The organism is Pseudomonas sp. GD03903 (assembly GCF_029840045.1).
Lineage (GTDB): Bacteria > Pseudomonadota > Gammaproteobacteria > Pseudomonadales > Pseudomonadaceae > Pseudomonas > Pseudomonas pseudonitroreducens.
In genome coordinates, this window is the sequence record NZ_JAOCBT010000010.1 from 1 (window position 1) to 56,477 (window position 56,477).

At 64.7% G+C, this 56,477-nt stretch carries 52 protein-coding genes and 1 riboswitch (1 of these 53 running past the window's edge); of the genes, 10 read left to right on the top strand and 42 right to left on the bottom strand.

From position 1 onward, the window contains the following. From N5C91_RS17210 to cpaB, 9 genes are all read right to left on the bottom strand, one after another. A partial coding sequence (locus N5C91_RS17210) for a pilus assembly protein TadG-related protein (RefSeq protein ID WP_279830806.1) occupies window positions 1–1,710 on the bottom strand: 1,710 nt, incomplete at its 3' end. Window positions 1,711–1,728: 18 nt separating this feature from the next. After that, a complete protein-coding gene (locus N5C91_RS17215) occupies window positions 1,729–2,007 on the bottom strand; it encodes a DUF3613 domain-containing protein (RefSeq protein WP_236174784.1) in 279 nt (92 codons plus the stop codon). A gap of 19 nt (window positions 2,008–2,026) precedes the next feature. Continuing rightward, a complete protein-coding gene (locus N5C91_RS17220) occupies window positions 2,027–2,824 on the bottom strand; it encodes a tetratricopeptide repeat protein (RefSeq protein WP_279830807.1) in 798 nt (265 codons plus the stop codon). Continuing rightward, window positions 2,821–3,729, bottom strand: a complete 909-nt coding sequence (locus N5C91_RS17225; protein WP_236200784.1) for a type II secretion system F family protein — start codon at window positions 3,727–3,729, stop codon at window positions 2,821–2,823. The genes N5C91_RS17220 and N5C91_RS17225 overlap by 4 nt, the downstream gene beginning before the upstream one ends. Before the next feature lie 10 nt (window positions 3,730–3,739). Further along, window positions 3,740–4,627, bottom strand: coding sequence for a type II secretion system F family protein (locus N5C91_RS17230; protein WP_279830810.1), 888 nt, complete (start codon window positions 4,625–4,627; stop codon window positions 3,740–3,742). Beyond that, entirely contained in the window at window positions 4,624–5,871 is a 1,248-nt protein-coding gene (gene tadA / locus N5C91_RS17235) for a type 4b pilus Flp biogenesis ATPase TadA (RefSeq protein WP_236174780.1), read from the bottom strand. The genes N5C91_RS17230 and tadA overlap by 4 nt, the downstream gene beginning before the upstream one ends. Continuing rightward, a complete protein-coding gene (tadZ, locus tag N5C91_RS17240) occupies window positions 5,868–7,052 on the bottom strand; it encodes a type 4b pilus Flp biogenesis protein TadZ (RefSeq protein WP_236174779.1) in 1,185 nt (394 codons plus the stop codon). Before tadZ ends, tadA begins: the two co-directional genes overlap by 4 nt. A 65-nt stretch (window positions 7,053–7,117) precedes the next feature. Further along, window positions 7,118–8,350 carry a type II and III secretion system protein family protein gene (locus N5C91_RS17245; protein WP_279830812.1) on the bottom strand — a complete coding sequence of 411 codons (1,233 nt, stop codon included), beginning with the start codon at window positions 8,348–8,350 and terminating at the stop codon, window positions 7,118–7,120. Window positions 8,351–8,365: 15 nt separating this feature from the next. Beyond that, window positions 8,366–9,286, bottom strand: coding sequence for a Flp pilus assembly protein CpaB (gene cpaB, locus N5C91_RS17250; protein ID WP_279830813.1), 921 nt, complete (start codon window positions 9,284–9,286; stop codon window positions 8,366–8,368). A gap of 377 nt (window positions 9,287–9,663) precedes the next feature. Here cpaB and N5C91_RS17255 point away from each other — a divergent pair, with 377 nt between their 5' ends. Then, complete coding sequence (locus N5C91_RS17255; RefSeq protein ID WP_236174858.1) at window positions 9,664–9,861, top strand: Flp family type IVb pilin; 198 nt, start codon at window positions 9,664–9,666, stop codon at window positions 9,859–9,861. 160 nt (window positions 9,862–10,021) lie between these two features. After that, on the top strand, window positions 10,022–11,917 hold the full coding sequence (locus N5C91_RS17260; RefSeq protein ID WP_279830814.1) for a methyl-accepting chemotaxis protein: 1,896 nt from the start codon (window positions 10,022–10,024) through the stop codon (window positions 11,915–11,917). Window positions 11,918–12,115: 198 nt separating this feature from the next. On the opposite strand, the gene N5C91_RS17265 is transcribed toward N5C91_RS17260, so the two are convergent. From N5C91_RS17265 to N5C91_RS17325, 13 genes are all read right to left on the bottom strand, one after another. Then, the gene (locus N5C91_RS17265) at window positions 12,116–13,594 is read right to left on the bottom strand and encodes a helicase HerA-like domain-containing protein (RefSeq protein WP_279830816.1); all 1,479 of its coding nucleotides are present in this window, start codon (window positions 13,592–13,594) and stop codon (window positions 12,116–12,118) included. A 79-nt stretch (window positions 13,595–13,673) separates the two neighbouring features. Next, window positions 13,674–14,873, bottom strand: coding sequence for a nicotinate phosphoribosyltransferase (gene pncB, locus N5C91_RS17270; protein ID WP_279830818.1), 1,200 nt, complete (start codon window positions 14,871–14,873; stop codon window positions 13,674–13,676). A gap of 91 nt (window positions 14,874–14,964) precedes the next feature. Continuing rightward, on the bottom strand, window positions 14,965–15,189 hold the full coding sequence (locus N5C91_RS17275) for a hypothetical protein (RefSeq protein WP_081517518.1): 225 nt from the start codon (window positions 15,187–15,189) through the stop codon (window positions 14,965–14,967). Further along, a complete protein-coding gene (locus tag N5C91_RS17280) occupies window positions 15,186–15,890 on the bottom strand; it encodes a lipopolysaccharide kinase InaA family protein (RefSeq protein ID WP_236174467.1) in 705 nt (234 codons plus the stop codon). Before N5C91_RS17280 ends, N5C91_RS17275 begins: the two co-directional genes overlap by 4 nt. Before the next feature lie 3 nt (window positions 15,891–15,893). Next, window positions 15,894–16,565: a class I SAM-dependent methyltransferase gene (locus tag N5C91_RS17285; RefSeq protein ID WP_236200790.1), complete on the bottom strand. Its 672-nt coding sequence runs from the start codon at window positions 16,563–16,565 to the stop codon at window positions 15,894–15,896. 82 nt (window positions 16,566–16,647) lie between these two features. Next, a complete protein-coding gene (locus N5C91_RS17290; protein WP_236174465.1) occupies window positions 16,648–17,922 on the bottom strand; it encodes a HAMP domain-containing sensor histidine kinase in 1,275 nt (424 codons plus the stop codon). Beyond that, entirely contained in the window at window positions 17,912–18,595 is a 684-nt protein-coding gene (locus tag N5C91_RS17295) for a response regulator transcription factor (protein WP_024764087.1), read from the bottom strand. Before N5C91_RS17295 ends, N5C91_RS17290 begins: the two co-directional genes overlap by 11 nt. A 130-nt stretch (window positions 18,596–18,725) precedes the next feature. After that, window positions 18,726–19,046: a DUF190 domain-containing protein gene (locus N5C91_RS17300; protein ID WP_279830823.1), complete on the bottom strand. Its 321-nt coding sequence runs from the start codon at window positions 19,044–19,046 to the stop codon at window positions 18,726–18,728. A 16-nt stretch (window positions 19,047–19,062) separates the two neighbouring features. Next, window positions 19,063–19,446, bottom strand: coding sequence for a fluoride efflux transporter CrcB (gene crcB, locus N5C91_RS17305; protein ID WP_236174463.1), 384 nt, complete (start codon window positions 19,444–19,446; stop codon window positions 19,063–19,065). Between the two features lie 64 nt (window positions 19,447–19,510). Then, a riboswitch (Fluoride riboswitch) is annotated at window positions 19,511–19,573 on the bottom strand. A 73-nt stretch (window positions 19,574–19,646) separates the two neighbouring features. Further along, complete coding sequence (groL, locus tag N5C91_RS17310) at window positions 19,647–21,287, bottom strand: chaperonin GroEL (protein ID WP_184589138.1); 1,641 nt, start codon at window positions 21,285–21,287, stop codon at window positions 19,647–19,649. A 48-nt stretch (window positions 21,288–21,335) separates the two neighbouring features. Then, window positions 21,336–21,629: a co-chaperone GroES gene (locus N5C91_RS17315; protein WP_009617968.1), complete on the bottom strand. Its 294-nt coding sequence runs from the start codon at window positions 21,627–21,629 to the stop codon at window positions 21,336–21,338. A gap of 237 nt (window positions 21,630–21,866) precedes the next feature. Next, the gene (locus N5C91_RS17320; RefSeq protein ID WP_236174462.1) at window positions 21,867–22,334 is read right to left on the bottom strand and encodes an FxsA family protein; all 468 of its coding nucleotides are present in this window, start codon (window positions 22,332–22,334) and stop codon (window positions 21,867–21,869) included. 87 nt (window positions 22,335–22,421) lie between these two features. Further along, a complete protein-coding gene (locus N5C91_RS17325) occupies window positions 22,422–23,159 on the bottom strand; it encodes a HugZ family protein (RefSeq protein WP_279830829.1) in 738 nt (245 codons plus the stop codon). Window positions 23,160–23,266: 107 nt separating this feature from the next. Between N5C91_RS17325 and N5C91_RS17330 the strand changes: the two genes are divergently transcribed. Next, the gene (locus N5C91_RS17330) at window positions 23,267–24,025 is read left to right on the top strand and encodes an SDR family oxidoreductase (RefSeq protein ID WP_236174460.1); all 759 of its coding nucleotides are present in this window, start codon (window positions 23,267–23,269) and stop codon (window positions 24,023–24,025) included. Window positions 24,026–24,159: 134 nt separating this feature from the next. On the opposite strand, the gene N5C91_RS17335 is transcribed toward N5C91_RS17330, so the two are convergent. Then, window positions 24,160–25,161, bottom strand: a complete 1,002-nt coding sequence (locus N5C91_RS17335; protein ID WP_236174459.1) for a DUF481 domain-containing protein — start codon at window positions 25,159–25,161, stop codon at window positions 24,160–24,162. 193 nt (window positions 25,162–25,354) lie between these two features. On the opposite strand from N5C91_RS17335, the gene N5C91_RS17340 reads away from it, so the two are divergent. Then, on the top strand, window positions 25,355–25,729 hold the full coding sequence (locus tag N5C91_RS17340) for an MGMT family protein (protein WP_236174458.1): 375 nt from the start codon (window positions 25,355–25,357) through the stop codon (window positions 25,727–25,729). A 42-nt stretch (window positions 25,730–25,771) separates the two neighbouring features. Beyond that, the gene (locus tag N5C91_RS17345; RefSeq protein ID WP_279830832.1) at window positions 25,772–27,580 is read left to right on the top strand and encodes an AmpG family muropeptide MFS transporter; all 1,809 of its coding nucleotides are present in this window, start codon (window positions 25,772–25,774) and stop codon (window positions 27,578–27,580) included. A 71-nt stretch (window positions 27,581–27,651) separates the two neighbouring features. Here N5C91_RS17345 and N5C91_RS17350 read toward each other — a convergent pair whose 3' ends face one another. Further along, the gene (locus tag N5C91_RS17350; protein WP_236200796.1) at window positions 27,652–28,497 is read right to left on the bottom strand and encodes a mechanosensitive ion channel family protein; all 846 of its coding nucleotides are present in this window, start codon (window positions 28,495–28,497) and stop codon (window positions 27,652–27,654) included. A gap of 142 nt (window positions 28,498–28,639) precedes the next feature. Then, window positions 28,640–29,119 carry a YajQ family cyclic di-GMP-binding protein gene (locus N5C91_RS17355; protein ID WP_037016362.1) on the bottom strand — a complete coding sequence of 160 codons (480 nt, stop codon included), beginning with the start codon at window positions 29,117–29,119 and terminating at the stop codon, window positions 28,640–28,642. Between the two features lie 160 nt (window positions 29,120–29,279). Here N5C91_RS17355 and N5C91_RS17360 point away from each other — a divergent pair, with 160 nt between their 5' ends. The 4 genes from N5C91_RS17360 (at window position 29,280) to N5C91_RS17375 (ending at window position 33,884) form a co-directional block, all read left to right on the top strand. Then, window positions 29,280–30,245 carry a response regulator gene (locus N5C91_RS17360; RefSeq protein WP_236174455.1) on the top strand — a complete coding sequence of 322 codons (966 nt, stop codon included), beginning with the start codon at window positions 29,280–29,282 and terminating at the stop codon, window positions 30,243–30,245. A gap of 38 nt (window positions 30,246–30,283) precedes the next feature. Next, the gene (locus N5C91_RS17365; protein ID WP_279830839.1) at window positions 30,284–31,195 is read left to right on the top strand and encodes a putative 2-dehydropantoate 2-reductase; all 912 of its coding nucleotides are present in this window, start codon (window positions 30,284–30,286) and stop codon (window positions 31,193–31,195) included. 61 nt (window positions 31,196–31,256) lie between these two features. After that, window positions 31,257–33,308 (top strand): ATP-binding protein, encoded by a 2,052-nt coding sequence (locus tag N5C91_RS17370; RefSeq protein WP_236174474.1) that lies wholly within the window; start codon window positions 31,257–31,259, stop codon window positions 33,306–33,308. A gap of 3 nt (window positions 33,309–33,311) precedes the next feature. Beyond that, on the top strand, window positions 33,312–33,884 hold the full coding sequence (locus tag N5C91_RS17375; RefSeq protein ID WP_279830841.1) for a cob(I)yrinic acid a,c-diamide adenosyltransferase: 573 nt from the start codon (window positions 33,312–33,314) through the stop codon (window positions 33,882–33,884). 135 nt (window positions 33,885–34,019) lie between these two features. Here N5C91_RS17375 and N5C91_RS17380 read toward each other — a convergent pair whose 3' ends face one another. The 4 genes from N5C91_RS17380 to secA form a co-directional block, all read right to left on the bottom strand. After that, complete coding sequence (locus N5C91_RS17380; protein ID WP_279830845.1) at window positions 34,020–34,979, bottom strand: Nudix family hydrolase; 960 nt, start codon at window positions 34,977–34,979, stop codon at window positions 34,020–34,022. Between the two features lie 71 nt (window positions 34,980–35,050). Then, complete coding sequence (locus N5C91_RS17385) at window positions 35,051–35,680, bottom strand: glutathione S-transferase family protein (RefSeq protein ID WP_279830846.1); 630 nt, start codon at window positions 35,678–35,680, stop codon at window positions 35,051–35,053. A gap of 184 nt (window positions 35,681–35,864) precedes the next feature. Next, window positions 35,865–37,082: a bifunctional glutamate N-acetyltransferase/amino-acid acetyltransferase ArgJ gene (gene argJ / locus N5C91_RS17390; protein ID WP_279830847.1), complete on the bottom strand. Its 1,218-nt coding sequence runs from the start codon at window positions 37,080–37,082 to the stop codon at window positions 35,865–35,867. A 107-nt stretch (window positions 37,083–37,189) separates the two neighbouring features. After that, window positions 37,190–39,940 (bottom strand): preprotein translocase subunit SecA, encoded by a 2,751-nt coding sequence (gene secA, locus N5C91_RS17395; protein ID WP_236200801.1) that lies wholly within the window; start codon window positions 39,938–39,940, stop codon window positions 37,190–37,192. 290 nt (window positions 39,941–40,230) lie between these two features. On the opposite strand from secA, the gene N5C91_RS17400 reads away from it, so the two are divergent. Beyond that, window positions 40,231–40,695, top strand: a complete 465-nt coding sequence (locus N5C91_RS17400; RefSeq protein ID WP_236174448.1) for a DUF721 domain-containing protein — start codon at window positions 40,231–40,233, stop codon at window positions 40,693–40,695. Between the two features lie 68 nt (window positions 40,696–40,763). On the opposite strand, the gene lpxC is transcribed toward N5C91_RS17400, so the two are convergent. The 13 genes from lpxC to N5C91_RS17465 all read right to left on the bottom strand — a co-directional run. Then, window positions 40,764–41,675 (bottom strand): UDP-3-O-acyl-N-acetylglucosamine deacetylase, encoded by a 912-nt coding sequence (lpxC, locus tag N5C91_RS17405; protein WP_184589107.1) that lies wholly within the window; start codon window positions 41,673–41,675, stop codon window positions 40,764–40,766. Window positions 41,676–41,787: 112 nt separating this feature from the next. Then, a complete protein-coding gene (gene ftsZ, locus N5C91_RS17410; protein ID WP_045209631.1) occupies window positions 41,788–42,972 on the bottom strand; it encodes a cell division protein FtsZ in 1,185 nt (394 codons plus the stop codon). 53 nt (window positions 42,973–43,025) lie between these two features. Next, a complete protein-coding gene (gene ftsA / locus N5C91_RS17415) occupies window positions 43,026–44,273 on the bottom strand; it encodes a cell division protein FtsA (protein WP_024764065.1) in 1,248 nt (415 codons plus the stop codon). Window positions 44,274–44,294: 21 nt separating this feature from the next. Further along, on the bottom strand, window positions 44,295–45,158 hold the full coding sequence (locus N5C91_RS17420) for a cell division protein FtsQ/DivIB (protein ID WP_236174447.1): 864 nt from the start codon (window positions 45,156–45,158) through the stop codon (window positions 44,295–44,297). 3 nt (window positions 45,159–45,161) lie between these two features. After that, entirely contained in the window at window positions 45,162–46,109 is a 948-nt protein-coding gene (locus N5C91_RS17425; RefSeq protein ID WP_236174446.1) for a D-alanine--D-alanine ligase, read from the bottom strand. Then, window positions 46,106–47,560 (bottom strand): UDP-N-acetylmuramate--L-alanine ligase, encoded by a 1,455-nt coding sequence (murC, locus tag N5C91_RS17430; protein ID WP_236200803.1) that lies wholly within the window; start codon window positions 47,558–47,560, stop codon window positions 46,106–46,108. Before murC ends, N5C91_RS17425 begins: the two co-directional genes overlap by 4 nt. Beyond that, entirely contained in the window at window positions 47,553–48,626 is a 1,074-nt protein-coding gene (gene murG, locus N5C91_RS17435) for an undecaprenyldiphospho-muramoylpentapeptide beta-N-acetylglucosaminyltransferase (RefSeq protein WP_279830852.1), read from the bottom strand. Before murG ends, murC begins: the two co-directional genes overlap by 8 nt. Beyond that, window positions 48,616–49,815 carry a putative lipid II flippase FtsW gene (ftsW, locus tag N5C91_RS17440; RefSeq protein ID WP_236174443.1) on the bottom strand — a complete coding sequence of 400 codons (1,200 nt, stop codon included), beginning with the start codon at window positions 49,813–49,815 and terminating at the stop codon, window positions 48,616–48,618. The genes murG and ftsW overlap by 11 nt, the downstream gene beginning before the upstream one ends. Then, a complete protein-coding gene (gene murD, locus N5C91_RS17445) occupies window positions 49,815–51,161 on the bottom strand; it encodes a UDP-N-acetylmuramoyl-L-alanine--D-glutamate ligase (RefSeq protein WP_279830854.1) in 1,347 nt (448 codons plus the stop codon). Before murD ends, ftsW begins: the two co-directional genes overlap by 1 nt. Before the next feature lie 13 nt (window positions 51,162–51,174). Next, the gene (gene mraY, locus N5C91_RS17450; RefSeq protein ID WP_236174441.1) at window positions 51,175–52,257 is read right to left on the bottom strand and encodes a phospho-N-acetylmuramoyl-pentapeptide-transferase; all 1,083 of its coding nucleotides are present in this window, start codon (window positions 52,255–52,257) and stop codon (window positions 51,175–51,177) included. Beyond that, window positions 52,258–53,622, bottom strand: a complete 1,365-nt coding sequence (gene murF / locus N5C91_RS17455; protein WP_279830855.1) for a UDP-N-acetylmuramoyl-tripeptide--D-alanyl-D-alanine ligase — start codon at window positions 53,620–53,622, stop codon at window positions 52,258–52,260. Further along, window positions 53,615–55,078, bottom strand: coding sequence for a UDP-N-acetylmuramoyl-L-alanyl-D-glutamate--2,6-diaminopimelate ligase (locus tag N5C91_RS17460; RefSeq protein ID WP_279830856.1), 1,464 nt, complete (start codon window positions 55,076–55,078; stop codon window positions 53,615–53,617). The genes murF and N5C91_RS17460 overlap by 8 nt, the downstream gene beginning before the upstream one ends. Next, window positions 55,078–56,477 carry the 3' portion of a penicillin-binding protein 2 gene (locus N5C91_RS17465; protein WP_236174438.1) on the bottom strand. Its footprint extends 352 nt past the window's final position, so 1,400 of the gene's 1,752 nt are visible here — the last part of the coding sequence; its start codon lies off the right edge, out of view; its stop codon occupies window positions 55,078–55,080. Before N5C91_RS17465 ends, N5C91_RS17460 begins: the two co-directional genes overlap by 1 nt.

The window sequence follows — 56,477 nt, forward strand, 5'->3', positions numbered from 1 at the left end:
GAGGCGGACATCCAGCGTACCCAGTTGAATCCCCAGCAGGCTGAGCAACGGGTCGAGTACCAGTGAGCCCAGTGAAGCGAGGATCGGCGCCAGCGCATCGGCCAGACCGCCGATCAGCGCCGTTACGGTCTTGAACAGGCCGTTGAGCAGCCCGCCGAGAATATCCCCCACCAGGCAACCGAGAATATTGTTACAGGGCGCCAGCGCGACCTGGATATCCAGGTTGTGGCCGATGTTGCTCAGGCCCTTGGCCAGGGCGTTACCCACCGGGGTGGTGATGCGCTGCACGGCGCTGGGCAGGTCATTGCGGCTGGCGACGATGAACGTCAGTTGCTGATCGGCGTTGCTGCCCAGGTCGATCATCGCCGGCACCACGCCCGGCTTGGGCGCAATGCTGATCGACGCCAGGCTGGCCGTCGCCGAGGGCAGCAGGTTGGTGACGAAGCTGAGGTTCTCCACTGTCGCCAGACTGGCCGAAGCCTGCACCGTGGCGCTGGCAGGCTGGCCGATGCCCGCGCACTGAATGCTCTCCAGCGCGGCGTGGCCACTGATCGCCTTGAGGCTCAGGTTGATTGTCGTATTAGCGATACCCAGCAGGTTCGCCGTAGCTTTCAGAGATACCCGCACCTGCGCCGGCTTGGCATCGGTGCGCCAGGAGCCATCGGTGTTCTTGCCCGGAAAGCCGATGGCGACCTGCGGCGGCTGGATGATGTAGAGGCTCACCCCCAGGTTGGTGACGCCAGGCACCGTCAGGCTCAGGGCGGGGACGGTCACCGCCGTTGCCTGGTTCGCCGCCATCGCCGTGGCCATCAGCAGGTCGAGCAGGTTCACCTTGGAGTCCAGTGCGGTATCGGGCAGCGCGCTGGGCGTGGCGACGCTGAGGATCGACGCCAGGCTGATGTTGGTCGTGGGCACCTTGACCGTCGCCAGCGCGTTGCCGAGCAGCGCGGTGTTCACCCCTGCCGTTCCGGAAGCGCTGACCGCCCTGACGGCGGCGCCGAGCAACTGCGCCACGCCGACGTTGGTATTGAGCAACTCCTGGACCGTGCCGACGCTCAGGTTCAACTGGGTGGCAAGGTCACGCAGAGAGAGGTTGGCGCCGGCGATGCCGTTGTAGCTGGCGACATCGAGATTGAGCGTGATGCCCAGCAGCGAGCCGAGCAGCCCATTGAGCAGCGCCGAGCGGCTGGTATCCAGGTTCAGCAGGCCGCTGCCCGCGGACAGCGCGCCAATTGCGCTGCGCCGTGCAACAGCGTGCGCCACCAGCTCGGTTTGCGCGGGTGCCTGGGTGAAGAGGCTGGCCACGTTGAGGATCAGACTGGAGGGTACCTTGTGGGAAACCTCCACCTGCACCGAGTCAGCGAAAGCGCCTCCCGGGCTAAAGATCCGCCGCGACTGTGGCGCACCGTTGCCGGCATCCAGCAGCACGCTGCCCAGTTGTCCGGTGAGCGTGTCACCGGCGGCCGGGACAAAACCATTCTTCGCCGCGCTGGCCACTACCAGCCCCTGGATCGCCGCCGCCTGCTGGGTGCCGCACATGCCGCTCTGCGTCGCCGCCTCCAGCGCCGCCATGTCGGCCACGCGCTGCAACTTGCGCTGTTCGAAGTACAGGCGCCCGGTGTCTACCACCAGGGCCAGGCAGATCAGCGCCAGCAGCAGCGTTCCCACCGCCATGACACCGATTGCGCCTCGCTGCCGTTCACGTCCCATGGCAGCCTCCGGAAGGGATCATTTCTTGTCAGTGCTGAAGCCGTTGTCGTCGAGCAGATACTCGGGAATCTCGCGGGTATAGCTCTTCAGGTAGCGCTGGTAGGCACGGTCGCGCTCGGCCGGCGTGGCGCTTTGCCGGTTACTGGAGGCCGCCTGGCCGCTGCTCTGCAGTTCCAGCCAGGTCAGCACTTCCTGCTGGTCGCGAGCCGTGGTGCCGGCCTCCGTGCGGGTGTTGTCGACGGCTTCGGCCAGCATCGGCGAAGCCAGCAGCGCAGCAGCCAGAATCCATGTCTTCATCCCGTCCTCCCTGCCCGCCTCAGCGGGCCTTGACCAGCAGCTTGGCGTCACGCGCTACCGCAGGCGTCGACTCGACCAGGGCCGGATGCGCGTCCTCTACCGGCTCGTCCACATAGCTCACGCTTTCCGCCTGCACCGCCGGTTGGCTGGCGGGGCTGGCGGGGCCTGCCGGGCGCAGGTCCCTGGCCTGGTCCTGGGCGGCGCGCACCTGGTCGGCAGACAGCCCGACACTCTGGATCAGCCGGCCGGCCTCGCTGTTCTCGCCCTGGATGAACATGACACTGAGCAGGTTGGTGGCCGGCAGTTTGTCGTGCTCGTTCAGTTCCATGGCGGTGATGAACTCGAAGCGCGCCTTCTCCAGATCACCGCGGCGCAGCAGGACATAGCCCAGGTCGTTGCGCAGGGCACTGTCGGTGGGCTGCAGGCGCGCCGCCTCACGCAGTTCGCGCTCGGCCTCGACGGTATTGCCGGCGCGCATGGCGATCTGCCCCAGGCCGTGGTGTGCCTCGGCGGACTTGCAGGTCCCCAGCAGCCCCTCGTAGACCATCCGCGCCTTCGGGTCGCCAATCCGGCGCAGGGCCAGCGCCTTGCTTTCGCGCACTTCCAGCGAGTTGGGCGGCAGGGTTTCCAGGTTGGCCAGGGCCGCATGGGCACGGCCGTTGTCGAGCATCTCGCGGGCCAGGTTGAGCTGCAGCTCCACCGCCTGGCCGAGCTTCTCGTCGCAGTTCTGCCCGACGCTCGGCCCGCCGAGGGTGTCGAAGTTGGCGCAGCCGCCGAGCATCATGCCGAGCAGGCCGATCAAGCAGGCGTTTCTCATCCCATTCTCCCCAGGGCCTTGGTAATCGCGAGGAAACCGGGCCCGGCAAGGATGATCAGCAATGCCGGGAACAGCAGCGTCATCATCACCAGGCTCATCTTCGCCGACATCTTGCTGACCTTTTCCTGCAGGCCGGTCAGACGCCGGTCCTCGAACAGTTGCTTGAGGGTGAGCAGCGACCCGCGCGCGCTGCCGCCCTGGCGCACCATCTGGCGCAGCACGTTGCAGCAGTCGCTCAATTCCCCCACCGCCAGGCGCTTGCTCAGCAGTTCCAGCTCGTCAGCCAGGTCCAGGCCGCTCTCGGCATGGGCCAGTACGCCGTCCAGCTCTTCCACCAGCACCGGCACGATGCTCCGCCCCTCGCGGCAGACCACGCGCAGGCTCTGCTCCACGGTGAGGCCGGAGTCGAAGAGGATGCGGATCAGCTGGATGAACAGGATCACCTCGTCGGCCAGGCGCTGCCGGCGCCGGCCGGCAAAGTAGGCCAGCACGCGCTTGGGCAGCAGGAAGCCGATGCCGGCGGCGAAGGACAGCGGCAACAGCGGCGAGGTGTGCGCATGCCCGGGGGTGGCAAGGATCACCAGCACGATGGTCACGAACAGCACCGGCACCAGGAAGATCGACATCAGGTAGATACTGCGCGGCGTGCTGCCGGACCAGCCGGCCTGGTTGAGCAGCAGCCGGACTTCCTCGTCGCGCAGTTGCAGGCGCCGGCCCAGGCCGCTGTCGCTCATCCGGTCGAACGCCTGCGCCACGCGCTGGCCGGCACCGCGCGGCAACGCGTCACTGCCCAGGCGCTGCTCGATCAGGCGCTGCTCGCGGCTGGCGGCGCGGCTCTGCGAGAGCAGCAGGAGGATCGCCGCCAGGGCCAGGATCACTGCCATCAATCCGTACATCAGGGGCATGCCGGCCTCCTCAGATGCTCTTGAGCATGCGCCAGAGCGTGTAGCACCCCAGCACCTGCAACCCCAGGGAAGTCAGCAGCATCAGGCGGCCGCCATGGTCGTGCCACATGTTCATCAGGTAGCCCGGATTGCTGAACAGGATGTAGCCGCCCAGGCTGATCGGCAGCAAGGCCAGGACCAGGGCGCTCATGCGCGTTTCGCCGGTCATCGCGCGCAACTGGCGGCCGAGCTTCTCGCGCTCGTGGATGACCTTGATGATGTTTTCCAGCAGGTCGGTGGTGTTGCCGCCGTAGCGATGGTTCACCGCCACGCCGAGGGAGAGCACGTGCAGTTCTTCCACGTCGTAGAGCTCGGCCACTTCCTGCAGCGCCTCGGGCAGGCTGATGCCCAGCAGCACGTGGTTGTTCACCAGCGAGAAGATTTCCCGCAGCGGGTCGTCGGCGCCATTCACCGCCTGGGTGATGGCGTCGCCCAGGGTGCGCCCCGAGTGCAAGCTGCGCACCACCTGGTCGAGAAAGTTGGGCATCTGCCGGATCATTTTCTGCAGGCGCCGGCGGTACAGCAGGTTGAGCAAGCCATGGAAGCCCAGCACGCCCAGTCCGACACCGCAGAGTGCCCCGACCGGGCCGCCCAGGCGCTGCCCGAACAGCGCCAGCAGGATGCAGACCACCACCGCTCCCAGCACCCAGTGGCGCATCTCGCCGATGCCGGCTCGGCGCATGCGCCGGGCCAGCCAGTGGCTGCTGCGGGCACGACCGCCGCCGTTGACCACACTCTCCCCGCTCAGGCGGCGCATCACCACTTCATGGTGCCGCGCCCGCCAGCTCATCCCCGCCAGCAGCACACCCAGCGCCGCCAACGCCAGGCTGACCACGACCAGCCAGAGCGCGCCGCTCACAGCAACACCTGGCGGAACTTCAGGCCGCCCGGCTGCGCAGTGCGGACGAACTGCCCGCTGCCGCGCCGGTCGAGGCTGAACAGGGAATTGGTGACGTAGACGCCATCGCGCACCTCCAGCACCTCGAGAATCTCGCTGACGCAGCGGCGGCCGTTGGACAGACGAGTGATCTGCACGATGATGTCCAGCGCCGAGCAGAGCATCTGCCGTAGGGTCTGCTCCGGCACGCGCTGGCCGGTGAGCCCCACCAGCATTTCCAGGCGCAGCAGCGAATCCATGGCCGAGTTGGCGTGCACGGTGCTCATCGAGCCGTCGTGGCCGGTGTTCATCGCCTGCAGCACGTCGAGCACTTCGACGCCGCGGATCTCGCCGAGGATGATGCGGTCCGGGCGCATCCGCAGGGCGTTGCGGATCAGGTCACGGGCAGTGACTTCGCCGAAGCCTTCCGCGTTCGGCGGACGGGTTTCCAGGCGCACCACGTGGTCGTGGCCCAGTTGCAGCTCGGCGGTGTCCTCGATGGTGACGATGCGCTCGCGCTCGTCGATGAAGCTGCTCATCACGTTGAGCAGCGTGGTCTTGCCGGTGCCGGTACCGCCGCTGATGAGGATATTGCAGCGGCTCGCCACGGCCTGGCGGAGGAATGCCAGCATGGCCTCGTCGACGCTCTGGTAGGCCAGCAGGTCGGCGCTCTTGAGCAGTTCCTTGCTGAATTTGCGGATCGACAGGCAAGGCCCGTCCAGCGCCACCGGCGGGATGATTGCGTTGACCCGGCTGCCGTCGGGCAGGCGCGCATCCACCATCGGGCTGGACTCGTCCAGGCGCCGCCCCAGGGGCGCGAGGATGCGCTGGATCACACGCTGTACGTGGTGATCGTCGATGAAGCGCAGATCGCTCTGGTACAGCCGGCCTTCGTGCTCGATGAACACCCGGTCCGGGCCGTTGACCAGGATTTCCGAGATACCCGGATCGCGCAGGAGGATTTCCAGCGGGCCGAAGCCGGTCAGTTCGTCCACCACCTCTTCGGCGAGGCGGTCGAGTTCGTAGCGGGAGATCGCCAGCTGGCGCCGCGAGGCGTACTCGCAGACCTTCTCCGAGACGTACTGCGCTACCGCGGGCCGCGCGCCCTCCAGCAGGTTCATGCCGTCTTCGTCGATCTCGTCGATGATGTAGCGGTGCAGGCGCATTTTCAGCGTCTGCAGGTCCTGGTCGTGGCGACCGTGGCCCCCGCCGTAGTGCTGGCTCATGAGCGCGCGGCCTTGGTGCGGCCGATCCAGCCGAACAGCCCGCGCTTCTCGGCCACGCCCGCGCCCAGCGCTTCGGCCAGGTCACGCAGCTTGACCGTCAACGGGTCACGCGGGGCCAGGTCGAACAGGCTCTGGCCGACGTTCTTGGCGCGCAGGCGGGCTTCCGGCGAGGCCGGCAGGATGCCGAACAGCTCCAGGCCGAACATCTTGCCCAGCGCCGGCGCATCGGGCGGCACCGAGGGCCAGTAGCGCTCGATCAGCAGCTCGATACGCGGCAGCGTCGGCGTGCGCTCGCGCAGGCGGCGCAGGCGCTCCAGTCCCTTCTTGCAGGACGGCACGCTCTGGTCCACCAGCCACAGCACGCGACTGGCCTGCATCAGCAATTGCCCGCTGAGATCGCCTTCGGCGACGCCGGTGAGGTTGATCAGGATGTGGCTGAACGCGCTGCGCAGGTTGCCCAGCAGCAGGTACAGCTCGGCGGTGGTGATGCGCTCCAGCACGCCGGGCTCGTCCGACAGGCTGAGCACGCGCAGGCCGGATTCGTGACGGGTGAAGGCGCTGTCGATCAGGGTCTGGTCCAGGCGCCTCAGGTTGCGCAGCGCATCGGCGAAGGTGAAGGCCGGCTCCATGCCGAGAATCGCCAGCGCTTCGCCGGTGGGCTGGCCGATATCCACCAGCAGCACGCGATGCTCCGGCTGGCGTTGCAGCGCCAGGGCCAGGTGCAGCGCGACGAAGGCGCCGTCGGCGTCGGGCCGGGCGCTGATCAGGCTGATCAGCTCGCCCTGCTGGGTGGCGCTCACCGGTACCGTCGGCAGGCGTCCGCCGAGGCGGCGGACCAGCCCGCTCAGCTCACTGGCGCGGGCACCGTAGGTGACGAAGTCCCTGGCGCCGGCGCGCATGGCGGCCAGCACCAGCTGGTTGTCCAGGCCATCGCCGACGGCCACGACCGAAAGCAGCGGCCGCGCGGAGACCAGGCCCTCGATCAGCGAACCCTGGGACACCAGGTTGGCCTTGTTCAGGCTGGTGAAGAGCACCGTCGCGCCGGTGACGTCGAGCAGCGACAGCAGCTCTTCCAGGGTCCCGCTGTTGGCCAGCACCACCTGCCCACAGCCGGCCAGGCTGCTCTGCAACCACTCCTGCTCGCCGGGATGCTGGACCAGCGCCACGAAAGTCTGACTCATGCCCGTGCTCCCTTCCTTTGCCTTGCCTCCCGCTCTCTGGCGGGTCAGCGCTTCGTAGGTATCCATCAGTGCGACATCCCGCTGCTGGCCTTGCGCTTGTCGAAGCGACCGTCCTCGAGGAAGTAGAACTCGCCGAACCCCGGGTCGTAGTCACGCAGTCCCTCGCCCGGCAGCTTCGGCAACGCGGCATTGGCCGCCAGCGGCTGGACCAGGTGGGGGGTGACGATCATCAGCAGCTCGCGGTCGTCCTTGTCCAGGCTGGAGGAGCGGAACAGTGCGCCGATGACCGGGATGCTGCCGAGGAAGGGGAACTTGTCGACGTTGCTGATAGTGCTGCTGCTGATCAGCCCGCTGATCACGAAACTCTCGCCGTCGGCCAGCATCACGCTGGTGTCGGTGCGCCGCACGGTCAGCGCCGGCACGGCGATGTCGTTGGTGCGGATGCCGCTGGAGAAGTCCAGTTCGCTGACTTCCGGTGCGACCTTGAGGGCGATGCGCTTGTCGTTCATCACCGTCGGGGTCAGGGTCAGGCGCACGCCGAACTCCTTGTACTCGATGGTGATGGTGTCCTTGTCGCCATTGGGCACCGGAATCGGGAACTCGCCACCGGCCAGGAACGAAGCGCTCTGCCCGCTGGTGGCAACCAGGCTGGGCCGCGCCAGGGTGTAGGCGAAGCCGCTGCCTTCGAGGGCGTTGATGAAGCCCAGCCACTTGCTGCTGCCGCCACCCCAGATGATGTTGAAGCCGCCGTTGGCATTGCCGAAGGTGCCATCCAGGTTACCCACGGGGTCGACCGTCATGTTGCCCAGGCTGCCTGGCGAGCCCAGCACGAAGGTGTTGGAGCCGCGCCGCACCAGCGATGTGCTGGCCTGCTTGAGCTTGCTGCGGCTGACCTCGACGAAGCGGATATCGGTCTGCACCTGGTTGGGCAGGCTGCCGGCAGAGGCGCCGGCAACACCCGCGACATCGCCAACCGCACGCCCGCCGACACGCACCACGGTGCGTATCGGCTGGTCGCTGCAGCTGGTCCAGATCAGCAGGCTGGTCAGGCCCTCGGCCTTGCCGGTGATGAGGAAATCACGCTTGTCCAGCACCTGCACGTCGGCAATGTTCGGATCCCCGATGGCCAGGCGCTTGATCGGCACCGGTAGTTGCTGGTCGCGCTGCGCGCCCTGCTCGACGTCGAGGTTCAGTTGCTGGTCAGCGAAGCCGGCGCAGGCACTCGGCACAGCCTGCGCCGCGGAGTGCACGGCGCAGGCCAGCATGGCGACCAGGGGAAGGATGAAGCGCTTGGACATCGATGCACTCCTTGCTCAATGTGCTTCACGGGTAACGGCGGTACCGCGGTAGACCACCACACCGGCGTCGACCTGCGGAGCGGAGACATGGCGCACGGCGGGGGCCTGGGGCTGCCGCGGCTTGCCGATCAGCTGGTCGAGGGTGATCGACTGGCTGCTGGAGGCGCCGAGCGAGGCCTGGATGTAACGCCCCTGCTGCTCCTTCTCGTAGAGATTCTCGTCCTTGCTGCGCACGGCCAGGCGCAGGGAGCCGGCCTGGCTGGCGAGCATCAGGCGCGCGGCCGCCTCGGCAGGCACTGCCAGCACGGCGGTGCGCGGCGGCTTGGGGGTCTTGTCCTTGGGGTCGCCGGCGTTGCGCGCCTGGCCATCGGCAGAAACGGCGATCTGTTCGCCATAGGTCAGCACCCGCACGCCCGGCAGCACCACCTGGGCGCTGAGGCTGCGTTCGCTGCTCTGCTGGTCCTGGACGAAGAGCATGACGTCGACATAGTCGCCGGGCAGCACGAAGCCGCCGCCGCCGATGACCTCGTCGACGGCAATCGCCATGGCGCGTTCGTCTGGCCGGATGGTGCGAGCCAGGGGCCCCCCCGGCTCGGTCACCGCGGAAGTGAGGATGTTGCCCGCCGGAACGGCGACCCAGACGCGCTGGCCGATCAGCGCCTCGGGCTTGGGAAAGCTGCCGGCGGGAGCGGTATGCAGCATCTCGACCGTGAGATCGTCCTTGCCGATCACCGCCAGGGCCGGCAGGTCGCGGGCCGCCACCACCACGGCGGTGCGTTGCAGCTTGTCGGCCTCCGCCAGCGCCGCCGGTGCAACCTCCTGCACCACTCCGGCGACGGGAGCGGCCGGCTTGCCGACCTTGAGCCCGAGATACCCCACCACGCCGGCACATACCAACAACAGCCCGGCGAACACCATCAGCACCTTGCTATTCATGAGCACATCCTTGGGCGATGTCGGGAATGCGGACCCGGAAGTCCACGGCCTTAGCGTAAGAAGTTCCGTCACCGGTATCGCCGATGCTTGTCCTTCAGACCTTTATTGTTATTTCGGCCAGTCGAGGAAGTTCGATAAGAATCATTCCTCATAATCAGACTCTGTTTGTTCCAAGGCTGAATCTAGTAGCTGTGTTTATAGCGTCAACCACGCCCGTTAAATTTACGCCATGCAATTACTTATATGCCGAGATAGCTATAACTTTGGTATTAGCGCTATTTGAACAATTGCATTCGGCCATACGACGCCTAGCCTGACGATGAAGTCGGGGCGCCGCCCCGGTGGTATTCGAGGGAGCACCCGCCATGGACCTGAAAATCAAGAACCTGTCCCTGAAGCTGTACTGCGCAGCCAAGGCATTCGCCGCCGACAAGGAAGGGGCAACCGCGATCGAATATGCGGTTATCGCTGGATTGATCTCGGTGGTGGTAATCGCGGGGGCCAGCGTAATCGGCGGTGATCTGGGCACGATCATGACCAGCATCCAGGACGAAGTGGCTAAAGCCGTCAAATAAGTTTCCGCAGTTCGACCACCCCGATTATTTCGAATCGATAGTTCCCGCGCTACTGCGCGGGAACTTGTTCGGCTGCATGTTTGTGCAACGCCGCTAAAGTTTTTCCCGGCGCAGCCGATAGAGCCTGCTCAAACCCGTTTTGCAGCAGGATGCTTTACCGATGCTTCGTTCGCTGTCCTTCTCCAGGAAGATTCTCCTGGCAGCCTCCCTGGTGGTCACCTTCGCCTTCGCCTGTTTCATCCTCTTCAACGACTTCCGCCAGCGCGAGGCCATCCACTCCGACACCGAGTCCTACCTCTCCGAGGTCGGCAGCCTGACCGCCAGCAACATCCAGAGCTGGCTGGAAGGCCGCATCCAGTTGGTCGAGGCGGAGGCCGCGCAACTGGCCGATGGCGAGCCGACACCCGAACGCATCCAGCATGTACTGGAGCAGGCGGTATTCCAGAAGAACTTCGAATCGGTCTACCTCGGCGAAGCCTCCAGCGGCGTATTCACCATGCGCCCCTACGCACCGATGCCCGACGGCTACGACCCGCGCACTCGCGGCTGGTACAAGGACGCCGTGGCCGCCGGCCGGCTGATCGTCACCGAGCCCTTCCTCGACGCCGGCACCAACGAGCAGATCCTCGCCATGTCGATGCCGGTCATGCGCAACGGCCAACTGGTCGGCGTAGCCGCCGGCGACATGAAGCTGGAAACCATCACCGCGATCATCAACTCGCTGAAATTCGACGGCGACGGCTATGCCTTCCTGGTCAGCGATGCCGGCAAGATCCTCCTGCACCCGGACAGCAGCCTGATCTTCAAATCCCTCGGCGAGGTCTACCAGCAAGGCGCACCGAAGGTGCAGCCGGGCGTGCAGGAAGTCAGCATCAACGGTGAAGAGCAACTGGTCTCGATGACACCGGTGAAGGGCCTGCCGGGCGTCACCTGGTACGTCGCCCTGGTGCTCAACAAGGACTCGGCCTACGCGATGCTGAGCGACTTCCGCAACACCGCCATCATTGCCACGGTAATCGCCATCGTCGCCATCCTCTTCCTGCTGGGCATGCTGATCCGCGTGCTGATGGCGCCGCTGACCGACATGGGCCGTGCCATGCAGGACATCGCCCAGGGCGAAGGCGACCTGACCAAGCGCCTGCAAGTCGCCAGCAACGACGAGTTCGGCGTGTTGGCCAACGCCTTCAACCGCTTCGTCGAACGTATCCACGAGTCGATCCGCGAAGTGGCCTCCACCGCACGCAGCCTGCACGACGTATCGCAGTTGGTGGTGAACGCCTCCAACTCGTCGATGAGCAACTCCGACGAACAGGCCAACCGCACCAACAGCGTGGCCGCGGCGATCAACGAGCTGGGCGCCGCCGCCCAGGAGATCGCGCGCAACGCCGCCGACGCCTCGCACCACGCCACCGATGCCTCGCATCAGTCCGCCGATGGCAGACAAGTCGTGGAGCAGACCATCAGCGCCATGAATCAGCTGTCGGACAAGATCAGTTCCGCCTGCGCCAACATCGAGGCACTGAACAGCCGCACGGTGAACATCGGGCAGATTCTGGAGGTGATCAAGGGCATCTCCGAACAGACCAACCTGCTGGCCTTGAACGCCGCTATCGAGGCCGCCCGCGCCGGTGAGGCCGGCCGTGGCTTCGCCGTGGTCGCCGACGAAGTGCGCAACCTCGCCCACCGCGCCCAGGAATCCGCCCAGCAGATTCAGAAAATGATCGAAGAGCTACAGGTTGGCGCCCGCGAAGCCGTGGACACCATGACCGAAAGCCAGCGCTACAGCCTGGAAAGCGTGGAGATCGCCAACCGCGCCGGCGAGCGCCTGGCCAGCGTCACCCACCGCATTGGCGAGATCGACTCGATGAACCAGTCGGTGGCCACCGCCACCGAGGAGCAGACCGCGGTGGTCGACTCGCTGAACATGGACATCACCGAGATCAACACCCTGAACCAGGAAGGTGTGGAAAACCTGCAAGCGACCCTGCGCGCCTGCGCCGACCTGGAAAACCAGGCTGGCCGCCTGCGCCATCTGGTGGACAGCTTCCGTATCTGATGTTCAGTGGCCACGAAAAAGGCGCCCTCGGGCGCCTTTTTTGTTCGCGAGCAAGGGCTAGGCGCCCCCCCACGGTCCTACAGGGTGCTACGTGCTCTTCGTAGGAGCGAGCTTGCTCGCGAACCGCCTCCCGAAAAATCCACCGGCAAACTCCGCTTTCACTGGGACCGATCTGATCCGTGACAGACAGCTCCGCGATTACCGCCGCTTGCTTCCGCCCAACAGCGCGCCCATCAGCCCACGCACCAGTTGCCGGCCGATCTGATTCGCCGCCTGGCGCACCACGGTCTTGCTGACCTGGCTGGCCAGTGAACCGAGGATTTCGCCGGCCATACCACCGAAATCGGTGCCCTTCTCTTCCTTCTCCTGGGTCGTTGCCATCTTGTCGTCAGCGCGGCCGGTCAGCTTCTCGTAGGCGGACTCGCGGTCGATCGGCTGGTCATAGCGGCCGGCCAGCGGAGAGCGCCGGATGATCTCGACGCGCTCGGCATCGGTCAGCGGGCCAATGCGCGATTGCGGTGGCGCTACGGCCACGCGCTGGACCATCGCAGGCGTGCCCTTCTCTTCCAGGGTGCCCACCAACGCCTCGCCGATACCCAGTTCGGTAAGAACCTTGAGGGTGTCGAACGCCGGGTTCGGGCGGAAGCCATCGGCCACCGCACGCAGGGACTTCTGCTCCTTGGCGGTGAACGCGCGCAGGCCGTGCTGGATGCGCAGGCCCAGCTGCGCCAGCACATCGTCCGGCAGGTCGCTGGGCGACTGGGTGACGAAGTAGACACCCACGCCCTTGGAGCGAATCAGCCGCACCACCTGCTCCAGGCGATCCTGCAGGGCCTTGGGCGTACCGTTGAACATCAGGTGCGCCTCGTCGAAGAACAACGCGAGGATCGGTTTGTCGGCATCACCACGCTCGGGCAATTGCTCGAACAGCTCGGCCAGCAGCCAGAGCAGGAAGGTGGCGTAGACCTTGGGCGCATCGTGCACCAGCTTGCTGGCGTCCAGCAGGTGGATACGGCCACGGCCGTCGGCCTCGGGGCGCAGCAGGTCTTCCAGTTGCAGCGCCGGCTCACCGAAGAAGTCCTCGGCGCCCTGCTGCTCCAGCAGCGCCAGGCGCCGTAGCAGCGCCTGGGACGAAGCCGCCGTGAACAATGCGCGGTCCTCACCGAGGACTTCCGGATGCTCCTTGAAGTGATTGAGCAACGCCTTGAGGTCCTTCAGGTCGAGCAGCAGCAGGCCTTCACGGTCGGCCACCTTGAAGGCGGCGAACAGCGCCGCCTGCTGGCTCTCGGTCAGCTCCAGCAGGTTGGCCAGCAGCAGCGGGCCCATTTCCGACAACGTGGTGCGCAGCGGGTGGCCGGTCTTCCCGGCGACGTCCCAGATGCTCACCGGGTAGGCCTGCGGCTGGTAGTTCAGCCAGGGCATGCTGGCAATGCGCTCGGCCACCTTACCCTGCGGGTTGCCGGCGGCGGCGATACCGCAGAGGTCACCCTTGATGTCGGCAGCGAACACCGCGATGCCGGCGTCGCTGAAGGACTCGGCAAGGTGCTGCAGCGTCACCGTCTTGCCGGTGCCGGTGGCGCCAGCGATCAGGCCGTGACGGTTGGCCAGCTTCCAGGACTGGCCGATCGGCTGCCCGTCGGGGCCCGCGCCGATGATGAGTTCGTTCGTGGCTGACATCCGTTGTTCCCCTTTCAGTGGGCCTGTCGCTGTGAGTGCCTGAACAAGAGTGGCGCGTCCGGCCGCGCCGCGCAATCGGCTACGCCGGCACTTTGAAGACGTGTTTGAGATAGTGCAGGAAGTTCTCGTCCTTGCACTGGGTCTTGCCCGGCGCATCGGAGATTTTCGCCACTGGATGGCCATTGCAGGCGGTCATCTTCAGCACCATGTTCATCGGCTGTACGCCCGGCACATCGCAAGTGAAGTGAGTACCGATGCCGAAGCTGACATCGATGCGCTCGCGCAGCGCCCGGTAGATTTCCAACGCGCGTGGCAGGTTGAGGCCGTCGGAGAACACCAGCGTCTTGGTCTGCGGGTCGATGCCCAGTTGCTCGTAGTGACGGATGGCCTTCTCCGCCCACTCCAGCGGGTCGCCCGAGTCGTGGCGCAGGCCATCGAAGAGCTTGGCGAAGTAGAGGTCGAAGTCCGCCATGAAGGCTTCCATGGTGATGCAGTCGGTCAGCGCGATCCCCAACTGGCCACGGTATTCGCGGACCCAGGCATCCAGCGCGGCGGCCTGGCTGTCGATCAGCCGCGGGCCGAGTTGCTGGTGCGCCATCAGCCACTCGTGGGCCATGGTGCCCAGGGGCTTCACGCCCAGCTCGCGGGCCAGGTGAACGTTGCTGGTGCCAACGAAATGCCCCGGGAAGCCGTCGCGCAGATCACGCACAACCGCCTCCTGCACCGGGTAGGAAAAGCGCCGGCGGGTACCGAAGTCGGCCATCTTGAAGCCGGCCAGCTCTTCGGCACTGGCCTCCTGACGCAACCAGTCGAACTTTTCCTGCAGGCGCTCGCGGACCATCGTCAGCGTCGTGCCCGGGTGGCGATGGCGGTTGCGTACTTCGCTGATGCTCGCCAGCAGCGGCACCTCGAAGAGGATCACGTGCAGCCATGGGCCTTTCAGGCGCAGGAACAGCTCGTCGTTCTCCACGCCCAGTTGCACATAGCTGGGATTGAAGCGGAACAGACCGAGGAAGCGAATGAAGTCCGGCTTGAAGAAAGGTATGCGTTCGAGGAAGGCCAGGTCCTGCGGCGCGAAGGAAAGCTCCGCCAAGCGCTCGATCTGTTCGCGCAGCGGGTCCAGATAGGCGCGCAGGTCCTCTTCGTTGCGGCAACGGAACTCCCACTCCACCTCGGCGTTGGGGTAGTTGTGCAGCACCGCCTGCATCATGCTCAGCTTGTAGAAATCGGTATCCAGCAGGTTCTGCACGATCCGCCGGGAAAATGCGCTGTCGCTCATGCTCGTCTCATCGCAGGCTTCGAACCGGCAGTCTAAACCGGTCGCCCACAAAAAACCCCGCCGAGGCGGGGTTTGGAGTTCGAATCAGAAATCAGCGGGCCTTGCTCTGCGACATTCCGAACAGGAAAAGCAGCAGGTCGTCATCCGGGCGGATGTCCTGTTGCTTGGCGCGTAGGTTGGGCGGCATCGGGCAGCTGTCCAGGCCACCTTTTCCGGAAATGACCGAAGGCCCCGGCTCATGCCAGGCCGCCGCCGCCAGGGTCGCCACCCCGAGCGCGCCGATGAGGAGCAAACCTCGCGTAATTTCTAACTTCATGTCTGCAACCCTTTGATGGCGCTGCCAAACGCCGCTTGGTAACCATAGACAAAGGCCTGCCATTGCGCCTCTGTCCACGACGAGCGGCGTTTGACCTGGCGAAGATCGTGACGGGCAGCACGCTGGGCGCTGAAACGCTGACGGGCTTTTTCCATGTCGATCAGGGCCACGTCGATCTTGTCGCCGTCCACCTTCACAAAGACATGCTTCAGGTAGAGGCAGCCATGCTGCCAACGGCCGGCATTAAGCTTTGCAAGGGTACTACCGTAATGTTGCAGAATTCTTTGGTGCAGGGCTTCGCCCCAACGCTCCTGGTCACCACGGGCGTAACAGTCTTCCAGGCTGCTGAAGCCATCCAGCGATTCGGTGACGAGCAGCGCCTGCCACTCGCCGTCGACCTTGCGGCAACCGGCGTAGACCAGGGTCGGCACCTTCACCCCCAGCGCCTCGGCAGCGCGCAGGGCGTCCCGTTCGCGGATGGCGGTGGGGTAACCGAAAGGATGCAACAGGTCGCGATAGATGTGTCCCACCTGCTGCTTGCGGTACAGCAGACGGCCGTCGGAGGTCAGGACTCGCTGCACGCCGCTTTCGCCACCGCGCCGACGGTTGGGTTCCTCGACCCATTTGCCGGGCACCTGAAGCCAACGGTCGATGGCGTTATCACCGGAAATTTGCTGCAGCGATGCCAGATCAACGGCCATCCATCACTCCTTGCGCAGAATGTAGACCCGCCACATATGGATGAGCGGGACGAAATCAATGTGATCCTGGACCTTGAAACCAGCCTGGCGGAACTCCGCCTCGATGGTCTTGGCAGGAATCACGAAGCGGTTCTGGTAGGCGTGTTTCTGGCGAGTTGACTCGGCGCGCGCACGTTTCCAGGACTTGAAGTTGCCATCCACCCACATCGACAGGATCACCGAATCACGAGTTACGCGGTGAAATTCGCGCAACATCGTCAAACGGTCGTCAGATTCACCGATATGGTGCATCAGGCGCATCGAGAAGATACTGTCGACGGCGTTGTCGGGCAGATCAATGGCAAACGCCGAAGTCTGCAAAGGTCGGACGCGTTTTACAACCTCATTCGGTTGACCGGCACAGGCGACGGCGATCATGTCCGGCGAATTGTCCGCACCGATGATCACCCGGTTCTCCTTCTCGGCCAGCATCGGCCAGAAGCGCCCGGCGCCGCACGGCAGGTCGAGCACCAGGTTAGGCTGGCCGGCCAGCTTGAGTGCCTGGCGGGCAACTTGGACATCGCGCCAGTGGGAAAGTTTCCGCGAGAGTCCGGCCTGGTGCTTGCGCAGATAACGCTCTGCGTGCTGGCGGTCGTACTTTTGGGAGAACTCCAGGTCGACGGGTTTATCAGTCATCGGATATTTACCTTTCCCGAATTCAGGTCAAACGATACAAATCAGCCTGTCACAGCCGGGTCATGCACTTGTGAAGATTTTGTCAAACGACGGCTAGGCGAACTTCGAAGCGGCAGCCATGAGGCTCGGCCGGACGCAGCGTGACGTCCCAGCCTTCGGAGGCGCAAATCCGCTTGACCAGCGACAACCCCAGCCCAAGCCCCTCGCCACGCGGGTTCTGGCCGCGAACGAACGGCTGGAAGACGCGCTCGCGCTGCTCTTCCGGGATGCCGGCGCCGGTGTCTTCGACCCAGAATCCGTTCGGCCCAAGTTGTAAGCGGATGCTGCCGCTTTCGGTGTAATGCATGGCATTGCGCAATAAATTGCTCATCACCGAACGCAGGAAAGGCGCGTTGAATTGTCCGAGCATCTCCTGGCCGGCTTCGTATTCCAGCGTCAGCCCTTTCGCCTCGATGGGCCCCCGCCACTGCGCAACCAGCTCGTCGGCAATCTGCCGCAACCCAGCCTGGGACACGATCGCCATGTCCTTGCGCTGCGCGCGGGCCAGCATCAGGAAGGTCTGCACCAGGTCGCGCATCTCTTCGCAGGCACTGTTCATGCGTGCCAACTGCGCGCGTGCGCGCGGGCTGAGCCCCGGCTCTTCCGCCAGCAGTTCGCAGCTGGTGGCGATCACCATCAGCGGCGTGCGCAGTTCGTGGCTGACGTCGCTGGTGAAGAGCTTCTCCCGGGTCAGCACATCGTGCAGCCGGCCCATGGCGTAATCGAAGGCTGCCGCCAGCTCACCGACCTCATCGTTGGCGTAGTCGGGCGACATCGGCGGCGCCAGCTCCAGTAACTGGTCGCGGTGGCGAACCTGGCGCGCCAGGCGCGATACCGGCTCCATGACCTTGCGCGACAACAGCCAGCCGAGCAGCCCGGAAAGCGTCAGGCTGAGCACATAACCGGTGACGACGGCGGCATACAGGATCTGCTCGCGCGCCTCGAAATCACTCTGGTCCTGCAGCAGGACGAAACGCCGGCCGTCGATATCACGCGCCAGCGCATGGAACGACAGTTCGCCATCGAACACTTCGTGGAATCCCGCATCCAGGCGGCGCAGCGCCGGCGGCATGGCGTAAACGCCGACACCATCGCTGATGAAGAAGCGCATGCCCGGATCGAGCTTGGGTGCCTGGCCGTTGCCCAGGTCCTCATTGAGGATGCGGTCCAGTTCGCCGCCCAGGTCGCGGGAGATCAGGCGCTCCTCGACGATGTGGACGACGCCGACAATTCCTACCGAGAACAGGCCGCCAACGGCGGCGGTCATGAGTACAAAGGCAAAGACAATCCGTCGGGAAAGGCTCTGCTTATACTCCATGCGTTTCCTCTGCCAGCTTGTAGCCGACGCCGTGCACCGTGTGCAGCAGGGAGGAAGCGAAGGGCTTGTCGATCACCTGGCGCAGCTGGTGAACGTGGCTGCGCAGGCTGTCGCTATCCGGACAGTCGTCGCCCCAGACGGCTTCCTCAAGGACATCGCGGCGCACCACGTGCGGGCTCTTCTGCATCAGTACCGCCAGCAGCTTGAGGCCAATGGGGTTGAGCTTCAGCGGCTTGCCGGCGCGATTCACTTCGAGGGTGTCGAGGTTGTAGCTGAGGTCGGCGACCTGCAATTCGCGACGGCCACCACCCTGGCTGCGGCGCAGGACCGCTTCGATGCGCGCGGCCAGCTCGGAGAGCGCGAAGGGCTTGAGCAGGTAGTCGTCGGCACCGGAGCGGAAGCCTTGCAGGCGGTCATCCAGTTGGTCGCGGGCGGTGAGCATGATCACCGGAGTGTCGCGGCGGGCATCTTCGCGCAGGCGGCGGCACAGGGTGAAACCATCCAGCCCCGGCAGCATGACGTCGAGTACGATCAGGTCGTAATGGGACGTCGCCGCCAAGTGCAATCCGGACAGGCCGTCCTGGGCACAATCCACCGTGTAGCCTTTCAGGCCCAGGTAGTCAGCCATATTGGCCAGAATGTCCCGATTGTCTTCAACCAACAGAATGCGCATATGCTCTCCTCGAACGCAGTGCACTCTAGCCTAACCAGCTTAAATGGAACTTAAAGACCTTTTACGGAATTTTCACACTTAACCTGCCGATTTCCCGAGCAACAGGCGAAAGGCCGCGTCAGATGCCGCCTCAGTCGTCCTCACCGGTGACGCCGAACTCGATCGGTGTCTTCACGTAGAACAACTTCACCCCTGCCTGACGGATCACCGCGAAGATGCGTTCGCAATCCTCTTCGCTGACCGCCATGGTGACTTCCTGGGGTTGGTCGGCCAGTTCGAAGAAGTGCGCGTAGTGAATACGCCCGGTTTTGCCGAAGCCCTCGCTCGCCGTCATCAGGGTGGCGCCGCGCACGCCCTGGCGGCGAGCCTCCTCCAGCAGCCATTGGGCCAGCGGCAAGCCGGCATGCTTGCGGTCCTGTTGGGTGAAGAACTTCAACTGATAGCCGTTCATGTTTTCCTCCCGGGGCCTAACGGCCCATCAACGCGTGCACTGACCAGAGTCCGGCCAGGGTCATCAGCAACGAGCCGGCGAGGTGCGTGGCAACGGTGCCCATTGCCCAGGCCAGTCGCCCCTGCTGCAGCAGCACGACGACTTCAGCCGAAAAGGTGGAGAAGGTGGTGAGGCCACCACAGAACCCGGTAATGATCAGCAAGCGCCACTCGGGTGCTACGCCAGGGGAATTGGCGAAGAAAGCGATGGCCGCGCCGATGATGTAGCCGCCCACCAGGTTGGCGACCACCGTGCCCGGCGGCATGGAGGGCAGCAGAGTATTGAGCTTGAGCCCGAGCACCCAGCGCAGCAAGGCTCCGAGGGCGGCTCCGAGGGATACGGCGAGAATGGATTTCCACATGGTCCTGTCCTGGAAGGGAGTTTTTGGACAGGCTGCAGGCGAGCGCCTACGCGCCTTTCCAGGTCTATGCGTAGGCATCATCAGCCACAAGGGCGGTTGAAGGAGGAATGCCATCTCCTGCGGTGAATACTGGCATATCCGACGCCCATGAAAAAGCCCCGCCTAGGCGGGGCTTCTTCTTACAGCAGGTGCCGGGTGGCTTACATCATGCCGCCCATGCCACCCATGCCGCCCATGTCCGGCATGGCCGGAGCAGCCTTGTCGTCAGCCACTTCGGCAACCATGGCCTCGGTGGTGACCATCAGGCCGCCGATGGAAGCAGCAGCTTGCAGCGCCGAACGGGTGACTTTGGCCGGATCGAGGATACCCATCTCGATCATGTCGCCGTACACGCCGGTAGCAGCGTTGTAGCCGTAGTTGCCCGAACCTTGCTTGACCTTGTCGACCACGACGCTCGGCTCGTCACCGGAGTTGGCAACGATCTGGCGCAGCGGAGCTTCGACAGCGCGACGCAGCAGGGCGATACCGACGTTCTGGTCTTCGTTGTCGCCCTTCAGGCCTTCGATGGCCTGCAGAGCACGCACCAGAGCGACGCCGCCGCCAGGAACCACGCCTTCTTCGACCGCAGCACGGGTAGCGTGCAGGGCGTCTTCAACGCGGGCTTTCTTCTCTTTCATCTCGACTTCGGTGGCAGCGCCAACCTTGATCACGGCAACACCGCCGGCCAGCTTAGCCAGACGCTCTTGCAGCTTCTCACGGTCGTAGTCGGAGGAAGTCTCTTCGACCTGCTTGCGGATCTGCAGGACGCGGGCTTCGATGTCGGCCTGAGCGCCAGCGCCATCGATGATGGTGGTGTTTTCTTTGCTCAGTACGACGCGCTTGGCGTTACCCAGGTGCTCCAGGGTGGCGCCTTCCAGGCTCAGACCGACTTCTTCGGAGATGACGGTGCCGCCGGTCAGGATGGCGATATCCTGCAGCATGGCCTTGCGGCGGTCGCCGAAGCCCGGAGCCTTGACGGCTGCGACCTTGACGATGCCACGCATGTTGTTGACGACCAGGGTAGCCAGGGCTTCGCCTTCGACGTCTTCAGCCACGATCAGCAGCGGACGGCCGGCTTTGGCAACGGCTTCCAGGACCGGCAGCATTTCGCGGATGTTGGAGATCTTCTTGTCGACCAGCAGCAGCAGCGGGCCATCGAGCTCGGCCACCATGGTGTCCGGCTTGTTGATGAAGTAGGGGGACAGGTAGCCGCGGTCGAACTGCATGCCTTCTACGACGGACAGTTCGTTTTCCAGGCCCGAGCCTTCTTCAACGGTGATCACGCCTTCTTTACCGACCTTGTCCATGGCTTCGGCAATGATGTTGCCGATGGAGTCGTCGGAGTTGGCGGAGATGGTGCCGACCTGGGCAATGGCCTTGGTGTCGGCGCAGGGCTTGGCCTGCTCTTTCAGCTGGGCAACGATGGCCACGGTGGCCTTGTCGATGCCGCGCTTCAGGTCCATCGGGTTCATGCCGGCAGCGACGGCTTTCAGGCCTTCGTTGACGATGGCCTGGGCCAGAACGGTAGCGGTGGTGGTGCCGTCACCGGCAGCGTCGTTGGCCTTGGAGGCAACGTCTTTCACCAGCTGGGCGCCCATGTTCTCGAACTTGTCTTTGAGTTCGATTTCCTTGGCGACGGAAACGCCGTCCTTGGTGATGGTCGGAGCACCGAAGCTCTTGTCCAGGATGACGTTACGGCCTTTCGGGCCGAGGGTCGCTTTAACCGCGTCGGCCAGGACGTTTACGCCGACCAGCATTTTCTTGCGAGCGGAATCGCCGAACTTAACTTCTTTGGCAGCCATGTTCTGTTTCCTCTAAATCGAATTCGGTGGGGAGTGGACGGACTGAAATCAGTCTTCCAGGACGGCGAGGATCTCGGACTCGCCCATCACCAGCAGTTCTTCGCCATCGACCTTGATGGCGTTGCTGCCGGAGTAAGGACCGAACACCACCTTGTCACCGACCTTGACGGCCAGCGCGCGAACTTCGCCGTTGTCCAGGACGCGGCCGGCACCAACAGCGACCACTTCACCGCGGTTCGGTTTCTCGGCGGCGGAACCCGGCAGCACGATGCCGCCTGCGGTTTTGGTCTCTTCCTCGCTGCGACGGATGACGACGCGGTCATGCAGAGGACGAAGCTTCATAGTCGTAACTCTCCCAAACTGTGATTTCCAACGGCCAGATCGATGCCCGGCGGGTTTTATTGAATCCGGCGGAGCCGGTTTGCGTCCCGGCTGGCGAGACGCGTAAAGAGCAGCCTGTCCAAGTGACAGGGACCTTGCGGTGACCGGTACATAAGGTCGCTACAAGGCATTTCAAGGGTGTGACCAAAAAAATTTTGCTAACGGAGGGTGCTTCGGGCGGGCTTGGCCGCCCGACGCTCAACGCAGGCGATCGCGATCTTCCTCGCGGCGCTGGTACTCGCCTTCGATCACGCTGGGGCCGCCGCGCTGCTGGGCGGCCGGATCGTCGGCGAAGGCCCGGCGGCGCTCGGCCTGTTCCTGCATGCGCTGGCGCACGCGGCCCAGCATCAGGCGGCGAGTGAAGGGAATCAGGCAGAACAGACCGACGACGTCGCTGATGAAGCCCGGCAACATCAGCAGGCCACCGCCGAGGGCGATGACCAGACCTTCGAGCATTTCCTGCTCGGGCAGCTCACCTCGGTTCAGGCGCTCACGGGCGCGCAGCGCGGTGGCAACCCCGGCCACACGCAGCACTGCGGCACCGATGAAGGCGCCGGCGATGATCAGCAGCAGGGTCCAGCCCACGCCGATCACGCTGCCGACCTTGATCATCACGGCCAGCTCGATCAGCGGGAACAGAAGAATCAGGAAAAGAGGAACTCGCATCGATGTTTCCTTGGCGGGACGTTCACCCAGATAACAGGCAAGGTGGCGACGCCTCGCGCCGATTTCAAGGGAATGACAAGGGATTGCTCAGGCCTGGATCACTTCATTACCCGGCCAGACGTCCGCCCTGGCCAACTGCACCAGCGCCTGGCGCACCGCGCCGGAGTTGCCGCAGGGCGCGGGGAACGGCAGCCAGTGCAGGCCCTGGCCGATACGCAGGTGGAAACCTTCGGTATCAATTCCCGCCAGCTGCGGGTCCTTGCCGGCGGGCAACCCGGCCAGCTCGACGTAGTGTTCGATGGCGTTGGCGTGGTCGCTGTTCATGTGCTCGACCATGCTCTTTTCCGCCTCGCCAACGAAGGGATTGGCCAGCGGCACGCTGTCGGCACCCAGCCAGTGGATGTCACCGAATCCGCCGATGAAGCGCCATTGCACCGGCTCCAGCACCCAGAAATCGAAGTCGTGGACGATGTGGTAATCCTGCGAACCGGGGAAATAACGGTAGTAGCGCTCGGCGGCACCGGCGATGGCGTCGACATCCTCGATCAGCAGCGCCTCGGCCAGCAGGGTCAGGCGGCCGGCGGCCTGGATGTCGTCGACGCCGCGCTCGCCGACCAGCAGCGAGCACTTGCCGTCCATCTGCAGGTTGTGGGTGTGCTGGGCGATGCGGCTGATCAGGATCAGCGGCCGGCCCGCCTCGTCCAGGCAGTACGGCACTACGGAGCCGAAGGGGAATCCGCTCCACTTCTTCGAGTGGGTGGAGAGGACGCCGCGGTATTCCTTGAGCAGCAGTTCTCGGGCATGCTTGGCAGCTTTCACGCTCAACTTATGACTCCTCGCAAAGAATCCGTCGCAAACGGACGGGCAGGACTGACTCTGTGCACAGCTGCCGGCGGGGCCTTTCACCAGAAACTGTTCGTGGGGTTGTTCCGATGCAATTGAAAGACAAGGTCATCATCATCACCGGTGGCTGCCAGGGCCTGGGCCGTGCCATGGGCGAATACCTCTCCGGCAAGGGCGCGCGCGTCGCCCTGGTCGACCTCAATGCCGAAAAGCTGGACGAAGCCGTGACTGCCTGCAAGGCCGCTGGCGGTGACGCCCGCGCCTATCTGTGCAACGTCGCCAATGAAGAACAGGTTACCCACATGGTGGCCCAGGTCGCCAGCGACTTCGGCGCCATCAACGGCCTGGTCAACAACGCCGGCATCCTGCGCGACGGCCTGACCATCAAGGTCAAGGACGGCGAACTGAGCAAGATGAGCCTGGCCCAGTGGCAGGCGGTGATCGACGTCAACCTGACCGGTGTGTTCCTCTGCACCCGCGAAGTAGCGGCGAAGATGATCGAGCTGAAGAACGAAGGTGCGATCGTCAACATTTCCTCGATTTCCCGTGCCGGCAACATGGGTCAGGCCAACTACTCCGCGGCCAAGGCCGGCGTTGCCGCCGACACCGTGGTGTGGGCGAAGGAGCTGGCACGCTATGGCATCCGCGTGGCGGGTGTGGCGCCCGGCTTCATCGAGACCGACATGGTCGCCAGCATGAAGCCCGAGGCCCTGGAGAAGATGACCGCCGGCATTCCGCTCAAGCGCCTGGGCAAGCCGCTGGAGATCGCCCACTCGGTGGCCTACATCCTCGAAAACGATTACTACACCGGCCGTGTGCTGGAGCTGGACGGCGGCCTGCGCCTGTAATTCGCCCGCCCATGAAAAAGCCCCGCCATGTGCGGGGCTTTTTTGTGCTTCTTGTAGGAGCGAGCTTGCTCGCGAACGTTTCCCGCCATCGTTGGGGTTGTTCGCGAGCAAGCTCGCTCCCACATGAATCGCCGTTACCAGCCCACGCCCAGGCCCAGGGTATAGCGACGCTCGTTGACGTCGCCATCGTTGCCGCTGAGCTTGTCCCACTCGGCCTTCAGGCTCAGCGATGCCCAGGAGGTGAGCTTGTAGCGGATGCCCGCCTCGCTCTCCAGCTCATACTCGACGTTGGATTCCAGCGGTTTGCTGACCTCGCCGTTGGTGAACAGCTCGAACTGCTTGGCCAGCAGGTAGCGGTTGTAGTCCCACTTCACGCTGGTGCTGTAGAAGTGCGACTTCTCGTCGTCGACGAATTCGTAATCGTTGCGGTTGACCAGCGTGGCCAGGGAGAACGCGCCCAGTTCGTTATCCCAGAACTGGTAGCCCGGGCCGGTACCGACGGTGCGCTTTTTCTGCAGGTCCTCGATCCAGTCGCGCTTGTACTGCGCCTGGCCCTGCCAGAACCAGTGCTCGTCGAGGAAGCGGTCCAGCGCGTACTGCGCCGAATAATTGTTGGTGCTGACCTGGTCGTCCTTCTTCTCGCGGTTGTACTCACCCTGCAGGTTGTGGCGCCAACGGCCATGGCGGGCGTTGGTCTTGAAGTCGACATCGTAATCCTCGACATCGTTCTCGGCCTGCTTGTGGTCCAGGGAGAAGTCGACGTTGCCGGTCCACACCCAGTCTTCGAGGATCGGCTTGGGCGGCATCATCTGTTCGATCTTCGCCAGCTCCACCGTGCGCGCCTCGCCATTGACCAGCGTGACCATGCCCTGGTCGGACGCTTTCAGGCCCTTGGAGTGCTCGCCGGTTTCCTCGTCGTACTTCACCAGAAGGTTCTGGTCGGTCTCCAGGGTCTTGATCGCGTCCGACTTGAGGGTGATTTCCCCGCCGTAATCGGTCGCCAGCAGCAGCTTGCCGCCGTCATACAGTTTGATGGTGCCGGAGAGACGGTCACCATTCTTCAACCAGACGGTATCGGCAAGGGCGGACAGGGAGCAGGACGCAAGCGCAATGGAAAGCAGGGTTCTGGGGAACATGAGTCGAATTCAACTGGATTGAATGGGCAAAAAGCCGGGCATTATCCAGATACCCGACACCAGAGCAACGACTGACAGGCCCAGTTGCAGGGAGTTCACCATGGCTGACAGATGGGGCAGGCGAATGAGCTGGCTTGTCAGCCTCGCACCAAGCTATATCCTGACGCTCAGCCCCTCTGCCATGGTGCTTTCGATGCCCAAGCCCAAGCTCCCCCCCAGTGCACCGGTTGCCGACCTCGGACTGGAGAGCCTGCAGGTGCGTCGCGAGGCGATTTTCCTGGTGATTGCCCAGGTGCCGGAGGGGCACGTCATCACCTATGGCGACGTCGCCAGGCTGGCCGGGCTGGGCCGTGGCGCACGACTGGTAGGACGCATCCTCAGCCAGTTGCCGGAAGACACGCGCCTGCCCTGGCACCGGGTGATCGCTGCGGGTGGACGCATCAGCCTGCCGCTGGGCAGCGTTTCGGGTAACGAGCAGCGCGCACGATTGCGTGCGGAGGGTGTCAGAATCCATAACGATCGGGTGGACATACGTCGGCACGGCTGGCCTAGCGGTGAGCAGTCCTAGTAGAGTTCGCGTAATTTTTCGTCCTGCTGGAAAACACCCCCCATGAAAGAGCACTCCTGGCGCGAGGCATGGATTGCCTACAAGTCTCCCGCCAGCCTCGCGCTTTTGCTGCTGGGATTCGCCGCCGGCCTGCCGTACATGCTGGTGCTCTCCACCCTCTCGGTGTGGTTGCGTGAAGCGGGTGTCGGTCGGGAAACCATCGGATTCGCCAGCTGGATCGGGCTGGTCTACGCGTTCAAATGGGTCTGGTCGCCGATGCTCGACCAGTGGCGCCTGCCCTTCATCGGGCGCCTGGGTCGCCGCCGCTCCTGGCTGCTGTTCTCCCAGGGACTGATCGCCATCGGCCTGCTCGGCATGACCCTGTGCAACCCGCAGTCGCACCTGAACTGGCTGATTGCCCTGGCGATGGTGGTGGCATTCGCCTCGGCCACCCAGGACATCGCCATCGACGCCTATCGCCTGGAAATCGCCGAAAACACCCGTCAGGCCGCATTGGCCGCGTGCTACATGACCGGCTACCGGGTCGCGGTACTGTTCGCCACCGCCGGCGTGCTGTTCCTCGCCGAATGGGCCGGCTCCAGTGCCCTGCACTACAGCCAGTCGGCCTGGGCGCTGACCTACGCCGTGTGCTCGCTGGCGATCCTGCCCGGCCTGCTTACCACGCTGCTGATGAAAGAGCCGCCAGTGAACGTGCAACCGCAGGCGGGCAGCTCGGCCTTTGCCTTCAACCACCAGTTGCTCTCGGTGCTGACCCTGCTGGTGCTGCTGATCTCGGTGCCGGCCATGCTCACCGCCCTGACCGCCCAGGCCTGGCCGCGTGCGGCGCTGTACGCGATTTTCATCGGCATCTGCATGACACCCCATGGCCGCCGGCAGATCCGCCCGGTTCGCGAACTGCTGTCGAAAGTGCGCCGCCCGCTGCTGCTGGCCGTGCACGGACGCGGCCTGCCGCAATTCGACTTCGTCCACCAGGCTGTCTCGGTGATCGTGCTGATCATCCTGCTGGTCACCGGCACCGCCTTCATCAACATGACCGAAGCCGGCAAATGGTGGCTCGCCATCCTTTACCTGCTGATCGCCCTGAGCTGCATCTCCGCGCCCGGCCGCCTGCTGATGGCGCCGGTGCTGACGCCCATTACCGAGTTCGTCCGCCGCTACCGCTGGCAGGCCCTGCTGCTGCTCGGGCTGATCTCCACCTATCGCATGTCCGACACCGTCATGGGCACCATGGCCAGCGTGTTCTACATCGACATGGGCTTCTCCAAGGACACGATCGCCACCGTCAGCAAGCTGTTCGGCGTGGTGATGACCCTGGTGGGCGCTGCGGCCGGCGGCGTGCTGATTGCCCGCTTCAGCATCCTGCCGATCCTCTTCATCGGCGGCGCAGCCTCGGCGGCAACCAACCTGTTGTTCGCCTTCCTGGCGCAGATGGGCGCGATCGACGATCCGCACCTGATGGGACAGAACGTCTTTGCCCTGCTCAAGGTGCTGGAGCCCCACGTCACCATGCTGGTGGTGACCATCATGCTCGACAACTTCAGCGGCGGCCTGGCGACCTCGGCCTTCGTCGCCTACCTGTCGAGCCTGACCAACCTGAAGTTCTCGGCGACCCAGTACGCCATGCTCAGCTCCACCATGCTGCTGTTGCCGCGCTTCATCGGCGGCTATTCCGGCACCATGGTCGAGGGCATGGGTTACGAGCGGTTCTTCTTCTTCACCGCCCTGCTCGGCGTGCCGACGCTGCTGCTGATCGGCTGGCTGTGGCTGCGCCGCAACAACGACTTGACCAACGGCGCCGCCGAGGCCGCCGCAGAAGCGCCAGCGCAACAACCCAGCGCCGAACGGCACTGATCCTGGCTCATGCGACAACGCCCATGAAAAAGGCCGGCAAATGCCGGCCTTTTTCATTCCTGCGGGCGGGATCAGTCCGCCAGGACGGCGTCCTCTTCACCCTTGACCACCCGCACCACCTTGTTCGGCGCCAGGTCGATGCCGTCGTCGCGCAGGCGCTGGCGCACCTGTTCGTTGAGCATGAAGGTGACGGCCCAGTAGTCGGAATTGGCAGTCCACAGGCGCAGCGAGAGGGTCACCGAGTTCTCGCCCAGGCCCGCGACCACCACCACCGGCGCCGGCGACTTGAGCACGCGCGAATCCTCGGCCAGTTCCTTGAGAATGGCGCGGGCGCCTTCCAGGTCGGCGTCGAAGGCCAGCTTCACGTCGAAGGTTACCTGGCGGGTGGTCTGGGTCGAGGTGTTGGTGATGATGCCATTGGACAGCGCGCCGTTGGGCACGATGACGGTGCGGTTGTCACCGGTACGCAGCACGGTGTGGAAGATCATGATGTTGTCCACGGTGCCGGAAACGCCCTGGGCTTCGATCCAGTCACCGATCTTGAACGGGCGGAACAGCAGGATCAGCACGCCGCCGGCGAAGTTCGACAGGCTGCCCTGCAGCGCCAGGCCGATGGCCAGGCCGGCGGCACCGATGGCGGCGACGAAGCTGGTGGTCTGGATGCCGATCATCGACGCCACGCTGACCATCAGCAGGATCTTCAGGATGATGTTCACCATGCTGCCGATGAAGCCCTGCAGCGTTTTGTCCACATGTTTCGTGGACAACAACCCGCCCACGCGCCGGGTAAACAGGTTGATCACCCACCAACCGACCAGCAGGGTCAGCAATGCCAGCACGGCATTGCCCAGGTAGGTCAGGGCTATCGGAGTCCACGCCTCCGCGCCGTTCATGATCTGCTCGTAATTCATATCCATGGATGCAGGCCCCTTGTCTATTGCCATTCCAAAAACAAAACCGCCATGGCAAGCCATGGCGGTCGGGAGTTCGCCGAGCGACTCTATTACTGCGACGTCGCTCGGGCGCTGAGGTTCCGCAGCTCTTACAAAGCAGCGTGCCTCAGTCGCGGAAGTTGTTGAACTGCAGCGGCATGCCCAGGGACTCCCCGCGCAGCAGCGCGATGGCTTCCTGCAGGTCGTCGCGCTTCTTGCCGGTGACACGTACCTGCTCACCCTGGATGGCGGCCTGCACCTTGAGCTTCTTGTCCTTGATCAGGGCAACGATCTTCTTCGCCAGGTCCTTGTCGATGCCCTCGCGGAAGGTCACTTCCTGCTTGACCACCTTGCCCGACGGGAAGGGGTCCTTGGTCTCGATGCACTGCACATCGATCTTGCGCTTGACCAGGCTGGAGCGAAGAATATCGAGCATCTGCTCGAGCATGAAATCCGCCTCGGCGGTCAAGGTGACGGACTTGTCCTTGGTTTCAAAGCTGCACTTGCCCTTCAGGTCGAAACGGCGGTCCAGTTCCTTGGCAGCATTATCCAGGGCGTTGGTCAGTTCGTGTTTGTCCAGTTCGGACACCACGTCGAACGAAGGCATGACATCTCTCCAGATGGACGGCGCGATACGGTTCACAGTCAGCATCGAGCCTGGCTTGACGATAAAAATGCGCGGTCATTATAACTGACAGACAAGACCGCGCCCGGCCTCTGACGTCGAGACTCGGCATTTCCCACCTGTTTGCGAGACATTCCTTTCCATGCCAACCAACCATCTCAGCATCCTGGTGGTCGACGATGCCAAGTTCTCCAGCGCCATGATCGGCCGTGCGCTGAGCCAGGCCGGCTACCAGAACGTACGCTTCGCCAGCAGTGCGAGCGAAGCGCTCGACCTGCTGGAAAAGGAGCCGGTGAGCGTGCTCCTCGCCGACTGGCTGATGCCCGAGATGGACGGCCTGGAGCTCACCGCCCGGGTACGCCAGCTCGACGAGAGCGGCGACCACTACACCTACATCATCCTGCTCACCGGCAAGGAAGGCGACAACGCCCTGGCCGAAGCCTTCGACCGCGGCGTGGACGACTTCGTCAGCAAGTCGGCGATGAACGAGCAACTGGTGCCCCGCGTGCTGGCCGCCGACCGCCTGAGCAACACCCTGCAGCGCCTGCTGATGGAAAACCGCTTGCTCACCGAGAACATCACCAGCCTGGAAGAGCGCAACCTGGTCGACAGCGCCACCGGCCTGGGCAACCAGCGTTACCTCAAGCAGAAGCTGGCCGATAGCATCCGCCAGGTGGAATCCCGTGGCGGCGCGGTGTGCTACATGCTCATTGGCCTGCCGGAGCTCGCCGAACTGGGGCACAAGCACGGCCAGTCGTTCCAGAACGAGCTGCTCCACGGCGTCGCCCGCCGCCTGCAGCAACTGGTACGGCCGCTGGACGTGCTGGCACGTATCGACGACCAGCACTTCGCCCTGATCACCCTGCTTGAAGACCTGCAGGAATGCTCCCCCAGCAGCTTCCGCCGCCTGCATGAAGGCCTGAACCTCAAGGCATTCAAGACCAGCGAAGGCTTCATCAGCCTCAAGGCCGGCATCAGCCTGGTAGGCCTGGACGCCAAGGCGTTGCCCCTGGAAGTCGAGCAACTGATGCAGCAAGGCCGCGCGCTGCTGCCCGACGCCTTCGCCAGCGGACGAATCAATGCCAGCCGCCTGACCGGCCTGCGCTAAACTTCGCGGTACGCCCCCGAACCCGCGAAGTCCTTCCCATGTCCTGGACCATCCTCGGCGCCGGCAGCCTCGGTTGCCTGTGGGCCGCCCGCCTGTCCCGCGCCGGCCTGCCGGTGCGCCTGCTGCTGCGCGACCGCCAGCGCCTGAACGCCTACCGTGCCCTGGGCGGCGTCACGCTGGTCGAAGACGGCCGCGAGAGCCTCTACCCGATCCCGGCGGAGACCGCCGCGCAGGGTGCACCGATCCAGCGCCTGCTGCTCGCCTGCAAGGCCTATGACGCCGAATCCGCCGCCGCCAGTGTGGCCGCGCGCCTGGCCCCTGGTGCGCAGCTGATCCTGCTGCAGAACGGCCTCGGCAGCCAGCAGGCGGTCAGCGCCCACCTACCGCGCGCGCGCTGCCTGTACGCCTCCAGCACCGAAGGTGCATTCCGCGAAGCCGACTTCCGCGTAGTGTTCGCCGGCATTGGCCAGACCTGGCTCGGCGACGAGCAAGGCGGCCCCGCTCCGGGCTGGTTGGCCGAACTGGGGCAGGCCGGGATCCCGGCCCAGTGGAGCGAAAACATACTCGAGCGCCTGTGGCGCAAGCTCGCCCTGAATTGCGCGATCAACCCACTCACGGTGCTGCACCAATGCCGCAACGGCGAGCTGGCCCAGCATCCCGACGAGGTCGCCGGACTCTGCGATGAGCTGGGCCAGTTGCTCGATGCCGCCGGCTACTCCGCTGCCGCCCGGGAGCTGCAGGGTGATGTGGAGCGTGTGATTGTCGCCACCGCGGCGAACTTCTCCTCCATGTACCAGGACGTCGCCAAGGGCCGGCGCAGCGAGATCGCCTACCTGCTCGGCCACGCCTGCCGCGAGGGTGATCGCCTGCATCTGGCACTGCCGCGGCTACGCGCCCTGCACCAGCACCTGCGGGCCTGGCTGGTGGCGCGCGGATTGCCCGACAACTGATGGCGGGCTACCCTGCCCGCCTCTTCGATTTTCTCTGTTTGACGCGCCCATGCCTTCACCCATGAACCTGCGCCAGCGCCTGGAAGACCTGCCGGTCGGCCAGAAAATCCTCGCCGCCCTGCTGGTGCTGCTGGCGACCGTGATGCTGGTGGCCAACCTCGCCTTCATCAGCGCGGCCTACTGGATATCCCAGGACAGCGTTGCGCCCCAGGCTCTGCAGACCATCGGCCGGCTGATCGCCAACCCGGCGCTCAGCGAGCCGGCATTGTCCTCGCCGATCCAGGCCCAGGTCCTGCTGCGCCAGCTGGACGACTACCAGCCGCTGCGCGCCGCGGCGCTGTATGACAGCAATGGCGAGCGCATTGCGCAGACGCCGAGCAACGGCCCGATTGCCCTGCCCGAGCGCCTCGATCACCTGGAGCGCTGGCGCCAGCACGAATACCGCCTCAACGCGCTGTTCGAACTGCCGCAAGCCGGACGCAACAGCGGCTACCTATTGCTGGTGGCGAGCAGCGAACTGCCCGGCGCCTTCTACACCGGCACTTTGACTGCCAGCCTGGTAATCCTCGCCGTCTCGGTGCTGCTCTGGCTGCTCATCGCTCAGCAGATCCGCCGCCTGATCACCCGGCCGATCCGCAGCCTGGAAGAACTCTCGCGGCAGGTCACCCGCGAGGAGAACTACGCCCTGCGCGCCGAGCGCGGCAACGCCGACGAGATCGGCCGCCTGGCCGACGCCTTCAACACCATGCTGACCCGCATCGAGGCCCGCGAGCAGCAGCTCAAGCGCGCCCGCGACGACGCCCAGGAGGCCGTGGAGCAGGCTCAGTCGCTGGCCGAGGAAACCCGCCGCTCGAACCGCAAGCTGGAACTGGAAGTCCAGGTGCGCAGCAAGATCGAGAAGAAGCTCACCGGCTTCCAGCACTACCTCAACAGCATCATCGACTCCATGCCCTCGGCGCTGATCGCGGTGGATGAGCAGCTCTACGTCACCCAGTGGAACCAGGAGGCCAGCCAGCTTTCCGGCACCAGCCTGGATGATGCGGTGAACCAGCCGGTGTTCCTCGCCTTCCCCTCGCTCAAACCCTTCCTGCCGCAGCTCACCCGCGCCGCCGAGCAGCACAAGGTCGAGCGCGTCGAGCGCGTCACTTGGGCCCTCACCGACGCCCCGCGTCACTATGCCCTGACCTTCTACCCGCTGATGGGCGGCACCGGCCGCGGCGCGGTGATTCGTATCGACGACATCACCGACCGCTTAGGAATGGAGGAGATGATGGTGCAGTCGGAGAAAATGCTTTCCGTCGGCGGCCTCGCCGCCGGCATGGCCCACGAGATCAACAACCCGCTGGGCGCCATCCTGCACAACGTGCAGAACATCCGCCGGCGCCTGTCGCCGGAACTGCCGAAGAACCTGGAAGTGGCCGGTGAAGTGGGCGTGCGCCTGGACGACCTCAACCACTACCTGGAAGCGCGGGAGATTCCCAAGCTGATGGATGGCATCCAGTACGCCGGCTCCCGCGCCGCGAAAATCGTCACCCACATGCTTTCCTTCAGCCGCCGCAGCCACCGCCAGATGGCCGCCTGCGAGCTGCCGGCGCTGCTGGGCCAGGCTGTGGAGATTGCCGGCAACGATTTCGACCTCACCGGCGGCTTCGACTTCAAGTCGCTGGAGATAGTCCACGAGTACGACCCACGCCTGGGGCCGGTTCCGGTCATCGCCAATGAGATCGAACAGGTCCTGCTCAACCTGTTGAAGAACGGCGCCCAGGCCATCCACTTGCGCGACGATGAAGAGGAAGGCGAGTACGGCCGCATCACCCTGCGCACCCGGCTCAATCCACCGTGGGCGGAAATCCACGTGGAGGACAATGGCTGCGGTATGCCGGAGAACGTGCGCAAGCGCATCTTCGAGCCGTTCTTTACCACCAAGGAGGTCGGACAGGGCACGGGGCTGGGCCTGTCGGTCTCGTACTTCATCGTCACCAACAACCACAAGGGGCAGATGGAGGTGCAGTCCGAGCTGGGTGTGGGCACCTGCTTCACCATCCGTCTGCCACTGGCCGCCGAGATTTCCCCGCCGCTGCCGCTATTGGCGCGCGACGACAAGGAGCATTGAGCCATGGGCAATCGCCTGTCGAAGATCTACACCCGTACCGGCGATGCCGGAGAAACCGGCCTCGCCGACGGTCGCCGCGTGCCAAAGCATCACCCGCGCGTGGAAGCCATGGGCGCCGTGGACGAGTTGAACAGCCACCTCGGCCTGCTGCTGGCCGGACTGCACGAAGCGCGCAGCAGTGCGCTGGAAGAGGTGATCGGCGTATTGGCGCCGATCCAGCATCGGTTGTTCGACCTCGGTGGCGAGTTGGCGATGCCGGAATACCGTGCGCTGAACGATGCCGAAGTGGAACGCCTGGAAACAGTGATCGACCGCTGGAACGAAGAGCTCGGGCCGCTGAAGAACTTCATCCTGCCCGGCGGTTCGCGCCTGGTCGCCCTCGCCCACCTGTGCCGTGCCCAGGCGCGCAATGCCGAGCGTCGCTGCCAGCAGCTCAACGCCGAGGAGCCGCTGGAAGGTACGGGGCTGCGCTACCTGAACCGACTATCCGACCTGCTGTTCGTCGCCGCGCGCTTCATTGCCCGCCGCCAGGGTGTCGAAGAGATTCTCTGGCAGGCCGCTGAAAAGCCCGCCTGAGCCCCCCATCCTCCAATCCGGCACCGAGAGGTGCCGAACCTGTAGGAGCGAGCTTGCTCGCGAATCGCCCAAGCACCTTAGCCCGGCCTGTTCGCGAGCAAGGGCTAGGCGCCCCCTCGGTCCTACGAAGATCCTTCAGCTCGACGGTTGATCGGCCTTCGGCCAGAACGCGCGAATCCCCGCCACGCCCTGGGCTCCGGCCTGCCAGGCACGTTCCAGGTCCTGCGGACCGACGCCGCCGAGCAGGAACACCGGCTGGTTGAAGCCATCGATCAGCTCCGCTGCCGTTTCCCAACCCAGCGCAGGCTCGCCCGGATGGCTCTCGGTGGGCTGCACCGGCGACAGGGTGACGAAATCCACGCCCATGCGGGTAGCCAGTTCCAGTTCCTCGGCGCTGTGGCAGGAAGCCGCAAGCAGGCGCTCACGCGGGAACGGCCTACCATTGGGGGCATATTTGCGCAGTTGCTCGGCGGTCAGGTGCCAGCCGGCTGCCGGGAAGTCCCCCAGCCACTCCAGCGGCCCCTTGAGCATCAACTGCGCCTTGCCAGCGCACAGGCCCTGCACATCCACCGCGAGGTCACGGTACTCGGGGCTGTACATGTTCGGCGCACGCAGCTGGATCAGGCGGATACCGCTAGCGACAGCGGCGCGCACGCCCTGCACCAACTGGGGAATTTCCAGGCCGTCGGGGGTGATCAGGTAACGATCGGGCAGGCGCGCGGCCTGCACGATGGGCTCGTTGGCGGCAGGAAACTCATAATCCGGCAGATCGCGCGGAGCGACCCAGGCCAGCGGCTGGCCCTCGGCACCGTGGGGCGCGCCGGAGAATGCGGAGACCTCCCAGACATCCAGCAGCACGTGCTTGTCACTGTAGTCGTGCTGTACACGGATCAGCGGGCGCGCCTGTTCGACATCGATGCCCAGCTCTTCCTTCAGCTCGCGAGCGAGGGCAGCCTGAACGGCCTCGCCCTCCTCCACCTTGCCACCGGGAAACTCCCAGAGGCCGCCCTGGTGCTTGTCGTCCGGACGGCGGGCGATCAACACCCGGCCATCGAGTCCGCGAATCACGGCGGCGGCGACATGTACTCGTTTCACAGTGCTACTCCTCAATCCGATTCAGGCAGGGCCCGCGCAGAGGGACATTCTACCGTCATTGACCGGCGGCATCAGGCACGTTCGACCATCGCCGCGTCGAGCCAGGGACGGAAGGCTGGCCAGGCGTAGATCGCATCGACGTAGTTCTGCGCGTCCATCGGCAACGTCACACAGTAGCTGCGCAGGCGCGTGGCTACCGGCGCGTAGAAGGCATCGGCGATGCTGGCATGGCCGAACAGGAACGGGCCGTCCTGGCCGAACTGCCGGCGGCACAGCGCCCAGAGCTCGACGATGCGGGCGATATCCGCCGTCACGGCTTCAGGTATCTCGGCCAAGGGCTGGTTGCGCTGGAGGTCCATGGGCATGTTCGAGCGCAGCGCCATGAAGCCGCTGTGCATTTCGGCGCAGACCGTACGTGCCAGGGCGCGGGCCGCTTCGCCACGGGGCCAGAGGTGGGCTTCGGGGAAACGTTCGGCGAGGTATTCGGCGATCGACAGGGAATCCCAGATCAACCCGTGCTCGCACTTGAGCGCCGGCACCTTGCCGCTGGGCGAATGCTCGCGGATGCGCCGCGCGGTGTCCTGGCCACCCAGGGGAATGAGGATTTCCTCGAACTCGGCGCCGGTGAGCTGCATGGCCAGCCAGCCGCGCAGAGACCAGGAGGAGACGTTCTTGCTGCCGATGATCAGGGTGAGGGACATGGACGCGATGCTCCTGGAGGTCAATCAGGAGACCTTAGAGTGCGACAGCCATGAAAACAAATTCCCGATTTTCATCGACTCATGAAAATCGGGAATGCGAAGGGAGCGGCTGCAAGCTTCAGGCTTCAGGCTTCAGGCGAAGACCAGCGCGCTCTTGCCTGCAGCTTGCAGCCTGGAGCCACCGTCAGGTCCGATATTCCGCGTTGATCTTCACGTACTCGTGGGACAGGTCGGTGGTCCAGATGGTCTCGCTGCAGGTGCCACGGCCAAGATCGATGCGGATGGTGATCTCCTCCTGGGCCATGACCCTGGCGCCCTGGTCCTCGGTGTAGCTGGCGGCACGGCCGCCACGGCTGGCGATGGCGACATCGTCCAGGTACACGTCGATCAGGCTGACATCCAAGTCCGGCACGCCGGCACGGCCGACGGCGGCGAGGATGCGCCCCCAGTTCGGGTCGGACGCGAACAGCGCGGTCTTGATCAGCGGCGAGTGGGACACGGCATAGCCAACGTCCAGGCACTCCTGGTGGGTTGCGCCGCCATTTACCTGCACGGTGACGAACTTGGTGGCGCCTTCGCCATCGCGGACGATGGCTTGTGCCAGCTCCATGGAAACTTCCAGCACGGCCTGCTTCAGCGCGGCGAACAGCGCGCCAGTGGCGGCAGTGATCTCCGGCAGTGCAGCCTGGCCGGTGGCGACCAGCATGCAGCAGTCGTTGGTGGAGGTGTCGCCATCGATGGTGATGCGGTTGAACGACTTGTTCGATGCATCGCGCAGCAGGTCCTGCAACACGCCCTGGGCAACCTTGGCGTCGGTGGCAATGTAGCCGAGCATGGTCGCCATGTTCGGCTTGATCATGCCGGCGCCCTTGCTGATGCCGGTGACGGTGATGGTCACGCCGTCGTGCTCGAACTGGCGGCTGGCGCCCTTGGGCAGGGTGTCGGTGGTCATGATGCCGGCAGCGGCGTCGGCCCAGTTATCCACAGAGAGGTTGGCCAGTGCGGCGGGCAGCGCGGCTTCGATCTTCTCGACCGGCAGCGGCTCGCCGATCACGCCGGTGGAGTACGGCAGCACGGCGTTTTCCGGCACGCCAGCCAGCTCGGCCAGCTTGGCGCAGGTGCGGGTGGCGTTGGCCAGGCCCGACTCGCCGGTACCGGCGTTGGCATTGCCGGTGTTGGTCAGCAGATAGCGCACCGGGCCGAGGAAGCGCTTGCGCGCCAGGATCACCGGGGCGGCACAGAAAGCATTGGTAGTGAACACACCCGCTACGGTAGAGCCTTCGGCACAACGCATCACCACGATGTCCTTGCGGCCGGGTCGCTTGATGCCGGCGGAGGCGATGCCGAGTTCGAAACCGGGGACCGGGTGCAGGGTGGACATGGGGCCGAGACCAACAGCCATGTGGCGCGCTCCTATCTAGTCAGTGAATCTACGAATCAGCGATTCAGATGAGAAAAACGCCGCGAGCGGCAGGGCCGGTCGCGGCGTTGGTATCAAGGTCGGGGAGGTTATTCCACCTGACCGTGGCAGTGCTTGTACTTCTTGCCCGAACCACAGGGGCACGGCTCGTTGCGGCCGATCTTCGGTTCGTTGCGGATGGGCTCCATCGGCACCACATTGTCAGCCGGCACTTCACCGTCTTCTTCCGGCTCGCTGGTGACCTGGTCCATGGACGGCGCGGCGGCATGCTGGAACTGCATGCGCTTGGCCATTTCCTCGGCCTCGCGGCGCAGGCGTGCCTCTTCCTCGGCCGGGTCTTCGCGGCGAACCTGAACGAAGGACAGGACGCGGATGGTATCCCGCTTGATGGAGTTCAGCAGTTCCTGGAACAGGTTGAAGGACTCGCGCTTGTATTCCTGTTTCGGGTTCTTCTGCGCGTAGCCACGCAGGTGGATACCGTGGCGCAGGTGATCCATGGTGGACAGGTGGTCCTTCCACAGGTCGTCCAGCACGCGCAGCAGCATCTGCTTCTCGAAGGTACGCAGGGCCTCGGCGCCCGCCATGTCTTCCTTCTCGTTGTAGGCTGCGACCAGCTCGGTGAGGATCTTCTCGCGCAGGGTTTCTTCGTAGAGCTTCTCGTCCTCGTCCAGCCACTGCTGGATCGGCAGCTTGAGGCCGAAATCGCTGTACAGCGCAGCTTCCAGGCCAGCCACATCCCACTGCTCGGGCAGCGACTGCGGCGGAATGTGTTCGCTGACGGTGTTGTTCAGGGTCTCTTCGCGGAACTCGATGATGGTCTCGCCAATGTTGTCGGCCGCGAGCAGGGTGTTGCGCATGTGGTAGATCACCTTGCGCTGCTCGTTGGCGACGTCGTCGAACTCCAGCAATTGCTTACGGATATCGAAGTTGCGGCCTTCGACCTTGCGCTGGGCCTTTTCGATGGCGTTGGTCACCATGCGGTGCTCGATCGCCTCGCCCGGCTGCATGCCCAGGGCCTTCATGAAGTTCTTCACCCGGTCGGAGGCGAAGATGCGCATCAGGTGGTCTTCCAGCGACAGGTAGAAACGGCTGGAACCCGGGTCGCCCTGGCGACCGGCACGGCCGCGCAGCTGGTTGTCGATACGGCGGGATTCGTGACGTTCGGAGGCGATCACATGCAGGCCGCCCGACTCGATGACCTGCTGGTGGCGCTTCTGCCAGTCGGCCTTGATCTGCGCGACCTGCTCGTCGGTTGGGTTCTCCAGCGCGGCGACTTCCACTTCCCAGTTGCCGCCCAGCAGGATGTCGGTACCACGACCGGCCATGTTGGTGGCGATGGTGACCGAACCCGGACGACCGGCCTGGGCGATGATCTCGGCTTCCTTCTCGTGGTACTTGGCGTTCAGTACCTTGTGCTCGATGCCGGCGTTCTGCAGCAGTTGCGAGACGTACTCGGAGGTCTCGACCGAGGCGGTACCCACGAGGATCGGACGGCCCAGCGCCTGGCACTGTTGCACGTCGGTGATGATGGCAGCGTACTTCTCGTCCTGGGTCAGGTAGACCAGGTCGTTGAAGTCCTTACGGGCGACCGGACGGTGGGTCGGGATCACCACCACGTCCAGGCCGTAGGTCTGGCGGAACTCGAAGGCCTCGGTGTCGGCGGTACCGGTCATGCCGGCCAGCTTGGTGTAGAGGCGGAAGTAGTTCTGGAAGGTGGTCGAGGCCAGGGTCTGGCTCTCGGCCTGGATCGGCAGGTTTTCCTTCGCCTCGATGGCCTGGTGCAGGCCCTCGGAGAGGCGGCGGCCCGGCATGGTACGGCCGGTGTGCTCGTCGATCAGCAGGACCTGGTCGCCCTGGACGATGTATTCCACGTTGCGGTGGAACAGGGTGTGGGCGCGCAGCGCAGCATAGACGTGAGTCAGCAGGCTGAGGTTGTGCGCCGAGTAGAGGCTCTCGCCCTCGGCCAGCAGGCCGTTCTGGGTCAGCAGCTCTTCGACGTAGGCATGGCCCTGTTCGTTGAGTTCGACCTGGCGGGTCTTCTCGTCGATGCTGTAGTGGCCCTGCTGGGTCACCTGGCCTTCGACTTCCTCGACGTGGCGCTTCAGGCGCGGGATCAGCTTGTTGATCTTGATGTACAGCTCGGAGCTGTCTTCGGCCTGGCCGGAGATGATCAGCGGAGTCCGCGCCTCGTCGATGAGGATGGAGTCCACTTCGTCGACTACGGCGAAGTTCAGCTCGCGCTGGAACTTGTCTTCCAGGCTGAACGCCATGTTGTCGCGCAGATAGTCGAAGCCGAATTCGTTGTTGGTGCCGTAGGTGATGTCGGAGGCGTAAGCAGCACGCTTCTCTTCCGGCGGCTGGAACGGGCTGACGATACCGACGGTCAGGCCGAGGAATTCATACAGCGGACGCATCCAGTTGGCGTCGCGGCGGGCCAGGTAGTCGTTCACGGTCACCACGTGCACGCCTTTGCCAGCCAGGGCGTTCAGGTAGACGGCCAGGGTACCCACGAGGGTCTTGCCCTCACCGGTACGCATCTCGGCGATCTTGCCTTCGTGCAGAGTCATGCCGCCGATCAACTGGACGTCGAAGTGACGCATGCCCATCACGCGCTTGCCGGCCTCACGGGCGACGGCGAAGGCTTCCGGAAGAATCTGGTCGAGAGTCTCGCCCTTGGCGACGCGTGCCTTGAACTCTTCGGTCTTGGCCTTCAGTTGCTCGTCGGAAAGCGGGACCATCTGGGGCTCGAGTGCATTGATGGCCTGAACCTGCTTGGCCATGCGCTTCACTTCGCGCTCGTTCTTGCTTCCAAAGAGTTTTTTCAACAAAGGCGCAAACATATCGACTGGGTCATCCGAACTGGAGAATTGGAGGGCTGCCCGACTGGCTGGCCGCGGCGCGGAACGGCAATGAAGCGGGCATTCTACCCGGAAACTTCCGGGAAAAAAGTGCCGAAGTCATCCTCCGAAGCTTCGCATTCTGCGAGCGCCGGAGCAATGCATGGGCCGACAACTTTGAATCCGAGTGGGTGATATGGTGACGCACGGGAGGAACTTCAAGGGCCGACGGTGGCATCTGGCCCAGACAGCATCTGTTACCATCCTTCTTCATTCATTCCCGGTTGCTCTTCATGGCCTTCCGCCCCCTGCCCGCCAAGGCGATGACCAAGCTGCTGCGCGAAGCCAGGCCGCTGCAGTCGCTGTTCGCCGAGGCGCAACGCCTCTCGCGCCTGCAGGAATTGCTCGACTCGCAACTGCAGCCCGCCGCGCGCCCCTATTGCCGCGTCGCCTCCTGGCGTGAAGGCAGCCTGCTGCTGGTCGTCACCGACGGACACTGGGCCACACGCCTGCGCTACCAGCAGAACCGCCTGCTGCGGCAACTGGCTGCATTCGAGGAGTTCCGGGGGCTGGCGCGCATCCTGTTCAAGGTGCAGCCGACAACGCAAGCACCGGTGCGGGTAAACACCAACCGGATCAGCGAATCCGCCTCCGCCACCCTCCATGAAGCCGCCGAAGGCATCAGCAATCCGCAACTCAAGGCCGCCCTCGAGCGCCTCGCCAGCCGCCGTAAACCGCCGGAATCGGGCGAGGAATAATCTGCAGGCATAAAAAAAGGCCACCCGAGGGTGGCCTTTGAAGTTGTAGCTGAAAGGAGGAGGTTTCCTTATACGGCCGCGGCGGGTCGCATATAGGAGATCGGCGCGGTCTTGGCGTCCTCGAAGGTCACCACTTCCCAAGCGTCCTTGTCTGCGATGAGGGTACGCAGGAGACGGTTGTTCAGGGCGTGACCGGACTTGTAGCCGATGAACTCGCCGATGAGGCTGTTACCCAGCAGGTACAGGTCACCAATGGCGTCCAGGATCTTGTGCTTGACGAACTCGTCCTCGTAACGAAGACCGTCTTCGTTGAGCACTCGATACTCGTCGACCACGATGGCGTTCTCCACGCTGCCACCCAGAGCCAGGTTCTGCGAACGCAGCATCTCGATGTCGCGCATGAACCCGAAGGTACGGGCGCGGCTGACTTCCTTGACGAAGGAAGTACTGGAGAAATCCACCACGGCTTTCTGGGTGCGACCACGGAAGACCGGGTGATCGAAATCGATCTCGAAGCTCACCTTGAAGCCGTCGAACGGAACGAAGGTAGCGCGCTTGTCGCCCTCTTCCACCGTTACTTCGCGCTTGATGCGGATGAACTTCTTGGCCGCTTCCTGCTCTTGCAGGCCGGCGGACTGGATCAGGAATACAAAGGGACCCGCGCTGCCGTCCATGATCGGTACTTCCGACGCGGACAGCTCGACATAGGCGTTGTCGATACCCAGGCCGGCCATGGCCGAGAGCAGGTGCTCCACGGTATCCACCTTGATGTCACCCTTGATCAGGGTGGTCGACATGGTGGTTTCGCCGACGTTCGAAGCCCGGGCGGGAATTTCCACCACGGGGTCGAGATCGGTCCGGCAGAACACGATGCCAGTATCGACGGGAGCCGGCTTCAGGGTCAGGTAAACCTTTTCCCCGGAGTGCAGGCCGACACCGGTCGCCCGGATGATGTTCTTCAAGGTGCGTTGTCTGATCATGGCTTTGGCCGCTTTCGCGCAAGTTGCGAACTGTTGTCAACAATGGGCGGCGATGATAGCAGAACCGCCCTTTGCTGAACACCAATCACATTGATACTCCTGATAAATCGACTCAATCGGCTTGACGACGCAGGAAGGCCGGGATGTCCAGGTAGTCCAGATCATCCTGCGGGTTCAGCTTGGCCGCGGTGGCAGCGCCGCCGTGGCTCTGGTTGCGCATGACGGTCGGACGATCCAGGTCACGGTAGTTCACCGACTGCTGCTCGCGCTGAACCGGAGCCTGGGTGCTGACGGCCTGGGTCTGGACGGTGTTGTCGACGACCTTGACCGGCTTCTCCAGGCGCGCGCCCAGGCCAGTAGCGACCACGGTGACGTGCAGTTCGTCGCGCATGTCCGGATCGATCACGGTGCCCACTTTCACGGTGGCGTGCTCGGAAGCGAACTGCTCGATGATGTTACCCACGTCGGAGTACTCGCCCAGGGACAGGTCCGGACCTGCGGTGATGTTCACCAGAATGCCGCGGGCGCCCTGCAGGTTGACGTCTTCCAGCAGCGGGTTGCGGATCGCCGCTTCGGTCGCCTCGCGAGCACGGTTCGGACCGCTGGCGCAGCCGGTACCCATCATCGCCATGCCCATTTCGCTCATGACAGTCTTAACGTCGGCGAAGTCGACGTTGATCATGCCCGGGCGCTTGATGATGTCGGAGATACCGCGAACGGCACCGGCCAGTACATCGTCAGCCTTGGCGAAGGCGGCCAGCAGGCTCGCGTCCTTGCCCAGGATGGTCAGCAGCTTTTCGTTCGGGATGGTGATCAGCGAGTCGACGCTTTCAGCCAGCGAGCGGATGCCCTCGTCGGCGATCTGCATGCGCTTGCGACCTTCGAACGGGAACGGACGGGTGACCACGGCCACGGTGAGGATGCCCATTTCCTTGGCAACCTCGGCGATGATCGGCGCAGCACCGGTACCGGTACCGCCACCCATGCCGGTGGTGATGAAGACCATGTCGGCGCCTTCCAGGACTTCGGCGATACGCTCGCGGTCCTCGATGGCGGCCTGGCGGCCTACTTCAGGGTTGGCGCCAGCACCCAGGCCTTTGGTCACACCAGGGCCGAGCTGCAGCACGGTGCGCGCGGCGATGTTCTTCAGCGCCTGCGCATCGGTGTTGGCGCAAATGAATTCGACGCCATCAACGTTGTTCTTGGCCATGTGGTTCACAGCGTTGCCGCCGCCACCACCTACGCCGATCACCTTGATGACTGCTGTTTGCGGGACGTTATCTACCAGTTCAAACATTTCCCCTCTCCTTCCTTTCTAGTTGTGTTGCCTACGTTTACCGCGGTGGTAAATCAGAAATTGCCCTGGACCCAGCGTTTGAGCTTTTCCAGTACCGGTGTCTTGGGTTCGTCGCTGCTGAAGCTGCTGCCGGACATCGAGATGCCGTCGGATTGCTTTTGCAGTCCGTACAGGAGCAGCCCCACACCGGTGGAATAGATTGGATTGCGCACGACGTCGGCCAGTCCCTTGACGCTGTGAGGCACACCCAGGCGCACCGGCATGTGGAAGATTTCCTCGGCCAGTTCGACGGCACCTTCCATCTTGGCGGTGCCACCGGTCATGACGATCCCGGCTGGAATCAGGTCCTCGTAGCCACTGCGACGCAGCTCGGCCTGAACCAGGGTGAACAACTCGTCATAGCGAGGCTCGACCACTTCGGCAAGCGCCTGGCGCGACAGTTCCCGCGGCGGACGATCTCCGACGCTGGGCACCTTGATGGTTTCGCCGGGGCCGGCCAGTTTGGCCAGCGCACAGGCATAGCGAATCTTGATTTCCTCAGCGTACTGAGTCGGGGTGCGCAGCGCCATGGCGATGTCGTTGGTGACCTGATCGCCGGCGATCGGGATGACCGCCGTATGGCGGATGGCGCCTTCGGTGAAGATGGCGATGTCGGTGGTACCGCCGCCGATGTCCACCAGGCACACGCCCAGCTCCTTTTCGTCCTCGGTGAGCACGGAGTAGGCCGAAGCCAGCTGCTCGAGGATGATGTCGTCCACTTCCAGGCCGCAGCGGCGCACGCACTTCTCGATGTTCTGCGCGGCGTTAACCGCACAGGTCACCACGTGCACCTTGGCTTCCAGGCGTACGCCGGACATGCCCAGCGGCTCGCGAACGCCTTCCTGGTTATCGATCACATAGTCCTGCGCCAGGGTGTGCAGTACACGCTGGTCGGCCGGGATGGCCACGGCCTGGGCCGCGTCCAGCACGCGCTCGATGTCCGCACCGCTCACTTCGCGGTCGCGGATCGCCACGATGCCGTGGGAATTCAGGCTGCGGATGTGGTTGCCGGCGATGCCGACGAAGGCCGAGTGGATACGGCAGCCCGCCATCTGCTGGGCTTCATCGATGGCGCGCTGGATCGATTGCACGGTGGACTCGATGTTCACCACCACGCCTTTCTTCAGGCCGCGCGACGGGTGCGTCCCGATGCCGACGATTTCCAGCTTGCCATCGGCCGCCACCTCGCCCACCAGCGCCACCACCTTGGAGGTGCCGATGTCCAGGCCGACGACCATTTTGCCGCTCTGCACGCTTGCCATGTTTATAGAAGTCTCCTCAACTCACTGCGCGGCGGTGGTCTGAGCCACCGTCGCTTCCGGCACCGGATCACGCCACGCCACGGCCAGGCCGTTGGGATAGCGCATGTCGATGCGGGCAATTTTCGTAATCTGGTCTTTCAGCGCCTTGTCGTAGATGGTCACGAACCGGCGAATCTGTTCTACCGCGTGATCGCGGCCCAGCATGATCTCCACGCCCTGGGCAGTGCCCAGGGTCCAGGCGCCACGCGAGCTCATGTCCAGGCTGGCAATGGTGAAGCCCAGCGGACGGAGCATCTGGCTGAGAATCTGGTACTGCTGCATCACTTGCTGCTGAGCGCGCTGCGGCCCGGAGAGGCGCGGCAGGTGCTCGTAGTTGGCCACTTCCCGCGGTGCAAAAGCCTGACCCTGATTGTTCAGCAAGGCTTCGTCACCCCAACGGGCGATGGGCAATTGCTCGTCCAGGCGAATAACCACCTGGTCAGGCCATACGCGGCGTACCTCGGCATGGGCGATCCAGGGCATCTGCTCCAGTTCCTGGCGCATACCGGCCAGGTCGATGGTGAAGAAGCTGGCCGAGACGTAGGGGCTGATCCGCTGTTGCACCGCTGCCTGGCTGATGTAGCTGAGGTCGCCCTCCACGCTGATCTTGGCGATCGGCCGGTCCGCATAAGGCAGCACGTATTGCGCGCCGTAGTAGGCACCGCCGCCGAGCACGCCCAGCACCAGAGGCCACAGCAGCACCTTCAGGAAACCGAAGCTGGGCTTGGGCATGCGGGCGCTGAGCGGCTCCTTGGCCACCAGACGGCTGGCGCCGCGCGGCACCGGCTTGCGTGCTGGGGCACGGCCGATTCCGGGATTCTGGTGACGAAGCTGCGCGCCGTTCATGACTTACCCCCTTGCCTCGACGCTGTCGGCAAGGATCGCCAGCACCAGTTGCTGGAAATCCAGGCCGGCCGCGCGCGCGGCCATGGGCACCAGGCTGTGGTCGGTCATGCCCGGTGCAGTGTTCACTTCCAGCAGCCAGAAGCGCCCCTGGGCGTCCTGCATCACATCGGTCCGACCCCAGCCCTGGATGCCGAGGGCATCGCAGGCGCGCGCGGTCAGGTCCTTGAGTTCCTGCTCCTTGTCGGCATCCAGGCCGCAGGGAATCTGGTACTGGGTATCGTTGGCCAGGTACTTCGCGTCGTAGTCGTAGAAGGTGTGCGGAGTACCCAGGCGAATGGGCGGCAGCACCTGGCCACGGAGGATCGCGACGGTGAATTCGGGGCCGCTGATCCACTGTTCGACGAGCACCTGCGGGTCGTATTTCGCGGCAGCGGCCCAGGCGGCGATCAGCTCCTGCTCGCTGTTCACCTTGGCCATGCCGATGCTGGAACCTTCGCTGGCCGGCTTGACGATCAGCGGGAAACCGAGCTTCGCCGCAGCGGTACGGCAATCGCCCTCGCTGGCGAGTACGGCATGGTCGGGCGTCGGCAGGCCGAGGCTCAGCCACACGCGCTTGGTGCGCAGCTTGTCCATGGCCAGCGCGGACGCCAGCACACCGCTGCCGGTGTAGGGGATGCCGGCGATTTCCAGCAAGCCCTGCATGGTGCCGTCTTCCCCGCCACGACCGTGGAGGATGATGAAGGCGCGGTCGATCTTCTCGCGGGTCAGACGCTCCAGCAGGTCGTCGCCCACATCGATGCCGAAGGCATCCACGCCGGCACCCTGCAGGGCCTGCAGGACCATGGCGCCGGACTTCAGCGACACCTCGCGCTCGGCGCTCTTGCCGCCGTAAAGCACGGCCACGCGACCGAAGGCGCGGGGCTCGAGGGCGGATTTGAGGGCGTCACTCATTGCTTGTTCCCCTCGGTGCCAGCAGCGGCGGCACCGAACATCGGATTCTTGATCAGTGCCGGAGCCAGCCCGCCGATATCGCCGGCGCCCTGGCAGAGCAGGATGTCGCCCGGACGCAGCAGCGGCTTGAGCAGCGAAGCGAGATCACCACCGCGCTCCAGGTAGATCGGGTCGAGTTGGCCGCGCTGGCGGATGCTGTGGCACAAATGACGGCTGTCAGCGCCGGGGATCGGCTCTTCGCCGGCCGGGTAGACCTCCATCAGCATCAGTACGTTGGCCTCGCCGAGCACCTGCACGAAGTCGTCGTACAGATCGCGGGTACGGCTGAAGCGGTGCGGCTGGTAGACCATCACCAGGCGGCGTTCCGGCCAGCCACCACGTACGGCCTTGATCACCGCCGCGACTTCGCGCGGGTGGTGGCCGTAGTCGTCGACCAGCATCACGCTGCCGCCTTCCACCTGCAGGTCGCCATAGACCTGGAAGCGCCGGCCGACGCCCTGGAAGCCGGACAGGCCCTGGACGATGGCTTCGTCGGAGATACCCTCGTCGGTAGCGATGACGATGGTCGCCAGGGAGTTCAGCACGTTGTGCAGGCCGGGCATGTTCACCGAGACGTCCAGCGGCTCGCGCTCGGGGCGCAATACGGTGAAGTAGGTGCGCATGCCTTCCTGGCGAATGTTGATGGCGCGGACGTCGGCGTCCTCGCTCAGGCCGTAGGTCACGGTCGGGCGGGCAACCTGCGGCAGGATTTCACGCACCACCGGGTCGTCCACGCAGACCACAGCCAGACCGTAGAACGGCAGGTTGTGCAGGAAGTCGACGAAGGTGCGCTTCAGCTTGTTGAAGTCGCCGCCATAGGTACTCATGTGGTCGGCGTCGATATTGGTGACCACCGAGACCATCGGCTGCAGGTGCAGGAAGCTGGCGTCGCTCTCGTCGGCCTCGGCCACCAGGTAGCGGCTGGTGCCCAGCTGCGCGTTGGTGCCGGCAGCGTTCAGGCGGCCGCCGATGACGAAGGTCGGGTCCAGGCCGCCAGCGGCGAATACCGAGGCGATCAGGCTGGTGGTGGTGGTCTTGCCGTGGGTGCCGGCAACGGCGATGCCGTGGCGGTAGCGCATCAGCTCGGCGAGCATTTCGGCGCGCGGCACCACTGGCACGCGACGATCCAGCGCGGCGGCGACTTCCGGGTTCGATTTGTTCACCGCACTCGATACCACCAGCACGTCAGCGCCGTCGGAGTTTTCCGCGCGGTGGCCGATGAAGATTTCCGCGCCGAACTTCTCCAGGCGCTCGGTAACGGGCGAAGCCTTGAGGTCGGAGCCGGAGACTTCGTAGCCGAGGTTGAGCAGCACTTCCGCGATACCGCACATGCCCACGCCACCGATGCCGACGAAGTGGATACGACGGATGCGCCGCATGGTGCGGGTGACGCCGGTGGGCTCTTTAACCACGGGCCACCTCCAGGCAGGCATCGACTACCGTGCGGGTAGCCTCGGGCTTGGCCAGGCTACGAGCGCGAGCGGCCATGCGGGTCAGGGAGTCGGGATGCATCAGTACCTCGGACAACTGCGCGGCCAGATCGGCGGCGCTGGTAGATTTCTGTGGCAGCAGGTGGGCCGCGCCCTCCCGCACCAGGAATTCGGCATTCTTGGTCTGGTGATCGTCAATCGCGTGGGGCAACGGCACCAGGAAGGACGGCAGACCGGCGGCGGTCAGCTCGCTGACGGTCAGCGCACCCGCGCGGCAGATCACCAGATCGGCCCAGACGTAGGCGGCGGCCATGTCTGCGATGAACGGAGCTACGTCCGCTTCGACCCCGGCAGCGCGATAACGCTCCGCCGTAATTTCGTCATGCTGACGACCGGCCTGATGGCGAATGGCCGGGCGAATCTCGGCCGACACCTGCGCCAGCGCCTCGGGCAGCAGCTTGTTCAGCGGCTCGGCGCCCAGGCTGCCGCCCAGCACCAGCAGGTTGACGCGACGGCCTTGCAACGGCGCGCGGGCGTCCTCCTCCAGGAACAACTCAACCCGCACCGGGTTGCCGGTGGTCAGGCGCTTGGCGCTGCTGTCGAAGGTATCCGGGAAAGCTTCGCAGACACGCTTGGCCAGCGGCGCGAGGCTGCGGTTGGCGGTGCCGGCAACGGCGTTCTGTTCATGGATCACCAGCGGCACGCCAGACAGCTTGGCAGCCAGGCCACCCGGGCCGGTGACATAGCCGCCAAGGCCGAGCACGCAGACCGGCTTGAGCTGGCGTACCACGCCCAGTGCCTGGAACAACGACTTGAGCAGATCGAACGGTGCGCGCAGCAGCGACTTGATGCCCTTGCCGCGCAGGCCACTGACGTTGATCAGGTGCAGCGGCAGGCCGGCCTTGGGTACCAGGTCGTTCTCGATGCCGCGCGGGGTGCCCAGCCAGTGCACGCTGTAACCGCGCGCCTGGAACTCACGGGCGCAGGCCAGGGCCGGGAACACATGTCCGCCGGTGCCGCCCGCCATGATCAGGACGTTACCTTTCATCGGCAAAGTCCTCTTCGCTGAATTCATATTCCTCGCTGCCCATCACGGTGCGGCGTTCCCATTCAATGCGCAGGAGCATCCCCAGGCAGGCACAGCAGATCACCAGCGAGCTCCCGCCGTAACTGAGGAACGGCAGGGTCAGGCCCTTGGTTGGCAGCAGTCCGACGTTCACCCCCACGTTGATCAGGAACTGGCCGATCCACAGGAAAGCCAGGCCGTAGGCGACGTAGGCGGAGAAGTACTGTTTCGACTGCTCGGCCCAGATACCGATGTACAGCGCGCGCAGGCTGACGAAGACGAACAGGCCGACGGTGGCCATGGCGCCAACGATGCCCAGTTCCTCGGCGAGCACGGCGAACACGAAGTCGGTGTGTGCCTCGGGCAGGTAGAACTGCTTCTGAATGCTGTTGCCCAGGCCCATGCCGGTCCAGCCACCACGACCGAAGGCGATCAGCGCCTGGCTGAGCTGGTAGCCCGCGCCGAACTGGTCGGCCCAGGGATCGGTGAAGTTGGTCAGGCGCGCCATCCGGTAAGGCTGGGTCTGGATCAGCAGCACCACGGCGCCAACCGCCAGCGCCACCATCAGACCGAAGCGGAACAGGCCCACGCCGCCGAGGAACAGCATCGCCGCAGCGGCGCCCATCATCACCACGGTGGCGCCGAAGTCCGGCTCGCGCAGCAGCAGGCCGGCCATGGGCAGCAGCACCACGAACGGCTTGAAGAAGCCCAGCCAGCTCTCGCGTACTTCTTCCTGGCGGCGCACCAGGTAACCGGCCATGAAGATCACCACGAAGACCTTGGCAATCTCCGAGGGCTGGATGTTGAACAGGCCGAAGCCGATCCAGCGCATGGAGCCGTTCACCTCGCGGCCGATGCCGGGGGTAATCACCATGACCAGCAGCACGAAGGCCACGGCCAGCAGCTTCCAGCCCCAGCGCTGCCAGGTTTCCATCGGCACCATCATGGTCACGCCGCAGGCGACGAAGCCGATGGCCAGGTAGATCAGGTGGCGGACCGAGAAGTACAGCGGGTTGCCGGACTGCGCCGCGGCGACTTCGGAGGATGCCGAAGTGACCATCACCAAACCCAGGCCGAGCAGCGCCAGGCAACCTGCCAGCAACGGGAAGTCGATATCGATGCCGTTGCGGCTGATCAGCGGGGACGGGTACGGGCGCAGGAAGGAGAACATCAGGCGAGCTCCTCCACGGCCTTGGCGAACAGGCGTCCGCGTTCTTCGTAGTTCTTGAACATGTCCAGGCTGGCGCAGGCCGGCGACAGCAGCACAGCGTCCCCCGGCAGGGCCAGGTCGGCGGCGTGCTCGACAGCCTCTTCGAGGGTATTCACGCGAACCTTGGGCACGGCATTGCCGATGGCGGCACTCACCAGCTCGGCATCGCGACCCAGCAGCACGACGGCACGGCAGTGCTGGGCAACGGGGCCACGCAGGTCATGGAAGTCGGCGCCCTTGCCGTCGCCACCGGCGATCAGCACCAGCTTGCCGTCAATATCGGCGCCCAGGCCTTCGATGGCTGCCAGGGCGGCGCCGACGTTGGTGGCCTTGGAATCGTCGTAGAAATTCACGCCATTGCGCTCGCGCACCCATTGGCAGCGGTGGGCAAGACCGGCGAATTCGCGCAGCGTCTGCAGCATCGGTTCGAACGGCAGGCCAACGGCGTGCCCCAGCGCCAGCGCAGCCAGGGCATTGGACTGGTTGTGCGCGCCACGGATCTTCAGTTCGCGGGCCGGCATCAGCTTGTCGAACTGGAAGGCCAGCCACTTCTCACCGTCTTCCTCGATCAGGCCGAAAGCCTTGAAGTCCGGCTTGTTGATGCCGAAGGTCCAGCACGGCACGTTGTCAGCGATCAGCGGGCGGCTCAGCGCATCGGCGCGGTTCACCACGACCTGCTTCGCGCCGTGGAAGATGCGGTGCTTGGCCAGGTGGTAGTCGGCCATGCCGTCGTAGCGGTCCATGTGGTCTTCGCTGACGTTCAGGCAGGTAGCGACCTCGGCGTTGAGGCGCTCGCAGGTCTCCAGCTGGAAGCTGGACAGCTCCACCACGTACAGCTCGACGTCGTCGGCCAGCAGATCCAGCGCCGGCGTGCCAAGGTTGCCGCCGACGGCGACGCGCTTGCCTGCGGCCTTGGCCATGTCGCCCACCAGGGTGGTGACGGTGCTCTTGGCGTTGGAACCCGTGATGGCGACGATCGGCGCCTTCGCGTGGCGCGCGAACAGGTCGACATCGCCGGACAGGCGTACGCCACGCGCAGCCGCTTCCACCAGCGCAGGCACACGCAGCGACAGGCCGGGGCTCACGTAGAGCTCCTGGGCGCGGCAGAGGAAATCGGCATCGAGGTCACCGCAGCGCACCTCGACCTGCGGATACTGCTCGCGCAGGGTCGCCAGCTCCGGCGGATTCGCGCGCGTATCAGCCACGGCAAACGGCACGCCCTGGCGCGCCAGGTAGCGCACCAGGGACATGCCGCTCTTGCCGAGGCCGACAACGATGCGGAATTGGTCGGAAGCGATCAGGCTCATGCTCGATCAGTCCTCAACGCAGTTTCAACGTGGCCAGGCCGATCAGCACGAGAATTACCGTGATGATCCAGAAGCGCACGATCACGCGCGGCTCAGGCCAGCCCTTGAGTTCGAAGTGGTGGTGGATCGGTGCCATGCGGAACACGCGCTTGCCGGTCAGCTTGAAGGAGGCGACCTGGATCACCACCGACAGGGTTTCCATGACGAACACGCCGCCCATGATGAACAGCACGATTTCCTGGCGGACGATCACCGCGATGGTGCCCAGCGCGGCGCCGAGCGCCAGCGCGCCGACGTCACCCATGAAGACCTGCGCCGGGTAGGTGTTGAACCAGAGGAAGCCCAGCCCGGCGCCGACGATGGCGCCGCAGAAGATGATCAGCTCGCCCGCGCCGGGAACACTCGGGATGAACAGGTACTCGGCGAATTTGATGTTGCCCGACAGGTAGCAGAAGATCCCCAGCGCGCCGCCGACCATCACGGTGGGCATGATCGCCAGGCCGTCGAGGCCGTCGGTCAGGTTTACCGCGTTGCTGGAGCCGACGATCACGAAGTAGGTCAGCACCACGAAGAAGATGCCCAGCGGGATCTCGACGTTCTTCAGCATCGGTACGATCAGGGTGGTTTCGACCGGCGTCTCGGCAGTCATATAAAGGAAGATCGCCGCGCCCAGGCCGAATACCGACTGCCAGAAGTACTTCCAGCGGCTCGGCAGGCCACGGGAGTTCTTCTCGATCACCTTGCGGTAGTCATCCACCCAGCCGATGGCACCGAACAGCAGGGTCACGGCCAGCACGACCCAGACGTAGCGGTTCGACCAGTCGGACCACAGCAGCGTGCTGATGCCGATGGCGGTGAGGATCAGCGCGCCGCCCATGGTCGGCGTGCCCTTCTTGGACAGGTGCGATTGCGGGCCATCGTTGCGCACAGCCTGGCCGATCTGGCGAATCTGCAGGGTGCGGATCATCCACGGGCCCAGCCAGAGCGACAGGGCGAGCGCGGTCAGCACGCTGAGGATGCCGCGCAGGGTCAGGTACTGGAAGACGCCGAAGCCCTTATAGAACTGTTGCAGGTACTCGGCGAGCAGCAGCAGCATTTAGTGAATCTCCTCGGAGGAACCACACAACGCCGCGACGACCTTGTCCATCGCCGCGCTGCGGGAACCCTTGATCAAAATGGTGGTTGTCGAAGCTTCTTCGGCCAGGGCATGGATCAGGCTGGCCTGATCGGCGAAGTGCCGGCCCGCGGAACCGAACGCCTGCACGGCGTGGCTCATCAGTGGACCGACTGCATACAGGGCAGCAACTTTGCCAATGGCGTAGGTTCCCACTTCGCGGTGGGAAGATTCCGCCCAGGCACCCAGCTCGCCCATGTCCCCGAGGACCAGGACGGTCCGGCCGGAAAAGCCGGCGAGTATATCAATCGCCGCGCAGATTGAAGCCGGGTTGGCGTTGTAGCTGTCGTCGATTACACGCATGCCATTCGTCGCCAGCTGGGCTGCGGCGCGCCCCTTGACCGGCTGCAGGTTCTGCAGGCCGGAAACGATCCCGACCAGCGGCACGCCAAGGGCGTGAGCGGCTGCGGCGGCGGCCAGCGCATTCGTGACGTTGTGCTCACCCAGCAGATTCAGCTGAACGGCAGCCTCGCCGGCAGGGCCCTGCAGGGTGAATCCCGGGCAACCACGAGCGTCACGCTTTACGTCGCTGGCGTGGAAGTCGGCGCGGGCATCGTGCAGACCGAAGCTGGAGACACGGCGGCCGGCAGCGCGGGCCTGCCAGGTATCGAAAGCCTTGTCGTCGCGGTTGAGGATGGCCACGCCATCGGCGGCCAGTCCTTCGAGAATCTCGCCCTTGGCCAGGACGATCTTGTCCTGGCCGCCGAACTCACCCACGTGGGCGGTACCGGCGTTGGTGATGATGGCGACCTGCGGGCGGGTCAGCGCGACGGTGTAGGCGATCTCGCCGACACGGTTGGCGCCCAGCTCGATGACCGCGCTTTTGTGCTCCGGGGCCAGCTGCAACAGGGTCAGCGGAGCGCCGAGGTCATTGTTCAGGTTGCCACGGGTCGCCAGGACATCGCCCTGGGTCCGCAGGATGCTGGCAAGCATCTCCTTCACGGTGGTCTTGCCACTGGAACCGGTGACGGCGGCGACACGCCCGGTAAAGGCGGCACGGTTCAACGCGCCGAGCTGACCCAGCGCGATACGGGTATCTTCCACGACCAGCTGCGGCAGCGGCGCACCGGCAACTTCACGCTCGACCAGAGCGGCAACCGCGCCCTTGGCAGCGACGTCAGCCAGGTAGTCATGGCCGTCGAAGCGCGGACCGGTCAGGGCAATGAACAGTTGGCCGGGCGCGATGGCGCGGCTGTCGGTGCTCACGGCAGCGAACGTGACATCGGCACCGACCACACGGCCTTGCAGCGCGCCAGCGACTTCGTTGAGCGACAGGGGCTTAAGCACGCTTCACCTCCCAGGCAGCCAGCGCCTTGGCGGCTTGATCCAGATCGGAGAACGGATGGCGTACGCCGTCGATCTCCTGGTAATCCTCGTGTCCCTTGCCAGCCAGCAGCACGACGTCATCGGCGCCGGCAGAAGCGATCAGGCGGGCGATCGCCTCACCCCGACCGGGGACGAACTCGACCACTTCGGGCTTGGCAAAGCCGGCACGGATGTCGGCGATGATCGCCTCGCTCTTCTCGGTGCGCGGGTTGTCGTCAGTGACCAGCACACGATCGGCGTGCTGCTCGGCGATCTGCGCCATGATCGGGCGCTTGCCACTGTCGCGATCGCCACCGCAGCCGAACAGGCAGAGCAGCCGACCATGTGCGTGCGGACGCAGGGCCAGCAGGACTTTCTCCAGCGCATCCGGGGTGTGGGCATAGTCCACAACCACCAGCGGCTTGTCGCCGCCGCCCAGGCGTTGCATGCGACCAATGGGGCCTTCCAGCTGCGGGAGCACCTTGAGTACGTCGCCCAGGGGGTAGTCCAGGCCCAGCAGCGCGCCGACCACGGCCAGCAGGTTGCTCAGGTTGAACCTGCCCAGCAGCGAGCTGCGCAGCAGGCCTTCGCCCTGCGGGGTGACGATCTGCGCCTGCACGCCCGCATCGCTGAAGATGGCTTCGCGGCAATAGATGTAGGCCGACGGGTCGCTCAGGCTGTAACCGATCAGGCGCGACTCACGAGCCTCGGCAGCCAGTTGGCGGCCGAAGTCGTCGTCCAGGTTGATCACCCGGCAGCGCAGCCCCTGCCAGGCGAACAGCCTGGCCTTGGCGGCGCCATAGGCTTCCATCGAGCCGTGGTAGTCCAGATGGTCGCGGGACAGGTTGGTGAACACCGCCACGTCGAAGCCCAGCGCCGCGACGCGGCCCTGCTCGAGGCCGTGGGACGACACTTCCATGGCCACGGCTCTGGCGCCGGCCTGCTTCAGGCGTGCCAGGGTGGCCTGCACCGTGAGCGGGTCAGGCGTGGTGTGGCGGCCGCTTTCCAGCGCGCCGTAGAAACCAGTGCCGAGGGTGCCGACGATGCCGCAACGCTCGCCGAGCAGGTCCAGCGCCTGGGCCACCAACTGGCTGACACTGGTCTTGCCGTTGGTGCCGGTCACGCCAACCAGATCGACACCACGGCTCGGCTCGCCATAGAAGCGCCCGGCAATCGCGGACAACTGTTTGGCGAGGCCCTTGATGGCGATCATCGGTACATCGCTGGGCGGCAGATCGATCGCGCCTTCAGCCTCATAGGCGACGGCGGCAGCTCCCAGGGAAAGCGCAGCGGCGATGTGCGCACGGCCATCCTGGCGACCACCCGGCACGGCCAGGAACAGGTCGCCCGGCTTGACCGTACGGCTATCCAGGGTCAGTTCGCGAATCAGTTCGCCGCTTTCCGCCTGGGGCAGCAGCTGGTTCAGGCTCATCGGCATCAGCCACGCCCTCCTTTGGCAGCGGGCGCAGCATCAGCTTGTTGCTGCGGAGTCGCCGTCGGCAGGTTGTCCGGCGGCACGTTCATCAGACGCAGGGTGCCGGACATCACCTTGCTGAACACCGGCGCGGAGACCAGACCACCGAAGTAGCCGGCCTTGCTGGGTTCATCGATGACCACCACGGCGACGAAGCGCGGATTGCTCATCGGCGCGAAGCCGGCGAACAGGGAGCGATAGGAGTTTTCGGCATAGCCCTTGGTGCCCGTCGCCGTCTTGCGCGCGGTACCGGATTTGCCAGCCACGTGATAACCCGGCACCTGAGCGCGGAATACGCCGTTGGGCGCTTCGATCACCTGCTGCAGCATGCCCTGCATGGTCTTGGCGACCGGCTCGGGAATGACCTGGGTAGCGTCGGGCTGGCGGTCCGCGCGGACCATGGTCAGCGGCACGCTGCGGCCATTGTTGGCCAGCGCCGCATAAGCATGGGCCAGCTGGATGGCGGTGACCGACAGGCCATAGCCGTAGGACAGCGTGGCCGTCTCGGCCTTGCGCCACTCGCGGTAGTTCGGCAGATTGCCGACGCGCTCGCCAGGGAAGCCCAGGCCGGTGTCCTGGCCGAGGCCGACTTTCTGCATCAGGCTGTAAATGGCTTCGCCGCCGATATCGAAGGCGACCTTGCTCATGCCCACGTTACTGGAACGGATCAGGATGCCGGTCAGGTCCAGCACCGGACCTTCGGTGCGGGACACGTCACGAATGGTGTAGCGACCGATCTGCAGGGTGCCCGGATAAACCTCGACCTTGTCGGTGGGTTTCCAGCGGCCGGTTTCCAGCGCCGCGCTCATGGAGAACGGCTTCATGGTCGAGCCCGGCTCGAACACGTCGATCATGGCGCGGTTGCGCATCATCGCCGGCTGCAGGTTACGGCGGTTGTTCGGGTTGTAGGTCGGCTGGTTGGCCATGGCCAGCACTTCGCCGGTCTTCACGTCGAGGATCACCAGGCTGCCAGCCTTGGCGCCATTCTCCACCAGGGCGTTGCGCAGCTCGCGGTTGGCGAGGTACTGCAGGCGCAGGTCGATGGAAAGCGCGAGGGTCTTGCCGGCCTTGGCGTTGCGGGTAACCTGCACATCGCGGATGAGGTGGCCACGACGGTCCTTGAGCACCTGGCGCTTGCCCGGCACACCGGCCAGCCAGCTGTCGAAGGCCAGTTCCACGCCTTCGCGGCCACGGTCGTCGACGTCGGTGAAGCCCACGACCTGCGCAGCGACTTCGCCGGAGGGATAGAAGCGGCGGAATTCCTCGACCGAGTAGACACCCGGGATGCGATGGGACTTCACCTGGGCCATCACGGCCTCGCCCTGCTCTGGGGTCAGGCCGCGCACCAGGTAGATGAATTCCT

Coding starts and splice junctions, on each gene's coding strand:
- N5C91_RS17215 (WP_236174784.1), bottom strand. CDS start 2,007: ATGAAGACATGGATTCTGGCTGCTGCGCTGCTGGCTTCGCCGATGCTG.
- N5C91_RS17220 (WP_279830807.1), bottom strand. CDS start 2,824: ATGAGAAACGCCTGCTTGATCGGCCTGCTCGGCATGATGCTCGGCGGC.
- N5C91_RS17225 (WP_236200784.1), bottom strand. CDS start 3,729: ATGCCCCTGATGTACGGATTGATGGCAGTGATCCTGGCCCTGGCGGCG.
- tadA (WP_236174780.1), bottom strand. CDS start 5,871: ATGAGCCAGCACTACGGCGGGGGCCACGGTCGCCACGACCAGGACCTG.
- tadZ (WP_236174779.1), bottom strand. CDS start 7,052: ATGAGTCAGACTTTCGTGGCGCTGGTCCAGCATCCCGGCGAGCAGGAG.
- N5C91_RS17245 (WP_279830812.1), bottom strand. CDS start 8,350: ATGTCCAAGCGCTTCATCCTTCCCCTGGTCGCCATGCTGGCCTGCGCC.
- cpaB (WP_279830813.1), bottom strand. CDS start 9,286: ATGAATAGCAAGGTGCTGATGGTGTTCGCCGGGCTGTTGTTGGTATGT.
- N5C91_RS17260 (WP_279830814.1), top strand. CDS start 10,022: ATGCTTCGTTCGCTGTCCTTCTCCAGGAAGATTCTCCTGGCAGCCTCC.
- N5C91_RS17265 (WP_279830816.1), bottom strand. CDS start 13,594: ATGTCAGCCACGAACGAACTCATCATCGGCGCGGGCCCCGACGGGCAG.
- pncB (WP_279830818.1), bottom strand. CDS start 14,873: ATGAGCGACAGCGCATTTTCCCGGCGGATCGTGCAGAACCTGCTGGAT.
- N5C91_RS17275 (WP_081517518.1), bottom strand. CDS start 15,189: ATGAAGTTAGAAATTACGCGAGGTTTGCTCCTCATCGGCGCGCTCGGG.
- N5C91_RS17280 (WP_236174467.1), bottom strand. CDS start 15,890: ATGGCCGTTGATCTGGCATCGCTGCAGCAAATTTCCGGTGATAACGCC.
- N5C91_RS17285 (WP_236200790.1), bottom strand. CDS start 16,565: ATGACTGATAAACCCGTCGACCTGGAGTTCTCCCAAAAGTACGACCGC.
- N5C91_RS17290 (WP_236174465.1), bottom strand. CDS start 17,922: ATGGAGTATAAGCAGAGCCTTTCCCGACGGATTGTCTTTGCCTTTGTA.
- N5C91_RS17295 (WP_024764087.1), bottom strand. CDS start 18,595: ATGCGCATTCTGTTGGTTGAAGACAATCGGGACATTCTGGCCAATATG.
- N5C91_RS17300 (WP_279830823.1), bottom strand. CDS start 19,046: ATGAACGGCTATCAGTTGAAGTTCTTCACCCAACAGGACCGCAAGCAT.
- crcB (WP_236174463.1), bottom strand. CDS start 19,446: ATGTGGAAATCCATTCTCGCCGTATCCCTCGGAGCCGCCCTCGGAGCC.
- groL (WP_184589138.1), bottom strand. CDS start 21,287: ATGGCTGCCAAAGAAGTTAAGTTCGGCGATTCCGCTCGCAAGAAAATG.
- N5C91_RS17315 (WP_009617968.1), bottom strand. CDS start 21,629: ATGAAGCTTCGTCCTCTGCATGACCGCGTCGTCATCCGTCGCAGCGAG.
- N5C91_RS17320 (WP_236174462.1), bottom strand. CDS start 22,334: ATGCGAGTTCCTCTTTTCCTGATTCTTCTGTTCCCGCTGATCGAGCTG.
- N5C91_RS17330 (WP_236174460.1), top strand. CDS start 23,267: ATGCAATTGAAAGACAAGGTCATCATCATCACCGGTGGCTGCCAGGGC.
- N5C91_RS17335 (WP_236174459.1), bottom strand. CDS start 25,161: ATGTTCCCCAGAACCCTGCTTTCCATTGCGCTTGCGTCCTGCTCCCTG.
- N5C91_RS17340 (WP_236174458.1), top strand. CDS start 25,355: ATGCCCAAGCCCAAGCTCCCCCCCAGTGCACCGGTTGCCGACCTCGGA.
- N5C91_RS17345 (WP_279830832.1), top strand. CDS start 25,772: ATGAAAGAGCACTCCTGGCGCGAGGCATGGATTGCCTACAAGTCTCCC.
- N5C91_RS17350 (WP_236200796.1), bottom strand. CDS start 28,497: ATGGATATGAATTACGAGCAGATCATGAACGGCGCGGAGGCGTGGACT.
- N5C91_RS17355 (WP_037016362.1), bottom strand. CDS start 29,119: ATGCCTTCGTTCGACGTGGTGTCCGAACTGGACAAACACGAACTGACC.
- N5C91_RS17360 (WP_236174455.1), top strand. CDS start 29,280: ATGCCAACCAACCATCTCAGCATCCTGGTGGTCGACGATGCCAAGTTC.
- N5C91_RS17365 (WP_279830839.1), top strand. CDS start 30,284: ATGTCCTGGACCATCCTCGGCGCCGGCAGCCTCGGTTGCCTGTGGGCC.
- N5C91_RS17370 (WP_236174474.1), top strand. CDS start 31,257: ATGAACCTGCGCCAGCGCCTGGAAGACCTGCCGGTCGGCCAGAAAATC.
- N5C91_RS17375 (WP_279830841.1), top strand. CDS start 33,312: ATGGGCAATCGCCTGTCGAAGATCTACACCCGTACCGGCGATGCCGGA.
- N5C91_RS17385 (WP_279830846.1), bottom strand. CDS start 35,680: ATGTCCCTCACCCTGATCATCGGCAGCAAGAACGTCTCCTCCTGGTCT.
- argJ (WP_279830847.1), bottom strand. CDS start 37,082: ATGGCTGTTGGTCTCGGCCCCATGTCCACCCTGCACCCGGTCCCCGGT.
- secA (WP_236200801.1), bottom strand. CDS start 39,940: ATGTTTGCGCCTTTGTTGAAAAAACTCTTTGGAAGCAAGAACGAGCGC.
- N5C91_RS17400 (WP_236174448.1), top strand. CDS start 40,231: ATGGCCTTCCGCCCCCTGCCCGCCAAGGCGATGACCAAGCTGCTGCGC.
- lpxC (WP_184589107.1), bottom strand. CDS start 41,675: ATGATCAGACAACGCACCTTGAAGAACATCATCCGGGCGACCGGTGTC.
- ftsZ (WP_045209631.1), bottom strand. CDS start 42,972: ATGTTTGAACTGGTAGATAACGTCCCGCAAACAGCAGTCATCAAGGTG.
- ftsA (WP_024764065.1), bottom strand. CDS start 44,273: ATGGCAAGCGTGCAGAGCGGCAAAATGGTCGTCGGCCTGGACATCGGC.
- N5C91_RS17420 (WP_236174447.1), bottom strand. CDS start 45,158: ATGAACGGCGCGCAGCTTCGTCACCAGAATCCCGGAATCGGCCGTGCC.
- N5C91_RS17425 (WP_236174446.1), bottom strand. CDS start 46,109: ATGAGTGACGCCCTCAAATCCGCCCTCGAGCCCCGCGCCTTCGGTCGC.
- murG (WP_279830852.1), bottom strand. CDS start 48,626: ATGAAAGGTAACGTCCTGATCATGGCGGGCGGCACCGGCGGACATGTG.
- ftsW (WP_236174443.1), bottom strand. CDS start 49,815: ATGTTCTCCTTCCTGCGCCCGTACCCGTCCCCGCTGATCAGCCGCAAC.
- murD (WP_279830854.1), bottom strand. CDS start 51,161: ATGAGCCTGATCGCTTCCGACCAATTCCGCATCGTTGTCGGCCTCGGC.
- mraY (WP_236174441.1), bottom strand. CDS start 52,257: ATGCTGCTGCTGCTCGCCGAGTACCTGCAACAGTTCTATAAGGGCTTC.
- N5C91_RS17460 (WP_279830856.1), bottom strand. CDS start 55,078: ATGCCGATGAGCCTGAACCAGCTGCTGCCCCAGGCGGAAAGCGGCGAA.